At 69.2% G+C, this 57,671-nt stretch carries 50 protein-coding genes and 1 CRISPR repeat array (2 of these 51 running past the window's edge); of the genes, 22 read left to right on the forward strand and 28 right to left on the reverse strand.

Going from position 1 to position 57,671, the window contains the following annotated elements:
- Positions 1–1,687: the 5' portion of a CRISPR-associated helicase Cas3' gene (cas3, locus tag O7607_RS00635; RefSeq protein WP_269700284.1), read on the reverse strand. 1,157 nt of this gene lie to the left of the window's left edge; 1,687 of the gene's 2,844 nt are visible here — the first part of the coding sequence; it begins with the start codon at positions 1,685–1,687; its stop codon lies beyond the left edge, outside the window.
- Positions 1,684–3,789, reverse strand: a complete 2,106-nt coding sequence (locus tag O7607_RS00640; RefSeq protein WP_269700285.1) for a UvrD-helicase domain-containing protein — start codon at positions 3,787–3,789, stop codon at positions 1,684–1,686. Before O7607_RS00640 ends, cas3 begins: the two co-directional genes overlap by 4 nt.
- Before the next feature lie 216 nt (positions 3,790–4,005).
- Between O7607_RS00640 and O7607_RS00645 the strand changes: the two genes are divergently transcribed.
- The gene (locus O7607_RS00645) at positions 4,006–5,310 is read left to right on the forward strand and encodes a serine/threonine-protein kinase (RefSeq protein WP_269700286.1); all 1,305 of its coding nucleotides are present in this window, start codon (positions 4,006–4,008) and stop codon (positions 5,308–5,310) included.
- On the opposite strand, the gene O7607_RS00650 is transcribed toward O7607_RS00645, so the two are convergent.
- Together O7607_RS00650 and O7607_RS00655 are read right to left on the reverse strand one after the other, a co-directional pair.
- A complete protein-coding gene (locus O7607_RS00650) occupies positions 5,258–5,902 on the reverse strand; it encodes a hypothetical protein (RefSeq protein ID WP_269700287.1) in 645 nt (214 codons plus the stop codon). The two genes, O7607_RS00645 and O7607_RS00650, sit on opposite strands and share 53 nt — an antisense overlap.
- Positions 5,903–5,999: 97 nt before the next feature.
- A complete protein-coding gene (locus O7607_RS00655) occupies positions 6,000–6,170 on the reverse strand; it encodes a hypothetical protein (protein WP_269700289.1) in 171 nt (56 codons plus the stop codon).
- Between the two features lie 99 nt (positions 6,171–6,269).
- Between O7607_RS00655 and O7607_RS00660 the strand changes: the two genes are divergently transcribed.
- On the forward strand, positions 6,270–8,357 hold the full coding sequence (locus tag O7607_RS00660) for an N-6 DNA methylase (RefSeq protein WP_269700290.1): 2,088 nt from the start codon (positions 6,270–6,272) through the stop codon (positions 8,355–8,357).
- A gap of 351 nt (positions 8,358–8,708) precedes the next feature.
- A CRISPR array of direct repeats spans positions 8,709–10,322; the repeat unit is 28 nt; unit sequence CTGCTCCCCGCGCACGCGGGGGTGATCC.
- A gap of 100 nt (positions 10,323–10,422) precedes the next feature.
- Here the strand turns inward: O7607_RS00660 and O7607_RS00665 are convergent.
- Both O7607_RS00665 and O7607_RS00670 read right to left on the reverse strand, forming a co-directional pair.
- Positions 10,423–11,124 carry a creatininase family protein gene (locus O7607_RS00665; RefSeq protein WP_269700292.1) on the reverse strand — a complete coding sequence of 234 codons (702 nt, stop codon included), beginning with the start codon at positions 11,122–11,124 and terminating at the stop codon, positions 10,423–10,425.
- Entirely contained in the window at positions 11,121–12,356 is a 1,236-nt protein-coding gene (locus tag O7607_RS00670) for a helix-turn-helix domain-containing protein (protein WP_269700294.1), read from the reverse strand. The genes O7607_RS00665 and O7607_RS00670 overlap by 4 nt, the downstream gene beginning before the upstream one ends.
- Before the next feature lie 673 nt (positions 12,357–13,029).
- On the opposite strand from O7607_RS00670, the gene O7607_RS00675 reads away from it, so the two are divergent.
- The 10 genes from O7607_RS00675 to O7607_RS00720 all read left to right on the forward strand — a co-directional run bounded on the left by O7607_RS00675 (position 13,030) and on the right by O7607_RS00720 (position 25,356).
- Positions 13,030–13,338, forward strand: a complete 309-nt coding sequence (locus O7607_RS00675; RefSeq protein ID WP_269700296.1) for a hypothetical protein — start codon at positions 13,030–13,032, stop codon at positions 13,336–13,338.
- Positions 13,335–14,072 carry a GOLPH3/VPS74 family protein gene (locus O7607_RS00680; RefSeq protein ID WP_269700298.1) on the forward strand — a complete coding sequence of 246 codons (738 nt, stop codon included), beginning with the start codon at positions 13,335–13,337 and terminating at the stop codon, positions 14,070–14,072. The genes O7607_RS00675 and O7607_RS00680 overlap by 4 nt, the downstream gene beginning before the upstream one ends.
- 37 nt (positions 14,073–14,109) lie before the next feature.
- A complete protein-coding gene (locus tag O7607_RS00685) occupies positions 14,110–15,603 on the forward strand; it encodes an APC family permease (RefSeq protein WP_269700300.1) in 1,494 nt (497 codons plus the stop codon).
- 14 nt (positions 15,604–15,617) lie between these two features.
- Positions 15,618–16,316 carry a GNAT family N-acetyltransferase gene (locus O7607_RS00690; RefSeq protein ID WP_269700301.1) on the forward strand — a complete coding sequence of 233 codons (699 nt, stop codon included), beginning with the start codon at positions 15,618–15,620 and terminating at the stop codon, positions 16,314–16,316.
- Between the two features lie 83 nt (positions 16,317–16,399).
- Positions 16,400–16,558: an FxLD family lanthipeptide gene (gene fxlA / locus O7607_RS00695; RefSeq protein WP_269700303.1), complete on the forward strand. Its 159-nt coding sequence runs from the start codon at positions 16,400–16,402 to the stop codon at positions 16,556–16,558.
- Between the two features lie 98 nt (positions 16,559–16,656).
- Positions 16,657–19,764, forward strand: a complete 3,108-nt coding sequence (locus O7607_RS00700) for a lantibiotic dehydratase (protein WP_269700305.1) — start codon at positions 16,657–16,659, stop codon at positions 19,762–19,764.
- Entirely contained in the window at positions 19,761–21,047 is a 1,287-nt protein-coding gene (locus O7607_RS00705) for a lanthionine synthetase C family protein (protein WP_269700307.1), read from the forward strand. Before O7607_RS00700 ends, O7607_RS00705 begins: the two co-directional genes overlap by 4 nt.
- Before the next feature lie 9 nt (positions 21,048–21,056).
- Positions 21,057–23,117, forward strand: coding sequence for a methyltransferase, FxLD system (gene fxlM / locus O7607_RS00710; protein ID WP_269700309.1), 2,061 nt, complete (start codon positions 21,057–21,059; stop codon positions 23,115–23,117).
- Positions 23,114–24,232 carry a hypothetical protein gene (locus O7607_RS00715; protein ID WP_269700310.1) on the forward strand — a complete coding sequence of 373 codons (1,119 nt, stop codon included), beginning with the start codon at positions 23,114–23,116 and terminating at the stop codon, positions 24,230–24,232. The genes fxlM and O7607_RS00715 overlap by 4 nt, the downstream gene beginning before the upstream one ends.
- Positions 24,233–24,504: 272 nt before the next feature.
- Positions 24,505–25,356, forward strand: coding sequence for a DUF6602 domain-containing protein (locus O7607_RS00720; RefSeq protein ID WP_332367324.1), 852 nt, complete (start codon positions 24,505–24,507; stop codon positions 25,354–25,356).
- Positions 25,357–25,533: 177 nt separating this feature from the next.
- Here the strand turns inward: O7607_RS00720 and O7607_RS00725 are convergent, their stop codons facing one another.
- The 19 genes from O7607_RS00725 to O7607_RS00815 all read right to left on the reverse strand — a co-directional run bounded on the left by O7607_RS00725 (position 25,534) and on the right by O7607_RS00815 (position 44,081).
- Positions 25,534–26,850, reverse strand: a complete 1,317-nt coding sequence (locus O7607_RS00725; RefSeq protein WP_269700313.1) for a hypothetical protein — start codon at positions 26,848–26,850, stop codon at positions 25,534–25,536.
- A complete protein-coding gene (locus tag O7607_RS00730; RefSeq protein WP_269700314.1) occupies positions 26,847–27,152 on the reverse strand; it encodes a hypothetical protein in 306 nt (101 codons plus the stop codon). Before O7607_RS00730 ends, O7607_RS00725 begins: the two co-directional genes overlap by 4 nt.
- A gap of 9 nt (positions 27,153–27,161) precedes the next feature.
- Positions 27,162–27,731, reverse strand: a complete 570-nt coding sequence (locus tag O7607_RS00735) for a hypothetical protein (RefSeq protein ID WP_210942438.1) — start codon at positions 27,729–27,731, stop codon at positions 27,162–27,164.
- Positions 27,732–28,183: 452 nt separating this feature from the next.
- Positions 28,184–29,413: a type VII secretion-associated serine protease mycosin gene (gene mycP / locus O7607_RS00740; RefSeq protein ID WP_269700315.1), complete on the reverse strand. Its 1,230-nt coding sequence runs from the start codon at positions 29,411–29,413 to the stop codon at positions 28,184–28,186.
- Positions 29,414–29,423: 10 nt separating this feature from the next.
- Positions 29,424–30,914 (reverse strand): hypothetical protein, encoded by a 1,491-nt coding sequence (locus tag O7607_RS00745; RefSeq protein ID WP_269700316.1) that lies wholly within the window; start codon positions 30,912–30,914, stop codon positions 29,424–29,426.
- A 222-nt stretch (positions 30,915–31,136) separates the two neighbouring features.
- Positions 31,137–32,492, reverse strand: a complete 1,356-nt coding sequence (locus O7607_RS00750) for a hypothetical protein (protein ID WP_269700317.1) — start codon at positions 32,490–32,492, stop codon at positions 31,137–31,139.
- Entirely contained in the window at positions 32,489–32,869 is a 381-nt protein-coding gene (locus O7607_RS00755) for a hypothetical protein (RefSeq protein WP_269700318.1), read from the reverse strand. Before O7607_RS00755 ends, O7607_RS00750 begins: the two co-directional genes overlap by 4 nt.
- A 78-nt stretch (positions 32,870–32,947) precedes the next feature.
- The gene (locus O7607_RS00760; RefSeq protein ID WP_269700319.1) at positions 32,948–36,361 is read right to left on the reverse strand and encodes a LysM peptidoglycan-binding domain-containing protein; all 3,414 of its coding nucleotides are present in this window, start codon (positions 36,359–36,361) and stop codon (positions 32,948–32,950) included.
- Between the two features lie 20 nt (positions 36,362–36,381).
- A complete protein-coding gene (locus O7607_RS00765; RefSeq protein ID WP_209961287.1) occupies positions 36,382–36,804 on the reverse strand; it encodes a TadE/TadG family type IV pilus assembly protein in 423 nt (140 codons plus the stop codon).
- Complete coding sequence (locus O7607_RS00770) at positions 36,801–37,235, reverse strand: TadE family protein (RefSeq protein ID WP_269700320.1); 435 nt, start codon at positions 37,233–37,235, stop codon at positions 36,801–36,803. Before O7607_RS00770 ends, O7607_RS00765 begins: the two co-directional genes overlap by 4 nt.
- Entirely contained in the window at positions 37,232–37,660 is a 429-nt protein-coding gene (locus tag O7607_RS00775; RefSeq protein WP_269700321.1) for a TadE/TadG family type IV pilus assembly protein, read from the reverse strand. Before O7607_RS00775 ends, O7607_RS00770 begins: the two co-directional genes overlap by 4 nt.
- On the reverse strand, positions 37,657–37,857 hold the full coding sequence (locus O7607_RS00780; protein ID WP_209964527.1) for a hypothetical protein: 201 nt from the start codon (positions 37,855–37,857) through the stop codon (positions 37,657–37,659). Before O7607_RS00780 ends, O7607_RS00775 begins: the two co-directional genes overlap by 4 nt.
- Before the next feature lie 31 nt (positions 37,858–37,888).
- Positions 37,889–38,746, reverse strand: a complete 858-nt coding sequence (locus tag O7607_RS00785; protein WP_269700323.1) for a type II secretion system F family protein — start codon at positions 38,744–38,746, stop codon at positions 37,889–37,891.
- Positions 38,743–39,612, reverse strand: a complete 870-nt coding sequence (locus tag O7607_RS00790) for a type II secretion system F family protein (protein ID WP_269700324.1) — start codon at positions 39,610–39,612, stop codon at positions 38,743–38,745. Before O7607_RS00790 ends, O7607_RS00785 begins: the two co-directional genes overlap by 4 nt.
- 32 nt (positions 39,613–39,644) lie before the next feature.
- On the reverse strand, positions 39,645–41,153 hold the full coding sequence (locus tag O7607_RS00795) for a CpaF family protein (RefSeq protein ID WP_269700325.1): 1,509 nt from the start codon (positions 41,151–41,153) through the stop codon (positions 39,645–39,647).
- Positions 41,146–41,952 carry a ParA family protein gene (locus O7607_RS00800; RefSeq protein ID WP_269700326.1) on the reverse strand — a complete coding sequence of 269 codons (807 nt, stop codon included), beginning with the start codon at positions 41,950–41,952 and terminating at the stop codon, positions 41,146–41,148. Before O7607_RS00800 ends, O7607_RS00795 begins: the two co-directional genes overlap by 8 nt.
- 1 nt (position 41,953) lies before the next feature.
- A complete protein-coding gene (locus O7607_RS00805) occupies positions 41,954–42,634 on the reverse strand; it encodes an SAF domain-containing protein (RefSeq protein WP_269700328.1) in 681 nt (226 codons plus the stop codon).
- Positions 42,631–43,500 carry a hypothetical protein gene (locus O7607_RS00810; protein ID WP_269700329.1) on the reverse strand — a complete coding sequence of 290 codons (870 nt, stop codon included), beginning with the start codon at positions 43,498–43,500 and terminating at the stop codon, positions 42,631–42,633. Before O7607_RS00810 ends, O7607_RS00805 begins: the two co-directional genes overlap by 4 nt.
- Positions 43,494–44,081, reverse strand: a complete 588-nt coding sequence (locus O7607_RS00815) for a hypothetical protein (RefSeq protein WP_269700330.1) — start codon at positions 44,079–44,081, stop codon at positions 43,494–43,496. Before O7607_RS00815 ends, O7607_RS00810 begins: the two co-directional genes overlap by 7 nt.
- Before the next feature lie 396 nt (positions 44,082–44,477).
- On the opposite strand from O7607_RS00815, the gene O7607_RS00820 reads away from it, so the two are divergent.
- The 4 genes from O7607_RS00820 to O7607_RS00835 are packed head-to-tail and all read left to right on the forward strand — an operon-like array spanning position 44,478 to position 47,678.
- Entirely contained in the window at positions 44,478–44,999 is a 522-nt protein-coding gene (locus O7607_RS00820) for a hypothetical protein (RefSeq protein WP_262016006.1), read from the forward strand.
- Positions 45,000–45,049: 50 nt separating this feature from the next.
- On the forward strand, positions 45,050–45,574 hold the full coding sequence (locus tag O7607_RS00825; protein WP_036343520.1) for an ImmA/IrrE family metallo-endopeptidase: 525 nt from the start codon (positions 45,050–45,052) through the stop codon (positions 45,572–45,574).
- A gap of 5 nt (positions 45,575–45,579) precedes the next feature.
- Positions 45,580–46,818: an MAB_1171c family putative transporter gene (locus O7607_RS00830; protein WP_209961265.1), complete on the forward strand. Its 1,239-nt coding sequence runs from the start codon at positions 45,580–45,582 to the stop codon at positions 46,816–46,818.
- A complete protein-coding gene (locus O7607_RS00835; protein ID WP_269700331.1) occupies positions 46,815–47,678 on the forward strand; it encodes an oxygenase MpaB family protein in 864 nt (287 codons plus the stop codon). The genes O7607_RS00830 and O7607_RS00835 overlap by 4 nt, the downstream gene beginning before the upstream one ends.
- Here the strand turns inward: O7607_RS00835 and O7607_RS00840 are convergent.
- From O7607_RS00840 to O7607_RS00850, 3 genes are all read right to left on the reverse strand, one after another.
- Complete coding sequence (locus O7607_RS00840; RefSeq protein ID WP_269700332.1) at positions 47,658–50,024, reverse strand: hypothetical protein; 2,367 nt, start codon at positions 50,022–50,024, stop codon at positions 47,658–47,660. The two genes, O7607_RS00835 and O7607_RS00840, sit on opposite strands and share 21 nt — an antisense overlap.
- Positions 50,025–50,129: 105 nt before the next feature.
- Positions 50,130–51,131: a C40 family peptidase gene (locus O7607_RS00845; RefSeq protein WP_269700333.1), complete on the reverse strand. Its 1,002-nt coding sequence runs from the start codon at positions 51,129–51,131 to the stop codon at positions 50,130–50,132.
- 53 nt (positions 51,132–51,184) lie between these two features.
- Positions 51,185–51,766, reverse strand: coding sequence for a hypothetical protein (locus tag O7607_RS00850; protein WP_262016001.1), 582 nt, complete (start codon positions 51,764–51,766; stop codon positions 51,185–51,187).
- 259 nt (positions 51,767–52,025) lie between these two features.
- On the opposite strand from O7607_RS00850, the gene O7607_RS00855 reads away from it, so the two are divergent.
- The 6 genes in view from O7607_RS00855 to O7607_RS00880 are tightly spaced (at most 22 nt apart) and all read left to right on the forward strand, a layout consistent with a single transcriptional unit that may run on beyond the window.
- Entirely contained in the window at positions 52,026–52,226 is a 201-nt protein-coding gene (locus tag O7607_RS00855; protein WP_227457385.1) for a hypothetical protein, read from the forward strand.
- Positions 52,227–52,229: 3 nt separating this feature from the next.
- Positions 52,230–52,976, forward strand: coding sequence for a hypothetical protein (locus O7607_RS00860; RefSeq protein WP_269700334.1), 747 nt, complete (start codon positions 52,230–52,232; stop codon positions 52,974–52,976).
- 4 nt (positions 52,977–52,980) lie between these two features.
- Positions 52,981–54,378 (forward strand): hypothetical protein, encoded by a 1,398-nt coding sequence (locus O7607_RS00865; protein WP_269700335.1) that lies wholly within the window; start codon positions 52,981–52,983, stop codon positions 54,376–54,378.
- The gene (locus tag O7607_RS00870; protein ID WP_269700336.1) at positions 54,375–55,865 is read left to right on the forward strand and encodes an SCO6880 family protein; all 1,491 of its coding nucleotides are present in this window, start codon (positions 54,375–54,377) and stop codon (positions 55,863–55,865) included. The genes O7607_RS00865 and O7607_RS00870 overlap by 4 nt, the downstream gene beginning before the upstream one ends.
- A 22-nt stretch (positions 55,866–55,887) precedes the next feature.
- Positions 55,888–57,315, forward strand: a complete 1,428-nt coding sequence (locus O7607_RS00875; protein WP_269700337.1) for a hypothetical protein — start codon at positions 55,888–55,890, stop codon at positions 57,313–57,315.
- Positions 57,312–57,671, forward strand: partial view of a type IV secretory system conjugative DNA transfer family protein gene (locus tag O7607_RS00880; protein WP_269700339.1) — the start only. 1,476 nt of this gene lie beyond the right edge of the window; the window shows 360 of its 1,836 coding nt (coding positions 1–360); its start codon is at positions 57,312–57,314; its stop codon lies beyond the right edge, outside the window. Before O7607_RS00875 ends, O7607_RS00880 begins: the two co-directional genes overlap by 4 nt.

The following is a 57,671-nucleotide window of genomic DNA, read 5'->3' on the forward strand; positions in this document are numbered from 1 at the left end:
GGACCGTGATCTCGATGCTGCGTCCGGACTCGGGGCAGCTGACCGCGGTGGCGCCTCGCCCCTCCGTTGAGGTGGTGACGAGGGGATAGCGCAGATCGTTGCGGAGGACCGCGTACCGGTCGATGCGTGGCTTGCCTCGGTCACGCCAGCCGGGCGGCTTCTCGGGCCCGAGCCGCCCCCGGTCATAGGCCGCCATCAGCTCAGCACGACGGTGGGCGGGCAGGGTCGCGGAGAGCACGACGACCGGTGCACCATAGGCGCCGAGCCATTCCAGAGCGCGGTCCAGGAACTGACTCATGAAGACGTCGTAGGCGTGTGCCTCGTCGATGACGACGACCTTGCCTGCCAGTCCGAGGTGTCGCAGCACGAGGTGTTTGCCGCGCAGCGCGGCGAAAAGCAACTGATCGATGGTGCCCACGACGAAGCTGGACAGGAGAGTCCGCTTCGGTCCAGCCAGCCAACTGTGCACGCCGATGGCGGCACCACCGACGTCCTCCGCGATGCCGCTTGGCAGCGATGTGGCGCGGAGTCGGTCGTAGTCCGGGTTGAGCGCCGCCTTGCCGTGGGCCAACCGCACATCACGGTCTCCGCGGTTGGCGTGCGCGTCGGGCAGGCGGCGTAGCCAGGACAGCATCCGGCCGAACATGGCGTCGCTGGTGGCCCGGGTGGGCAGCGCCAGGTAGCAGCCGGAGGCGCCGGTCCGCCTGGCGAGGATCTCGACCGCGGCCAGAGCCGCTTCGGTCTTGCCCTCTCCCATCGCCGCTTCGACGATCATCATCCCGGGCGTGGGCATCGTAGCGGCGAGCTCGGCGACGGTGCGCTGGACAGGGCGCGGGGTCGCGCCAACGGGCAGTTCGAAGCGCGCCTCGAATAGGTCGTCTACCCGCAGGGGCGCCGCGGTGGGAAGCCAGGGTACGGGGAGGTCCAGCAGGTGCCAGCCGCTTTGCAGCCGGTCGGCGTCGGAGCCGTCGAGCAGGTAGGGAAAGAATTCCTCGTTGCTGGCGATCCAGTCGGCGACGATGACGATGCCGGTGAGCGCGGCTTGTGCGGGCTGCGACAGTGGCACCGCGTCCCAGGAGACGATCCGATCGGCTGCCGCGCAGCGCTCGGTCATCCAGGCGAGCAACTCTTCCTGCGTCTGTTCCCACGCTTGGTCTCCGAGCAGGTGCCGACGCATTTGAACGTCGCGGAGACCTTCGTCGGTGGGCGGGACGCCGTGGTGACCACCGACGACGACGGCGTACGGGTGCGGGTCGGTCAAGCCCTGTCGGCCCAGCCAGTCGGCCAGAATGACGTGCCCCGCGGTAGCGTGCGGGGCGTACCTGCGATCGGAACGGATCAGGTCCCGGTCGTAGTCGAGCCCTCGGTCGCGCATCCGCTGCGCCAGAGCGGGTGCCTGGATGGCGAAAGCGGGCGTGGCTTTGCCGATGTCGTGCACGCCGGCGAGCCAGACGGCCAGGGTACGGGCGTCGCGGTCGCCGTCGGGCAGTTCGGCGGCGATACGGCGGCGTACCGCAGGGCTGAGCCAGTGGTCCCACAGCCGGCCCGCCACGTCGGCGGAATCGGCGAGATGCCGCCAGAGCGGGAGCCATCCGACCGGTGATGTGCCCTTGCGGTCGGTCTTTCCCCAGACCGCCCGGGTGGCGTCGCCCAGCTTCGGTCCGTGCGAGTCGGTGCGGAGGTTCATCGTTGCTCCGGCAGGAGTGAGCTGGGATGGCCGCTGTGCGACAGGTAGAGCACGTCGCGGGCCCGGGTCAGCGCAACGAACAGCAGGCACCGCTCGCGCTGCAGGTCCTGCTTGTGGGCGTGCGGGTCTTCAGTCAGCGGCGTCACCGCGTGAGGCGCGGGAAGGGCGCCCTCGTCCAGTCCGACGACTGCCAGGCACTGGAACTCGAGTCCCTTCATGCGATGCATGGTGGCGACCCGGACTCCGTCTGTTCCGCGCTTCTCGTCGGCCACGGGGATGTAGGCCTCCCGTAGCGTCCTGCTGATGAAGGTGACCATCTGTCCGGTACGGGCGGCGACGCCGATCGCGTGGGGTTCGACGCCATGGTCGAGCCAGGTACCCACCTGCTCGATCAGCGCTTCGCGCTCGTCCTCCCGGCTCACGTACGCCTTCACGGTGGGCGCGCCGCCGCGAGTCACGGAGCGGTAGCCGCGCAGCGTGTCGTCCTCGCCGTCGAGGCCGATGGCCGCCTCGCCGTTGAGGACCCGGACCGACAGGTCCAGGATCTCGTGCGTGGTTCGGTAGTTGACGTTGAGCCTGCGAGTCCGGCCTCGGACGTGGATGCCGAGCTGCGCCAGCGACACGTGACTGTCGTAGATCCTTTGGTATGGGTCGGCGAGCAGAAACAGGTCGTTGGGGCCAGGTGCAACGAGGGCACGTAGCAGGCGCCACTGAGCCGGATGAAGGTCCTGCCCCTCGTCCACGACGATGTGTCGATACGGCGTGGGTGACTGGCTGGCCATCACGGCCGCATCGTCGGCGAGTTGTGTGTGGGTGCGCAGCCGCCGCTTGGCCAGTTCGCGTACGACCGACTCGATGGCGGTCCATACCTGCTCCCGCTGCGCCGCGCGGAGCCCTTCCCCACGCCCTCGACGTGGGGCGTCACGGTAGGCCATCATGCTGGTCAGTTGCTGCGCCAGCACCACCTGCTCCCACTCTCGTCGGAGGAAGGCGCCGCTGAACGTGGTCGTCCGGCCGGCCCGGTTGAGGTAAGTGGGGCCGGCTTTCGCCGCCGCTTCCCAAAGACCGTCGAGCACTTCGTTCTCGACAATGTTGATCTTCTTGTCTCCTCGGGTGGCGATCTCGTACGCCAGCCTGTCGACGCTGATCACGTCAATGCGCGCGCGCACAGTGGGGTCTTCGGTCAGACGGTGCAGCTGCCGGCCGAGGGCGTCGGCGAGCGCCCTGGTGAAGGTGGTCAGCAGCACCTTCGTACCGTCGCCGGGCAGGCGTTGCGCGAGGAAGACCGCCCGGTGCAGGCCGGTGACGGTCTTACCCGTGCCGGCGCTGCCGGTGACCAGCGCCGGACCGCTGTAGGCCTCGCGGAAGGCGACGTCGCGCTGGGTGGGGTGCAGAAAGGTGCGCCACACGTCGAACGGATGAGCCAGGATGGCGGCCAACTCCACCGGCCCGGAGACGAACGCGATTCGCTCGGGTGTGCGGCGGGCAGCTGCCAGCAGGTCCTCGGTGTCCACGCCGCTGACGATCCGGTCGGCCAACTCGATCCAGACATCCTGGACAGTCAGTCCGCTGGCAAGACCGCGTAGGACATCGGCCTGCACGTCAGGAAGCCGCCCGGCCAGGCTCTCGAGTTGCCGGTCGGTGGTGATGAGCCGCAGCAGCGGGATGAGGTCTTCGTCCACGCCGAGTCGTGTCAGGTCCGCGATCGAGACGTCGACGAATAGGCCCTTGCAGGGGTCTTCGTGCGAGGTCGTGCGGGCGAACTCCTCGATGCCCGCCTGATCGCGCATCTCCAGGACGCCGATCGCCTGGTTGACGGTGAAGCGTCGGCTCACGGCGAAGGCGATCGCGTCATCGTGCGGCAGGACGTTCAGCAGCGCGTAGCGTTGCGCGCCGAGAGCGACCACGACTCCGCGATAGAACTGATCGATGCGGATCGTACGGATGTTTGGGTCTCGTGCCCCGGTGAGCTTCTCCAGGTGCATGCCGGCGTGGGTGTGCTGCGCGAACTTTCCGATGGCTGCGTCGACGGCGCGCTGCACGCGGCGATCGAGTTTGGCGTACGCGGGGAGAAAACCCCTGTCGATGGCCAACTCAGCCATATCGTTTTCTCCCCCGGCATGGATCGGCGAACAGAATTCAGTGCATCACTGCAGCCGCCCGTGACCTGAGCAGGCGACCGCGGCCCGCCGGGAGAGACATCCATCCGGCTCACACTCGTCGCCAGTAGAGCACTTGTGAAGTACGTTTGCAAGCATCTGTCTTGTAGCCGACGCTCACGGTGATGTCGCTAGTCCGCTGGAGTGTGGACGGCGGCTATGCTGACGAACGTGGTGGCGGGCGAGTGCCTCAAGGGTCGGTACGCGGTAAGCCGGTATCCGTTGGCGCACAAGGGGATGGGCGAGGTCTGGCCAGCCCGTGACGCCTTATTGGAACGTCCGGTGATCGTCAAGGTCGTCGGTGCCCTGGAAGCGGACCTGGTGCGTCGCTTTCGCCGAGAGGCGCTTCTGACCGCCCGGCTCGACCACCCTGGCATACCCGCCATCTACGACATTGGCGAGCACGACGGCCGACCCTTCGTGGTTCTCCAAAGGATCAAAGGCATCACACTGTCGGACCTGGTCGCCGAGCACGGCCCACTCCCGATCGCGTGGGTAGCTGCCATTGGCGCCCAGATCAGCAGCGTCCTGCTTGCCGCGCAGCGCATCGATCTGGTTCACCGGGACATCAAGCCGAGCAACGTCATGCTGGACCGCAGTGGCGCCGTCAAGGTCCTCGACTTCGGCCTGGCCGTGATGCGAGATGACGAGAGATACTCGCGGATCACGCAGTCGGGCCAGAGCCTCGGCACCATCGGCTACATGGCTCCGGAGCAGGTCACCAACAGCCCTGTCGACCATCGCACCGATCTGTACGGGTTGGGCGCTACGTTGTTCGACGTGCTCACGGGCCGGGCGCCCTTCGACGGCCTCACCACCATGACCACGGTCCATCGCCAGCTGGGGGATCCCCCGCCGCGGGCGACCGAGTTCCGCGCCGACGTTCCGGCCGAGCTCGACGACCTGATCTACTCGCTGATGGCGGTCAGTCCGCACGATCGGCCGACGAGCGCGGCCGAGACGTACCGCGCGCTCGTAGTGCTGGCCGACAACCTTCCACCTCTGCCCGGAGTCGTCATCGACGGCATCGATCCCGCGCGCGCCTACGCTGCCGTCCTCGGCCAGTCGACAACTTCGACGGCGGCGCCCGCGGGACCGCTGGCCCATGAGAACGAATGGGACGCCGACCTGGCCAAGCAGCAGGCTGAGCGCCTCCAGGAGACCGGGGAACACCGCGCCGCCGCTCGAGCGTGGCGACAACTCGCCGACGATGTCGCACAGCGGCACGGTGACGGCCACGAGTTGGTCCTCGACTTCCGGCGCCGCGCCGCGCTGGTCCATGTTCCCCTCGGCGAACACGACCGAGCGCGCCGGCAGTTGGAGAAGCTACTTCAGGACCGCCTCCGCGTGGCCGCGTCCGACGACGCGATCGTTGCGGAGCTGCGCCAAGAGATCGCACAGCTCGGCAACATCAAGACGGCTGCTGGTTCCCGATCAGGATCGGCCGGCGGCCGGGGTCGCTGAACGCCGACGGCAGCAGAGCTGCCTTCTGCTCGGGAAATCGGGCCCCTTGGTAGTGGAATATCTGTGCGCAGTTCTGCCCACGCGTCTCTGTCGTCATGGCACGCCGGGCGAGCACCGAGTACATCGACGCGTGCTTCATCCAGGCCGCCTCCTCCCCGTGACGGTCGAAGCCGCGACCGCTGGCCGCATGCCCGAACGCGTCGTGGACCGCGCGGAACATGTCGTTCTCCCCGTCGCTGAGGTAGGGGTGCGAGTTGCCGCTCGCCGCGCTCGCCCACACTCTCAACCGACGCCGCCGCAGGTCGGCTGCCATGGCCTCGGCGCACGTGTACGGGTCATCGTCGACGACGCGCACGGCCAATCCGAGGCCGCCGAACTCGACTCGGCCGACCAGGAAGTGATATTGACGCACTGTCTCTCGGCAGAACGCCGCGTAAGACTTGAAGGCACGCTCTTCACACGTCGGCGCCGCCATGTACGCCCGGGCCACAGCACGACCGACGTCCGGGTCAAGACGAACCCGCGCAAGCGCTTCGATAGAGATGGCGGCGCGACCACCGTAGCGATGCGCGCCAGCCAGCAGGTACTCCACCGGCGGGAAGCATGTCGAAGCGACTGACGAGACGGCTGCGAACAAAGGTGTTCATGGTCCTCCTTAGGTAGACGGTGAGATGTAGCGGTAGGGCTGGTCAGCGGGCTGGGACGAGCTCCGAGATCGAGGGCTCGAGGGTGCGTTCCGGCGACGCCATCCGCTGCTCCAGACGGATCGACTCGCCGAGCATGCGGATCTCGGAGACCCGGCGGTCCTGGTACAGCTTGGCGAACTTTCCGACGGTCGTGCTGCGTCCGCGACGTGGCATTGGTCCTCCCACAGACCTGGATGGATATAACCAAACATGGAGCAAAGTAACGGCTGTGAACGCGATACACAAGCCCTACCCTCATGGTAGCGTTCACGTGTGACAACACAGGCCGACCCGCTCCGCGGACAGACCACCCTGACCGCCAGCGGCATCGCACGGCTCGCCAACGTCGGCCGTGCGGCGGTCAGCAATTGGCGCCGCAGGTACGCCGACTTCCCGGCCCCCATCGGCGGCACCCCGAGCAGCCCGTCCTTCGACGCACGTGAGGTCGAGCAGTGGCTGCTTCAGCACGGACGACTACACCAGGCGGATGCCGGAGAACGGGCCTGGCAACACATCGAGAGCTATCAGCCGGCGGCGGAGATGACCGACGCGCTCGCCATCGCCGGCGCCTATCTCCTCGTGCGCCGGCAGTGCGAATCGGCGGAGGAAGCACTGCCTGACCCGAAGCGCCTCGTCGCCCGCCTACGCGCCCTGGACAAGAACCTGGCCGACGCCATCGACCAAGCTCTACCCGCAAAGTGGACACCACAACTTGCCGCCGTACTGGAAGCCGTGCGGCAACTCGCCACGGAGCAGGCTCCGGAAGCAGCCTTCGAGTATCTGCACCACCGGTACGTCACTTCTGCCAACTCGATGTCCGGACTGGCTGGCACCCCCGATAGCGTCGCCGAGGTCATGCTTGCGCTCACCGGCTCCGGCGCCCGGATCTTCGACTTCACCAGCGGCACCGGGTCCCTCCTGCGCATGGCTGCCGACAAGGCGCTGCGAGCAGGCAACGACATACGTTGTTACGCGCAGGAGATCAAGCCTCAATACGCGCTGATCACGCTTCTTCGTCTCTGGTTCGTCCAACTGCGCGCTCAACAGGCGGGGACCCCCAGTGACCCACCGGTGGTGCATGTGGGCGACAGTCTGCTCGCAGACGCGTTCACCGATTTGCGAGCCGACGTCGTGGTGGCGAACTTTCCGTTCGGCATTCACGACTGGGGTCATGATCGGCTCGCCTACGATCCTCGCTGGGTCTACGGGCTACCTCCACGCACCGAGCCCGAACTAGCCTGGGTCCAGCACGCATTGGCCCACCTCTCGCCCGGTGGCACCGCCGTCGTACTCATGCCACCTGCCGCTGCGTCGCGTCCCGCCGGGCGCCGCGTCCGTGCCGAGCTCATCCGCCGCGGGGCTCTTCGCGCCGTTGTCGCCCTACCAGCCGGCCTCATGCCGCCGACCGCCATCGGCCTGCACATCTGGGTCCTCACGCAACCCGATGCTCATCTGCCACCAACCGGCGGTCTTCTGGTCGTCGACACCACAGCCGCGCTGCCCGACCGCACCCTCCTCAACATCGTGGAGCCGGCCTGGCATGCGTACCTGTCGGGTGAGCAGGTTGACGAACCGGGGGTGTGCCGCACCGTACCCGTCATCGAAACGCTCGACGATCAAGTCGACCTGACGCCCCAGCGTTACCTGCCACGCGCCAGCACGCTGCCGACCGATCCAAACGAGATCATCCGCCGGATCGAAGGCTTCGAACGGCTGCTGGGTGAACTGCGAGACCACCTGCCCCCGGTACGAGGGACGCAGGTCGCACCATTACGCGCTGCGCCGCACGCCGATATTGGCGATCTGATCCGCTCGGGCAGTATCTCCGTGCTTCGCGCGACCAGCCGCCGACAAGCCAGTCATAGCGCCGTCACCTCCTCGGTGCTCACCGCCGCCGACATCATCAGCGGAAGCCCCGCAAGTGGATCAACAAGCCGTGACGCCGACGACGCATCGCCACTGGTTCACGCCGGCGACATACTCATGCCAGCCATCGGCACGAAGGTGCATGCACGGGTCGCCACGACAGAGCAGATCGGCGCGGCACTGGGCCCAGGGGTTCAGCTCGTACGCGTCGACAACACCCGATTCGACCCCTGGTTCATCGCGGGTGTTCTGTCCCTTACAGACAACGTGCGGGTCGCCGGCCGAGCCTCCACCGGCTCGGTACGCATCGACGTGAAGCGCCTGACCATCCCGGTGCTTCCTTTGGCCCAGCAGCAGGCATACGGCGAAGCATTCCGAAAGCTCGTCGACTTCCGTACGGCCCTTGAAGAGACTGCGAAGGCCGGAGCGGCACTGGCGCGAGAAGTGGGCGACAACCTCTTTGGCGGGAACCTCGAACTCCCCGACATCGAGTAGGCCTGCCCACAGACGGCGGGCTGCGCTCTAAAGAATCACGGCGAACGGCTACGCCAGCAGCTGCCGTAGTCCGACGCGTCTCAGAGTCCAGCACGCTGGTGCGACGGCTTCACACGGCACAACGCCCCCTTGGCTAATCGGCAGCCCCTACCGGGGAGCCAGCATCTGAGCACCCCCACTGCGCACCGCCAGTCGTTTGTCGTGTCCGCCGCTCGCCCTGCGTTGGCCTAAACCAACTACGCTGTTGGGAACACCGACCTCCTATTGTCAGCCGGCACCGAAAGGATGATCTTGCAGGCCCTAGTGAATGAAATCGGGGAAGTCGATCTTTAGCGCCGCAGGTCAATTAGTCTGCTCCCCGCGCACGCGGGGGTGATCCCGGCGCCGACCGGGCACCCGGGCGCGGGTTCACCTGCTCCCCGCGCACGCGGGGGTGATCCCAGCCTGACGAGCGCCAGCGGCGTCCACGGGTCCTGCTCCCCGCGCACGCGGGGGTGATCCCGTACATCAAGCCGGTCTTCAAGGGCGCGGAGCCTGCTCCCCGCGCACGCGGGGGTGATCCGGCGCCGAGCGTCCAGGACGGCGCCGGGTCCGCCTGCTCCCCGCGCACGCGGGGGTGATCCGTCGTGGGACTCCCGCGGCCAGGTCGACAAGGCCTGCTCCCCGCGCACGCGGGGGTGATCCGGCGAGTGGCCGATCGTGCACGAGTGGGGGATGCTGCTCCCCGCGCACGCGGGGGTGATCCTGCTCGACGTCAGCGACGTCGTGACGGCCGTCTCTGCTCCCCGCGCACGCGGGGGTGATCCCCGTCAACCCGAACGCCGACCGGACCAGCACGTCCTGCTCCCCGCGCACGCGGGGGTGATCCGGCTGGCGGCACCGCCGGTAGCGCGCTGGCCATCTGCTCCCCGCGCACGCGGGGGTGATCCGACCTTCTGGACCTGGACGGAGATCAGCGCCCACTGCTCCCCGCGCACGCGGGGGTGATCCCGGGTCATCCAGTACGTCCTGCCGGGTCATGCCCTGCTCCCCGCGCACGCGGGGGTGATCCCGTCGTCGCCTCGCGGGGTGCGGGACAGCGGGACTGCTCCCCGCGCACGCGGGGGTGATCCCTGCGACGGCGGCATGTGGTGCCGCTGCCGCGTCTGCTCCCCGCGCACGCGGGGGTGATCCCGCGTTGGTGTACCGCTCGGCGTCCTCGTCCGACTGCTCCCCGCGCACGCGGGGGTGATCCCTGGACCTGCTACCGGAACAACTTCGGGCAGGCCTGCTCCCCGCGCACGCGGGGGTGATCCGGCGACCGTGGCCCGCCTGGGGTACGACCCGATCTGCTCCCCGCGCACGCGGGGGTGATCCGGGCAACGCCGGCAAGACGATGGTCGCAGGCTCCTGCTCCCCGCGCACGCGGGGGTGATCCTGCCCGGCCAGTCCGCATGGATCGCCGCGAAGCCTGCTCCCCGCGCACGCGGGGGTGATCCGGCGGCGCCGGAGATGGCCGCACGGGCCGGTATCTGCTCCCGGCGCACGCGGGGGTGATCCCACCCTTCCCGTCACCGTCGACGTCGACTCGGTCTGCTCCCCGCGCACGCGGGGGTGATCCGGCCGCCGAGCAGCGGGCCCTGGCCGAGGGAAACTGCTCTCGGCGCACGCGGGGGTGATCCCGTCGGCGCGATCCTCGCCGAGAACACGGCGATCTGCTCCCCGCGCACGCGGGGGTGATCCGGCGTCCAGGTTGACGTGGCCCAGGTTGCAGTTCTGCTCCCCGCGCACGCGGGGGTGATCCCGGAGATGATCCGGCGGGGCATCAACGGGGTTGCTGTCCCCGCGCACGCGGGGGTGATCCCGCCTGGGCCGTCCACGATTGCGGGTACGTGCCCTGCTCCCCGCGCACGCGGGGGTGATCCCGACATTCTCATGTGGCAGGGCAACGCCCTAACCTGCTTCCCGCGCACGCGGGGGTGGTCCGAACAGCAGCGACCGGTGGCAGGGCCTGGAATGACGGTCCCCGCGCACACAGGGCTAAGTCGTTCACCACGTCGACTTCTGTTCCACCAAGATGCAGGTATTACACCAACATGTCCAATGTGTTCCGGAAGCTAGCGCTCAGGCTTTCAACGATCCGCTGCCCCTTCCCACTCGCTGCGAGTGAGGGACGTCCGATCACCCCGGACTCGGTGTAAGCGCCCATTCCAAGCGTAAGCAGGTGCGGATGCTCGGCGACGTGATCGCTTAGCTCGTAGCCGTCGCGCACGGTCTCCGGCGCCACGTGAAGCAGAATCGAGGTCTCGATCTCCCCGGCGTGCATGTCGTCATGCAGGGTGCCCACGATTCCGGCATCCTGGCATGCAGTCTCCCAGGCTGTCCGATTCGGAAATAGCGCGAGCTGAGGTCCGGCGACGTTGGCCTGCTGCACGATGTTCGAGAGCACGTAGTTTCCGCCGTGACCGTTCACGATTACGAGGCGCTCCACGCCCGAGCGCTGAAGCGACTCCCTCACATCGGTGATGATCGCGTCTAGGGTGCGTGCGGAGATGCTCACCGTTCCGGGCCAGGCGGCGTGCTCGTGTGAGCAGGAAATCGTGATCGGTGGAAGTAGCAGCAGATCGTAGCGATCAGCCACGGCTGCGGCGATCGCGCTGGCGACGATCGTGTCCGTGGCCAGCGGGAGGTGGGAACCATGCTGCTCAAAGCTGCCGACTGGCAGAACAGCTACTGATGCGGCGTGGCGGCCGGCCTCCGTGGTCGTTGCTGTGGTCCATAGGTTCACTGGCCCATTCTGCCGACTACTTGATCCGCAACGGCAAGTCGGTCGCGGAAACGCTGCGACTCATCCGTCACTCGTCGAGACCCGAGCTCGTGCTCCACACGACTCAGCGCCTTGATCAGACGGATAGATCCGGCATCGAGTGCGATAGTGAGCGCCTGCTCGCCCTGGTCAGCAGCTTCATCCACTCGACCGAGGTTCGCGTAGCCGGTTGCGAGCCAGGCACGGGCGAGCGCTTCGTCCTGCCGGTACGCGGATGGCCAGGCCCTCAACACAGCTTCAAGAACAGCGATGGACTGCTTCGTCTGGCCCAGTATCAGATGACATTGCCCTTCGTACGCCAGCACGTAGGTGCGGGTGCAGTGCAGGCCGATGGTGTTTGGGTCGTCGAGACCGTCGGCAGCTCCTACCAGCGAATGCGCCTTCTGCAGCGCGGATTGGCAGCGCGCTCGTTGTCCAGCGAGCGCGGCGGCCTGGGCGGTTCGGACAGCGCACAGCGCCCGATCACGGGCTGTCGACTCCTTCCTGGCATCGGCGAACTCGGCGAGGGCGATAGCTTGGGCGCTGTCCCCTCTCTCGACAGCGCGCTGCGCCTGCCGCATGAGGACGTAGGTCGCCATCCTGCCGTCAGCCGCTTCTCGGGCCATCGATAGTGACTGCCGCAACCAGTACGCTGCATCCTGGCTGTCGCCGAGGTTGTCGGCGGTCCAGCTGGCGAACTCCGCCCACCGCGACTCGACCCGCAGCAGCTCCCGCAGGGTTTGCCCGGCTGCGCCGGCGCGATGCCTTCGGATGATGTTCAGCTCACCCCGAACGACGTCGTGGAGCCGACGTGGGCCGAACGCGTCGTGGGAAGCGGCGAGGATGCGGAGCATGCTCATCCAGTGCGGCACGATGGCGGGGTCAACAGGACTCGTCGACGTTCTTGCCACCGCGGTGGGCGCAGCATGCGTGTCGACGGCTTCGAGCTCCGCTTCCTCAGGCATGGGGGGCGGAGCCTGCTGTTGGCGCATCGCCTGGTCATAGAGGCTGAGCAGTGAACCGGCTGCCCCGAGGAGCTCGTCGCAGCGCTGCCAGAACTCACGCGGCGCCCTCTGCCGGCCGGTCTCGACGTTCGCGATCGTGCTGCGGGCGTAGCCAGTCAGGGGTGCGAAGGAGTGCTGGTTGTAACCGGCGGCGCGTCGAAGCTGCGCTAGCCGGACGCCCAGCGTCCGCCAACCGTCTACGTCGCCCATCGGCACCTGGCACCCTTCTCCTCGACGGTTGCGAATGTCGGCAGCAAGCAACGCTGCTCCTCAGTCGAGCTGGCACTCAACAGCCTGCCGGTAGCGTATGCGCCCCGGCCGCCAGCGAATGGCCCTTGATGTTCCCGCGCCCTCGTCCCGGATGACGACGAGCAGCGTGCGCGTTGCTGGTCGGATCGTGACGGATTTCAGGGGATCCCGTCACTGGGGTTGTCGGTAAGGGGGTCGGCGGATTCCGACAATCCTCCGACATTTTTTCCGTCGCTCAACGTGCCGGTCGGCACGGCAGCCAGCCCTGAAGCGTCTCGCCGCAGGCGCGGTCGACTTCCAGGAGTAGGACCCTCCTGATCAGTAGACCGAGCATGTCAACGCAGTGTCGTAGATCCAATCCCGACCGTTCCCGACACCGGTCCACCTTTCGTTGGCTGGTCAGGCACCAGCAAGTGCAGGACCGGCGCCTCTCCGGCGCGCGAATGGTCCCTGCACCCATCAACCGGGGTGCGTGGCCGGAGCCGGGAGAGGCCCGGCCGCGCATCCCACGAGGAGGTGACGGGATGACGCGTATCAAATGGTTCGTCTCCGGGCAGGATCATCAGTCTTTCGCGCCTTTCGGCATCGCCAGCACGGCGACGCTCGCCCGGCTTCGCGACGAGCCGGACCACGAATGCAGCAGCAGGCACCTGCCTCGGCCCGCGCCGCGTGCCTCCGCCGCCTCGCTGCCCTGCCGCGCCCCCGCCCCGTGACCGGCGCCGAGGAGAGCGACCGTCCCGTCGACCGCTTCGACGCGGCTCGCCGGACCGTGCTCGCCCACAAGGAGGGCGGAGCCTGCCTTCAGTGCCACGACGGCGTATGTCGCCAGAACGAGTGGGCGCTGGAGGAGCTGTCCCGTCATCCCGGTGGCCGTCGCCTCCTCGTACAGCTCCAGCTTCTCGACCCCGTAGACGACACGATTCAGGAAGGCCAGCCGCGGTGAATCCAGCCCTCGGCGCCGCTGACGAGCACGCCGCCTCGTATGTCCGTTCCGAGCCCGTCCCGGTCCCCCGTCCGGTGCCCGCCGGCGCCGCCTCCGAGTGGACCAGCCGGATCGCGGACGAGTTCTTCTTCATGTGCCACGACGACCGGACCGGTCGCCCTCGGTTGTTCGACTCGGCGTTGGCGCACGGCCTGGCCGCTGGGCTGCTCGTCGAGCTCTACTACGGCGGGCGGATCACGTTCGAGCGCGGGCACGTGCGCGTCAAGGACATCCGGCCGCCGCAGGATTGGCTCCAGCACCTGGTCCTGGACCGGATCGCGGCCGAGCAGCAGCACACCGCGACACGGGTGTGGCTGGCCTTCCTCGGCTCGTCCGCCTACGAGCAGGTCGCCCAGCGGATGTGGCAGTCGGGTCTGGTGCGACCGCAGCAGGCGGGCCCGTTTTGGCGGCAACGCACCCTGTACGTGCCGACCGACATCAACACCGCGGCCTGGTCGTGGGCGCGGCTGTCGCAGCACCTGCGCAACGGCCGGAGCTTGAACGGCGTGGACCTCGCCCTGGCCGGCCTGGCGCTGCACACCCAGCTGGACACGACGCTGCTCGATGGCGCCTCGCTGGCGGTTCGCTCGCATCTGCGGCGGTTGGTCGAGCAGTCGTGGCCGCCCTTGCGGGATCTGCTCGCCGATCTCGGCAGCGTCGTCGGCGGCGCGGTCCTGAGCCATCGCACCTCCTGACGGCAACACCCCATCCACTCTTCGCGAAAGAAACCTGATGTCGCATTCGACTACTGACACTGTTTCCGAAGTTCTGGCGCGCGGCCGGCTCGGGATCCCCTCGGTGGTGTTCTTCGTCATCGCCGCCGCCGCGCCGCTGACGGTGGTCGCCGGCGGTGCGACCACCGGCTACGCGGTCACCGGTGTGGCGGGTATTCCGGTGGCGTACCTTGTCGTCGCCGCCGCGCTCGCGCTGTTCTCGGTCGGGTTCGTTGCCATGTCCCGGCGGATCGTCAACGCCGGCGCGTTCTACACCTACGTCACCCGAGGGCTCGGCCGTCCGGCCGGTGTCGGCGCGGCGATGGTCGCGTTGGTGGCGTACAACGCGATGCAGATCGGTCTGTACGGCGGGTTCGGCGCGGTCCTAGCGACGTTCCTGCGCGATCAGTACGGCCTGCACCTCACCTGGTGGGTGCCGGCGCTGATCGGGTGGGCCGTGGTGGCCGTGCTCGGCGTGCTGCGCATCGACCTCAACGGCAAGGTCCTGGCGGTCATGCTCGTCGCCGAGTGCGCGGTCGCGCTGGTCTTCGACGCGGTGATGGTCGGGCATCCCGCCGGCGGGACGGTCACCTTCGACACCCTCGCCCCGTCGCACATCCTCGCCGCGGGTATCGGCGCCGCACTGGTCACGGCCATCACGGGTTTCGTCGGCTTCGAGGGCACTGTGGTGTTCTCCGAGGAGACCCGTGACCCGCGCCGGACGGTCGCGCGGGCCACCTACATCGCGGTGGCCGCCACCGGCCTGCTCTACGGACTGTCCGCCTGGGCCATGTCCGTCGCCGTCGGCACGGACAGGATCGCCGACGCGGCCCGCACCGACGGCACCGACCTCATCTTCAACCTCGTCTCCCCGCACCTCGGGTCCAGCATCGTGACCGTCGGGCGCGTCCTGTTCATCACCAGCCTGTTCGCCGCGCTGCTGAGCTTCCACCACACCGTGGCCCGGTACCTGTTCGCGCTCGGCCGCGAGCGGGTCCTGCCCGGCGTACTGGGCCGGACCAGCCGCCGCACCGGCGCCCCGAAGGCCGGGTCGATCCTGCAGAGCATTCTCGCGGTGGTCGTCCTCATCGCCTACGCCACTGCCGGCGCGGACCCGATCGTGCACCTGTTCTTCTGGGTCACCGTGACCGGTGGCCTCGGCGTCCTGATCCTCATGACCGTCACCTCCGCCGCCGTGATCGGCTTCTTCGCCCGCATCGCCCACGGCGAAGGCTGGTGGCCGGCCTTCGTCGCGCCGCTGCTCGCCACGCTCACGCTGACCGGGTTCCTCGCCGCCACGCTACGAGAGTTCGACATCCTCCTCGGCGTCGACGCGCACTCACCGCTGCGCTGGCTCTTCCCGGCCACCTACGCCATTGCCGCCCTCGCCGGCATCGCCTGGGCGTTGGTCCTGCGCGCAACGCGGCCGCAGGTCTATGACGCCATCGGACTCGGCGCCGACAGTGCCACCGCGCCCCTGCGCCGCACCGACAGCTTCCGCCTGCCGGTCTGAACAAGGAGCTCACCATGACCGTCCCCAGCACCGGCGTGAGCATCCGTCGCGCCACTTCCGCCGACACCGACTCCTTGGTCTCCGTACTCGTCGACGCGTTCTTCGACGGGCCGGTCGCCGACTGGCTGGTCCCCGACCACGATGACCGTCGCGCCGTCTACCGCCGGTACTTCACCCTCGTCCTGCGTCACGGTCTCGCCCACGGCCACGTCGACACCACCACCGACCGGTCCGCCGTCGCGATCTGGTACGCCCGGCCCGAACCTCCATCCGCGGCGCCGCCGGAGCACCAGGCGGCGGTGGAAGCCGCCACTGGACCGTACGCGCCGAAGTTCACCCTCCTCGATGCCATGTTCGACGTGTTCCACCCCCGCGAACCGCACCACTACCTCGCGTACGTGGCGGTCAGCCCCGACGAACAGCGCCGCGGTGTCGGAACCACCCTGCTCGACAGCTACCACCGCCGGCTCGACGCGCTGGGCCTGCCCGCCTACCTGGAGGCCAGCAACATGCGCAACCGCAGGCTGTACCTGCGGCTCGGCTACCGGGCTGGACCGCCGCTGATCCTGCCCATCAGCGGACCCACGATCTGGCGGATGTGGCGCGGGCCGGCTGGCGCCGCCGGCACGGCCACGTTTCCCGACACCGAGCAACGACCACGTAGGCGAACCCAGCCGACTGCCGCTTCAAGCTCCGTCCGCATCGGGCGGTAGGGGTGACGCGTCACCGGGACGCGGCCACCCGGCACCACCTCGGGTCACCGCGGCCCGGGGAGATCTCGAGATCGGAGGAAGACATGTCCACCAGCACCGCGGAGCAGACCACGGCCGCCGACGGCGGGGACTTCGACCTGGACGTCAGCCTGCTGGAGGTGGCGGACGTCGCCGGCCTGGTCAACCTGACCGACGACGGCTGCGGCAGCACCTGCACCGCCTGCACCACAAACGTCGCCTGACCGACGAACCTTCCCCCCGAAAGGCCGGCCGGCGCGGCAACACGCCCCCATTCTCCGCGCCGGCCGGCACCCCAACCGACATCCACCCGAGGTGCAGCGTGCGCTCTCCCACAGGCTCTCCGGCATACCGGTCGACCGGTGCCGCGCTCGTCCGCGCGGCCGCCCACCCCGACATCGACCTGCCGCCGTGGCCCGACCTGACCGAACCACGCGACGCCCTCGTCCCCGGCTGGGTGGCATGGCTGCGGCAGGTGTGGACGAACGAAACCATCGTGGACGCGATCAGCCACGCCAGCCCGGTACTCGCCGCGCAGGTCGCCAGGCTGTGCGCCGGCGAGGCCCTCACCGTCCGGGAGACCCGGCGGGTGATCCAGGCCGTCGCCCGCTACACGCAGCGCCTACGCGGCCGGCCGACCCCGTTCGGTCTCCTCGCCGGGGTGGCACCCGCCGTGTTCGGATCACGCTCGCCCACCCGATGGGGCACTGCACACCAGGCCGTCGCCCAGGCCGGCGCCGCGTGGCTCGCCGACGTGATCAGCCACCTGGAACGATGCCCGGACCTGGTCGCCCGGCTCCCGGTGGTCGCGAACAACACCATGACGGTACGCGACGACCGGCTCGTCCTGCCCTACCAGCCGGACGCCCGACCGCAGGGCACGACGGCCGTGGAGGTGTCGCTGCGATACACCGCGCCGGTCCGCGCCGCGATCACCGCTGCCCACACCTCGATCCGGGTGGAAGCACTGTCCGCGCAGCTGTGTGCCGCGTTCCCGCGCGCCGCACCGGTGACCGTTCAGGGGATGCTCGCCGAGCTGATCACCCGCGGCGCACTGATCACCAGCCTGCGCGCGCCCAGCACGGAGCCCGACGCCCTGGCGTACATGCTGCTCCAGCTCGACGACGTCGATGCCGGCGGCGTCGCGGCGGTCGCCGACCTGATCCGCGCCCTGCGCGACATCCACACCGCGCTACGACGCCACTGCACCGCTCACGGCGCGGACGGCCGCGAGGCCCGCGTCCAGGTGACCTCCCGGATGCGCGCCCTCGGCATCTCCGTCCACGAGCCTCTCGCGGTGGACCTTCGGCTGGACGCGTCGGTCACGCTGCCGGATGAGGTGGCGCGGGAGGTGGAGCGCGGTGCCTTGGCGTTGACCCGGCTCAGCGCCCACCCCTACGGCACCGCGGCGTGGCGGGCCTACCACCAGCGCTTCTACGAGCGGTACGGGATCGGCTCGCTGGTGCCGGTACGCGACGTCGTTGACCCGGACAGCGGCATCGGCTTCCCCGACGGATACCCCGGCACCCGAGCAGACGAGCCACGATCACCCCTGTCCCGCCGCGACGAGCTGCTCCTCGTCCTCGCCCAGCTCGCCGCCCTGGACGACGCGGACGAGGTGCTCCTCGACGAGGAGCTGATCGCACGACTGGAGCTGGGACCACCACGGCTGCGGCTACCGCCGCATCTGGAGGCGAGCGTCCGCGTGCACGCCGCCGACGAAGCCGCCCTGGCGCGCGGCAGGTTCACTGTCGAGGTCACCTCCGTGTCCCGGGGCGCCGGCGGGCTCACCGGCCGGTTCCTCAGCGTGCTGCGACCGGTCGACGCCGCGAAGCTGGCCGCTGGCCTGACCGACCTGCCCACCGCCGATAACGACACGGTGCCCGCCCAGATGTCGTTCCCGCCGCTGGACCCCGCGACCGCTCACGTCACCCGCGCCATGCAGATCCTGCCCACTGTCATCAGCCTGGCCGAGCACCGGCGCCCGAGCCGAGCGGTACTCACCGTCGACGACCTGGCGGTGGGCTGCGACGGCCGACGCTTGTACCTCGCCGCACCCGACCACGGCCACCGCATCGAAGCCGTCGGCATGCACGCGCTCAACCTGCGCACCCACACCCCGCCACTGGCCCGGTTCCTCATCGAACTCGGCCGCGCCCAGTGCGCCCAGGTCACCGCTTTCGACTGGGGCGCCGCCGCCCGGGCCAAGCTGCCGATCCTCCCCCGCATCCGCTACGGAAGGGCGATCCTCGCCCCCGCCACCTGGCGGCTGGAAACTACCGAGCTACCCGACCGGCGGCAGCCCTGGTACGCCTGGGACGACGCCCTCGACCAGTGGCGGGCCCGCCGACGCCTGCCCCGCGTGGTGCAGCTGGTCGAAGCCGACCGGCGCCTGCCGCTGGACCTCGACGAGTCCGCACACCGCGTCCTGCTGCGCACCCACCTACTCACCGCACCGCGAGCGGTCCTCGTGGAAGCACCCAGCCCGCAGGATCTCGGCTGGTGCCGCGGCCGTCCGCATGAGGTCATCCTGACGCTGCACGCCACCGAGCGACCACCCTGGCCGCCCTTGCCCACACCGACCCCGGCCCGCGTAATTGGACGAGACCAGTGCCTGAGCCCCGCCGCTTCTCCGCTGCTGCTCGCGAAACTCTACGGAGACATCCGCCGACAAGACCTGCTCCTCGCCGAGCACCTGCCCCGACTGCTCAATGAGTGGGAGGTGCCGCCGGACTGGTGGTTCCTCCGGTTCCGCGACCCCGAACAGCACCTCCGCCTCCGCATCGCCCTGCCCGACCCGTCGGCATTCGGACCGGCCGCCGGACGTGTCAGCGCATGGGCCGATGATCTACGCCGACGTGGCCTGCTGCGGGAGGTCCAGTACGCCACCTCGTACCCCGAGACCGGGCGGTGGGGATCCGGCGCGGCCATGCAGGCCGCGGAGGCGGTCTTCATCGCCGACTCCCACGCCGTCCTCACGCAGCTACGCCAGCCCGTCCGCCCGAGCCGACAGGCACTCGTTGCCGCGCAGATCGCCGCTATCGCCGTCGCCTACACCGGCAGCGTTGACGCCGGCATGCGCTGGCTCATCGACCACGTACCCGCGACCGCGCCGCAGCCCGTCGAGCGGCCGCTGTTCCACGAAGCCGTACGACTCGCCCACCCCGGCGACGACTGGGCCGCACTGCGTGCTGTCCCCGGCGGCACCGCCATCGTCGACGCCTGGAAGAACCGCGACATCGCCCTCGCCGTCTACCGGACCCACCTACCCGGACCGCACACCGACGGCATCAACAGCGACGACGTTCTCGGCTCCCTCATGCACGCCCACTACATCCGCGCGGTCGGCATCGACTTCGACGACGAGGACCGGTGCCGCTACCTCGCCCGCGCCGCCGCCCTGGCCTACTTCGCCCGGAGCCGGCCATGACCCTTCCGTACGAGAGCCACGACCTCGCTGTCGCAGTCGCCGATCTGCTCGCCCATCCCGACGACCCACGGCTGCCGATCCGGCAACCCTGGTGGCAGCAGTCACTCGCCCTCGGCGTACCCGGCATCGCCCTGCTGCACGTCGAGCTGGCAGCGGCAGGGCTAAGACCCTGGCAACGCGCCCACCACTGGCTCACCGCCGCCAACAGCCGACCGGTAACGGCGGGCCCCGACAGCCACCCCTTCCACGGCGCACCCGCGCTCGCCCACATCCTCGCCTGCGCCGCCACCCACCGGCCCGGCGCCTACGCCCGCGCGCTCGACGACCTCGACCGGGCGATAGCCGCGGACGCCCGGCGCCGTGTGACCGCCGCGCACGCCCGCATCGACGTCGGGGAACTACCGGCGCTCGCCGAGTTCGACGCCATCCGAGGATTGGCCGGGGTCGGGGCGTACCTGCTCCGCCGAGCACCCGACGGCGAGGAACTGCCCGCGGTGCTCGGGTATCTGGTCCGGCTGACGCAGCCCCTACCCGTCGGCAGCGAGGTGTTACCAGGCTGGTGGACCGGCGACGGGCCTTCCGGCCGCGCCGACTCCCGCTTCCCCGGCGGACACGGCAACAACGGCACGGCCCACGGCATCGCCGGACCCTTGGCGCTACTGGCGCTCGCGGCCCTGCACGGCATTGTCGTCGACGGTCAGACCGCCGCCATCGCAACGATCTGCACCTGGCTCGACCGATGGCGCCACGACTCCATGGCCGGTCCGCTCTGGCCGTACTGGATCACCAGACCGCAACTCCGGGCGGACCGCGCCGAGGTCCACCGCGCGCAGCGGCCGTCCTGGTGCTACGGCACCGCCGGCCTGGCGCGCGCCCAGCAACTCGCCGCCCTGGCCCTGAACGATCCCGTCCGCCGCGCCGCCGCCGAAGACGCACTCGTACGCGCTCTCGCCGACCCGTGCCAGCTCGCGGCGACCACCGACCCGTCGCTCTGCCACGGCCACGCCGGCCTGGCCCACATCGCGCACCGGATGGCCACCGACGCCCTGCCCGACACCGCCGGGACGCTCGGCGTGCTGGTCCCTCGGCTTCTCGGCGCGCTCGACCCGGACGGCGCCGGGCCTCGACGTGCCGCAGCTGCCCTGGTCGCCGCGAGCCCTGGCCTGCTCGAAGGCGCCGCCGGCGTCGTGCTGGCGGCCCTCAGCTGCAGCAGCGCGGGCGCGCACACCAGCTCCTGGGACGCCTGCCTGCTCACCGCCCCCATCGCTCATCCCCTGACGTGAGGACGTCGAATGCCAACGCCCGCCTGGCGGCAGTACACCGTCGAGTTCCCCGACCCCACCGCAGTCGAGGACGTCGCCGCCTCCGTCCTGGCCCCGGCGCTGGCCGCCGCGCAGGACGAGGGCGTGCTGCACGGGTGGTGGTACGTCCGGAAGTACCCCACCTGGCGGTGGCGCTACCTTGCCGACGACCCGACCTCCCACCGCGTCGAGGATCTGCTGGAGACACTCGCGGGCCAGGACCGAATCACCAACTGGACCCGAGGCGTCTACGAACCGGAGACCCTGGCCTTCGGCGGGTCGGCCGGCATGCAGGTAGCCCACGAGCTGTTTCATCAGGACAGCCGGCACCTGCTGCTCGGCCTTCCTGCTGCCACCACGCTGGGAAGGCGCGAGCTCGCCGTGCTGCTGTGCAGCGTCCTGATGCGCGGCGCCGGTCTGGACTGGTACGAGCAGGGTGACACCTGGGCGAAGGTCGCCGACCTGCGGCCCTCCCCCGGCCTCGCAGTGCCAGAGCAGGCCGCCGAACTGGCCCGAGCGATCAATCGGCTCATGACCGTCGACGCCCACAGCCTCGCGCAGACAGGCGGACCGCTCGTGGGGCTCGGACCGTGGCTCGACGCCTTCGCAACCGCCGGGCAGGCGCTCGCCGACCTCGCCCGACACGGCCGCCTTCGACGGGGGTTGCGCGCCGTCATCGCACACCACGTCATCTTCCACGCCAACCGACTTGGCCTGTCCGTTCAGGACCAGTCCACCCTCGCCGCGCTCGCGGTCCGCAACGTCTTCCACCACACCACGAGGAGCACCGTGTCGATCGCAGAACCCACGCCCACGAGCACTAGCGTCGATCGAGTGACCAGCGACCCCGCCGACCTGCGCGCCGCGCTCACCGACGCACTGCGCGCCGAGAACATCATCCGCACGCCCGGCGTCGAGGCCGCCATCCGCGCCACCCCGCGGCACCTGTTCCTACCCGGCGTACCACTGGAACAGGCCTACGCCGACGCTCCCGTCTACACCAAGACCGACGGCCGAGGCGCCTCCATCAGCGCCGCCTCACAGCCACGAATCGTGGCCATGATGCTCGAACAACTCGACGTACGCCCCGGCCACCGGGTCATGGAAGCCGGCGCCGGCACCGGCTACAACGCCGCCCTGCTCGCCGCCCTCACCGGCGACAACGGACGCGTCGTCACCCTCGACGTCGACGAGGACCTCGTCGACGGGGCCCGCAAACACCTTGCCACCGCGGGCGTCACGAGCGTGGACGTCATCCTCGGCGACGGAGCGCTCGGCTGCCCCGACGGCGCACCCTACGACCGGATCATCGCCACAGTCGGCGCCTACGAAACCCCGAATGCCTGGCTGGAACAGCTCGCTCCGCACGGGCGACTCGTCGTACCGCTGCGCCTGCGTGGCGCCGCCTCCCGCTCGATCATCTTCCAGCAGCACGACGGCGGATGGCGCGACCAGGGCAGCGAGCTGGCCGTCTTCATGCCGCTGCGCGGCATCGGCGACGACGCCCGCCGGCAGGTACCGATCACACCGGAGCAGGACGTGATCCTGCAGGTGCACAAGGAACAGGACGTCGACACCGCGGCACTGGCCGGCGTGCTGGACACCGAGCGGCGCAAGATCTGGACAGACGTGTTCTTCCCACCGATGGTGCCGTACGAGTGGATGGACCTCTGGCTGGCCTGCCGGCTCGACAACGCCATCATGCGCATGAACGTCCAACCCGCAGCCATCGAACGCGGCGCCGTCACCCCGATGTTCCCGTGGGGCGCGATGGCCACCACCCGCGGCGCCGACCTCGCCTACCTCACCATCAGGCCAACGCCGACCAGACCCGGCGACAGCAGACTGTACGAGGTAGGCGTCATCGGTCACGGCCCGGACGGCGCAGGTCTCGCGGCTCTCGTCAGCGAGGAGATCCGCGTCTGGAATGCCACCTATCGCTCCCGGCGCGTCCGCTTCGAGATCCCCGACGCTCCCGTCGAGGCGGACCCCTCGGCCGGACGCTTCGTCCTTCCCCGGCCGCAGCACCCCATCACCGTCACCTGGCAGTGACCGTGGAGCCGGACAGCGCGCTGTTTCGGCGCTTCCCACTGGTCGCGCGACCACGGCCCATCGCCGGACCGTTGGCCGCCCGCATCGACGATCTGTGCGCGTTGGCGGAACGCGCCGCCCGAGAGGACGACCGAGCCGCGGCCTCGGCCGTCTACAACCAGGCCGCTCTCCTCGCCTCGGACTGCGGCCAGCCGGATCTGGCCCGTCGGTGGTGCCACGAGCATGCAGCCGCGTACCTGCGGGCTGTTCCTCTGGACGCGCGGGCGGCACGCCACGCCTTGGAGCCCTTGGTCAATCTCGCCCGGCTGCACATTCGCGACCGCAACGGCGACGCCGCCCTCCGACTCCTCACGAGTCTCTTCGAGGTGGTGTCGTCACGGACGGACGCGGTGATCGACGGCCAGGCCCTGCCGGCGAGCCGGCTGACCCGCGGTGAGGACGACCACCGCGAGGTGAGGCAGTGGCTCTGGAGCGTGCTCGTCGCGGAAGGCGCCCGCGCGCTGGCTGGCGCGGGTAGATGGGGCGAGGCGTATGAACATCTCGAGCGACATCGTGGCATCGGCCAACGGATGCTCGACGGACGCCAGGTGGCGATCATCGCCCGCCTGGCGGCTGGCGACACCGCATCGGCCCGCTCGATGGTCGCGGAGACCGCCCCTGGCGAACCCTGGGAGGACGCGGTCACCGCATGCCTGGCCTACCTGTGTGACAGGTCCTCTCATGAACGCCTGAAGCGTGCGTTGCAACGCCTGCGAGGTCTCCAGCCAGCGAGGCCTCTCGTCATGTTCCAGACGCGCCTCAGCATGACGCTCCTCCACGCCGCTGCCGGAGCAGTAGATGCGCTGCTTCCGGGTGTCGCTTCGAGCATGGCCGCACACTGCGTCACGTGCGGCGATGCTTATGCCGCTCGAGAATTTCTCTACCACCGCAGCCCGGTGGTGGTCATTGGCCGCCACCAGACCGCTCAACTTGCTGACATCGTTGCAAGCAGCGGCCTCGACCTCGATGGACTCCCAGCTTTGGTTCAGCAGCGTCTCTGGAAATCTCTTGCCCTGTGCCACAGGGTTCTTGAGAGCGGCCGCCCGCCTTGGGGTGAAGGTCTCACTGGTACTTGATCCCTCTGCGTCTGCCGAGGCTTGTGCCGACTCGTCGCACGGCAGCAGCCGATAGTGAGGGTGAGGGCACTACGTGGACATCGTCGGAGGTCTTCCGATGCGTAACCGGCGCAACCAGTGCACGCTGGGGGTGGTCCGCTAGATAGCCGGGCGTCGGGCGCCGAGGCTGAGGCCGTTCGGACGACAGAGATGCGATCAGCACGCTCGACAGCTATCGCGAGCTTGCTGGCGTGGCATCCACCTGCTCTGGAAATCCTTGCGATCATAACGGGATGGTGCGAGCAAGTGGCAAACCCAGTCCGGCGTTCGAGAGGGCCTTGGAGAGGGCGCGAAATGACATAAAGTCCGCATGGGACGAGGCAGGCGTCTTTTCTCATACCGGGGCAAGAGGAACCGAAAGGGAAGAGGCAATCAGATCTTTTCTACGCGCCCGCCTTCCTGATTCACTTTCGGTCTGCTCTGGACAGGCAACAGACCGGGATGGCTCGATGACACGCCAGCTCGATGTAATGATTTACGATGCTAACCTCAACCCGCCGCTCGTGCGGGGGAATAACACTCTTCTGCCCGCCGAAGCATTACTTGGGGTCGTTGAGGTCAAGTCAGTCCTTGACAAGAAATCGTTGGAAGAGGCACTCAAGAACGCCGCTAGCGTGCACGCGCTCTCCCCAGGCGGGAAGCAATTTCTGCCATATCGCCAAAGGGGCGATTCGGCCAATGATCGCATGCCCCGCTGCTTCTACACTCTACTTGCGCGCGAGAGTGATCTTTCCCCGACAGACTGGCTCAGTCGCGAGTGGCGGCGATTGGTTGCGGAGGACCCCCAAGGCTTACGCCAGTACGTTGACATGCTGGTAATCCTTGAGCGCGGTCTTCTGAAACCAGCCCAGCAGAAAGGGAAGTCTTTAGCTGATCAAGGGACAGCGCTGCAGCAATGGTTTGTGGCCCTCGCCAATTTTCTGGCGCGGGAGGCTCGACGGCGGCCGCCAGTGGACTGGCAGACGTATGCCGGATCGGCAGGCCGCGACTGGATTCACCTAGACGACATTCCACCACCAAGGGCAGGACGTCGCGCCAAAGTAACAGCGAAAGGTAAATGGATGGGTCAACAGTCATTTAGGTGACCACGATGCCGAAGATGCGAGGATTGAAGTTCCCAATAAGGATTTACTCCTCGCGTATCGGATCGTGAAGCCAGATGATCCGACATCAGGTTAGTACTGGTCACCGTGCAGCAGACCAAGCCCACTCATCCATTTATGGCCACTCCCCAGGCATCCCGGGTTATGAGTTCCGGCCGATCAGGTTAACGGTCGGTCGGGCTTAGGGGTCCATCCGCCACCGTTCAGCCAGGCGGTGCCGCCCACCTCCGCCTGGGGGAACGGCGTCGTGTTGTGGCCGCGGGTGCCGAGGTCGGGCCGTTCCTTGCGTTCCTGCTCGTCGATCTTGATCAGGTCGGCCATGGCCTCGACGTACTGGCGTTCCGCGACCAACAGGAACGTGACAAACTCCTGCACCGCCTTCTGCACCGCCGCCTCCGGGTTCGAGCACGACGAGAAGAGCCCGTTGACGGCCTCGATGTAGCCCTTCAGGACGTCGATGAGCGTCCCGATGTGCTGGTAGCCCAGACTCGCGTACGCGTTGCGCAGTCCTTCCAGCATGCTGGCGGCCTTCTTGCCCTCCTCGGCCAGCCACCGCGCCTGGGTCTCGAGTTGGAGCAGGTAGGCGGAAGCACGGTCGGCGTACTGGCCGAACGCCTGCGCGGCGCTGCCGTCCCAATAGAGCTTGAGATTCTTCAGCTCAGCGTCCATCTCGGCCCGCAGCTCGGCGTAGGTGCCGGCGGCGGAGTGCACGAGGTCGGCCCGGTTCCAGATCACCTTCGGCGCTGAACGCCACGCGTGGACCATCAGATCGGTCAGGGGAAGGCGGTCGCCGGTGCCGAGCTCGATCAGGATCGCCTCCAACTGGAGCAGCGTGTCGCGGTGCTCGTGGATGAAGGTGTCGAGACGGTCGCCCTCACCGTTCTCGTAGTAGGTGGTCCGGCCTCCGGTGAAGCCGAGGTTGTTGCCGTCGGTACTGCCGATGGTGATCGGCTCCTCCACCTCCCGGGTCCGCGGCAGCCGCTCGTTGCGGGTGGCCCCGAGCCGGTCGTTGCCCTCGGGGATCACCACCACCGGCTGGTCGTCGGGAAGCCTGCGGTCGTGGGGCTGGGAGAGGATGCCGGCGCCGCCCGGGCGCACGCGCACGCTGTTGCCGTACCCGTCGCCGAGCGGCAGGTACGGGCCCAGGTCCCGGTTGAATACGTCGAAGTCAGTGGAGATGTCCAGATCGGTGCCCTCGTAGTCGGCGGCGATCTGCATCAGTCCATCGGCGATGCGCTCCATCTCGTTACGGGCGATGTTCGCTTCGGACAACCGGCTGCCCAGGGCGGTCGCCCAGTCCCGGTTGAGCTTGTCGGAGATGCCCTCGAGCGTGCCCCAGGCCGCGCTCGGGATGGCTCCGATGTCGCCGACGTAGCGGCGCACGGCGCTGTAGGTGACGGCATCCTCGTACCGCTCTTTACCGAAGGCCACCAGCGCCCGGGACTCGACCCGCAGAGCCGACGTGTCCGTGGTCATGGTCTGCTTCTCTCCCCGTGCGGTGACTCGGCCGGCGTGAACAGCTCCACCCCCATGGGCGAGCCGAAGTAGTCGACGCGCAACTGCCGGTACTGCCGGCGGTGATCAGCCACCGCGGCCAGCAGGGCCGTGCGGATCTCCGATGCCACCTCGTCCGGGCTGCACCGGCGCAGCATGCCGTGCCGAATGTCGACCTTGAGATCCCCGTCGTGACCGCGGACGACCGTCACCCAACCGTTGGTGGAGACACCTTCGGCCCTGATCCGCGCCACGTCATCGAAGTAGCGCTCCAGCTTGCCCACAGCCTGCTCCTAGTCGGTGGCGTTGAGGGTCATAGCCCGGTCGGCGATGCGCTGCGCGCTGGTGTTCGTGTACGCGATGACCTGCTCGAGCGGACGATCAGGGCTGCTGAAGTCCGCGAGGATGTGGGCGTAGCGCCGGTCGGAGGCCAGGAGCACACTCGTAAAGATCTTGTCGTTGATCCGCTGTGCGCAGGAGCGGGCTACCTCGTACCGGGGCGCGCTCGGGTTCGGGACCGCCTCACCGTCACACGGGCCCGACGTGGCCGTGCTGCGGAGAAACGCCTCGTCGTCGCTCTCGATCAGGCTCAGCAGGATCCTGCCCCGGTAGGCCTGGTCGGCCGATGTGAAGTCGTACTCGCATCGCACCCGGGACCGGTCGACATCGCGCTTCGGTTCGGTACGTGTCAGCGTCCACGACCCGGACACCATCTCCGGTAGGGCGTCGGCCACATCACCGCACGACGGAACGGCTGCGTCGTCGCCGAGCGGGCCCCAGCGCCACAGACCGACCAGGCCGAGCGCCACGACGGCAACGGCAGCCACGGCGATCAGCGCCTTCTTGCTCATGGGGCCGCTCACCAACCGGACCGCTGGTCGCGTACCGGCGCGTCCACCTCACGTACCGGCCGCTGCAGCGACGCCAATGCGACCCTGGCGGCGGCTCTCACCTGGCGGGCCAAAGACTCGTCCGTGTGCCGGTGCAGACCGTCGACCTCGACCGCGATGTCGCCCCGCCTTGAAGCAGCGATGCGAACGGACCGGTCAGGCGAATGTACATCCACGTCATGCCAATGGTTCGCGGCCTCGGGAGCAGAGGGCTCTCGCGACCCGGGAATCATCGGGTTCGTCCTCTCTGCCCGGTCGTGTCAACCGTTGCGCTCAGGTTGTGCGCACGCCCGACGGATGCGTCCTTCCGCCGCAACGCCATCATGGCGACGACCCTATCAACGCGTGTCACCGCCTCGCCGCCCTGAGTGATCGCCGCAGATCGGACTTCCAGCGCCCGCGTCGGCCCGCCCGACGATGACGGATCAATGCGACTGGCGAGAGAATCCCGCGGAGGGCACCTCATCAGCCAGGTCGTGGCGTACAGCTTCCTCGGCCCTGTGGCGTCGGCGGTTCCGGATGAGGAAGATCGTCAACATCAGCAGGATGAGAACCACCAGGCCGGCGCCACCAGCGATCACGGCAACCTGCTGGTCGCTCGGGCCACCCTGGTCGCCATACCTGGTGACGTCGAAGTTGTCGTCCCCGGCTGCCTGGTCTGCACCGGTAGCCAAGGGCGTCGGGCCGAGCAGAGGATTCTCGGAGACCGCCGGCACGTCGGCGGTCAACGCGGCCACCGGGTCGATACGACCGAAGCCGTACTGGGGATCACGACCCGCCGGGCCGGCGTCACGGGCCGTGCGGATGATCCTGTTGATCACATTCGCCGCGTCGAGATCCGGGTACTTCGACCGGATCAACGCCACAACACCGGAGACAATGGCGGCGGAGTCCGAGGTGCCGTCGCCCCAGCCGTAGCCGTGGTTCGGGCCGATGTTGAAGATGCCGTCGCCAGGGGCCGACACCGCGGCCTCCGGGCCCTGTACAGAGCCGGACCAGAAGGCTCCTCCACGGGTCGTGCCGGTCACCGCGATGACGCCGGGAATGTTGGCCGGCGAGGTGATGGCCTTCTCACCCTTGGCGATGTTGCCGGCGGAGACGACCACGACGACGTCCTTCGCCAGGGCGTACGTGATGGCCTCCTTCTCCCCCGGCGAGGCCGCAGCCGTCCCGCCGACGGACACGTTGACCACCGTGGCTCCGCCATCGACAGCCATCCGGATGCCCTGGGCCACCGCTTGACTGCTGGCCAGTCCCTTACCCTTTTTGATCTTGATGGGGAGAATCCTGGCGCCTGGTGCGATCCCGTCCACACCGTCGGCGGCAGCGTTCGTCGCCGCGATGATGCCGGCCATATGGGTGCCATGACCGTCCTCGTCGGCGCGGCCGTCCCCGGTCGCGCCGTAGCTGCGACCGCCGGGAAGCACCCGGCCCCGGATGTCCGGGTGGGTGGCGTCGACGCCGCTGTCCACCACCCCGACGATCACGCCGCGACCGGTCGACAGCTTGCGCACCTGGTCGATGCGAAGCTCGTCCAGGTACCACTGCTCCGCCCGCTGCGGCGCGGCGACAGCAGGCTGGGCGGCGGCACCGACCAACAGCACGCTCAGCAGGCCGGCCGCGACCGGCCGGAGCATGCCGGCATTCACGCTCATCCGTCCGTCCTCATCGCAGAATGCCGGGGGAACCGGTGTCATCACGGCCCCACGGATCGCCGTCCTCAGTCAACCACAACGACTCGGGACCGGCCTCGTCGTCCTCGGTGCCGCTCTCCCGTCCGACGCCACCGATCATTCCGCCGGCGCTGCCACGCGAACCGCCCGCACCGGTGCCGGCACGACCACCAGCGGCGGCGTTACGCAGGGCGCTGGCGGCGCTGGTCATCGGCGGGACTCGACCGTTGCCACCGCCGACCATGCCGGGGAGGCCGACCGGGCTGATCTGACCGCCGACGACGGGACCACCCCCACCGACGCCGAGCCCGCCCCCGGAACCGAAGCCGGCGCCGCCGATCCCGCTCGGCGAACCGAGCCCGGGTCCGGCTCCGATACCGAGCGGGCTGTGGCCGCCGAGACCCGGGATCGGCGAACCGCCGGGGCCACCGCCGAGGGCGATCGGTCCGCCGGCACCGGCCAGGCTGGTGCCGAGACCCAGATCCGCGATCGGATCGCCGATCCGAGGCGAGGGAGCGGGGTACGAGCCCGCGCTACCGCCGGTGAGGTCACTACCGGAGCTGCCACCGGCCGACGGCACTGAGACCGAATGGCTACCACCGGAGGAGGCGCCACCGCTGATGCCCGTAGCGCCGAGGGAAGCCCCACCGCCGCCGTACCCGGAACCACCACCGATTGCGGGGGCGCCGCCTGCCCTGACGCCGCCGTCCAATCCGGCAGGGGTGTCACCAGACGGAGGAATGCGAGGACGGAACCCGTCAGAGTTGCCACGCTCGTCGAACTCCGGTACGTCGAGCCGCGGCCGCTCGGCCTCAAGTGCCTGCGGCAGCGGGGCCATTGCGCGGTTGGCCACCTGCTGGTTGTCCCGGTACCAGTTGTTCAAGTGCGAACTGGTATCCCACAGGCCGCCCCGCTTCTGGTCACCGGCCCGGCCGTCGACCTTCATCGTCGCCTCCAGGTCGTCGGCTTTCTCCCGGAAGGCGCCGTCGGCGTACGACGAAGGATCGGTCCGGTAGTCCGCCCGCAGCGCAGCCAAAAAGCCGGAGGCGTTCTCGCCGTCGTTGGCGTCGTCGAGCTCAACGCCGTTGGGCAGGCTCCACTCGTTGACACCGAAATCGTCCATCAGGGGAATCGGGATGCTCGCAACCGCCTTACGGATGTCACCCTCGATCCGCGACAGCGCGCCACCGACGTTGCTCGCGATGGTGATCAGGTCCTCGATGCTGCGGCCGATGTCGCTCAGGTGCTCGCGGTACGCGTCGCCTCCGCTGCCGGTCCAGCCGGCGAGCAGGCCGGGCAGACCATCGGTGTGTGGACGCACGGCGCCCGGCGCGATCGGGCCGACGAAGGAACGTCCGACCAACGCATCCCGTAGGTATCCCAAGGTGGTGGAGAGGTTGTTCCAGCCGACGCCCACCTCACCGACCAGGTCCGGGTCCGCCGACAGCGTCACCTCACGTACGCACTGCTCCCAGGTGCCCATGGCCGACCCCCTCAGGCTGGGAGGAGGCCGGGCGCATGACCCAGCACCGTCGACTGCAGAGGGACGATCTGAATCGGGTTGTCTCCTAGACCGACGGCGATGCACGGCCGCGGCACGAGCTGGAATTGCACCACTGAACGCCCTCCCCCGAGATGACGAGAGCCTACAGTAGTCGACCCAATCCGGAGAGCAGCCACAGGCACGGTTCGTTACCGGCCGGGCTCAGCGTGACCGCCCACGACCTCGACCCGGCGTCGCCTCGACCGTCGGCGGGTTCGAGGACTGGTCGATCGGAGACCGAGGGCGGGGTGGGCGAGGGAAAGCACGCGCCGCAGCCCTCCCGAGATCGTCGGCGTTCTCGAGGTCACGACGCTCCAGCAGTCCTCGGCCGAGATCCTGGACCAGATCATCGTGGCTCCTGGCGGGTCGCCACCGCTCGACGGCACGGAAGACGAGTGAGCCGGCCGGACGCGTCAGGGTTCCCTCGGCCTTGATGAACAGATCACCACGGCGCACCGCTGCGGACAACCCTCTGTGCAGGGTCGCAGCCAGGAACGGCAGCTCGGCATGCAGACGCATGAGCTCCCGGGTTTTCCCGTCGGACCCGTCTGTCAGGTGCGACCGTGTCCACCGCAACGCCTCCGCCAGTTCCCCGGCAGCGTCGCGGGCCGGACCGACCGGTGGGGTGGCCCGCAACTCGGCAGCGGCAATGGCGGCACGCCGCCAACCGTCCACCTTCGTCGGGGCGCTGGTGGCGACGCGCACGGCCAAGCCGAGCTGAGTGCCGAGCTGCAGGTGAGCTCCGGCGACTTGCTGCGGGTGCTGCCACAGCCAGCTACGCGCGGCCGCGACGGCCGCGACGGCGTCGTCAACGGTACGGATGTCGGGTGCCGGATCCAGCGGCGAACGCGCGACACCAAGCCCGTGCAGGGATGGCTGCCCTCTACCCGCAACGACCAGAGCTCGTGCTGTCCGGGCGAGACCGCTGTTCGCCGTCCACCGGGCGGCTTCCGCCACCGGGCGGTAGATCTCGGTCAGATGGCCCTGTCCGTGGTCGAGCCACCCGGGCAACGCCATGTCGAGCACGACGAGGCCCGACGCGAGCCTGGCGACGTCGGCGAGGCCCGACGAAACTCCGCCTCCTCGCCGGATCGCGAACCCCTCCGGAGTCGGAGGCCGCTGTCCTGGGGGAACGTGGCAGGCGAGGATGTCACCGATCACGCCGACGGCGTCCGCGGCACGGCGTAGAGACCGCGCCGGTTCAGCGCCCACCCAGCTACCGGACGGTGGAAACTGCCGGTCGACACGTGCGGCTGCGCGGAGTCCCGCGTAGAACTGGGTCAGTCGCTGTCCACGCCTGGTCATCAGTGCCGTGGCACCGGCCCGATCCAGTCCCTCCACCGCCGGACGGCCGCCAGCCAGCAGCTCGGTTGCCCGGATCAGCTGCGCATAGACAGCGGACCGGGCGTTGACCATCGCGTTGATGTCTGCTGCGGATTCCGGCGGTTGCTGACGCATCGCCGTGGCCGCGGCGCGCAGTGCCCGGTCGGCCCTGCTGTGCCAGTGGCCGATCGTCATGCCAGAGCCGCCGCCGCGCGTCGTAGCTGCTGGGCGGCGGCGTCGTGGTCGAGCCGCCGGGCAAGGTCATCACCGCCGCTGGCAGCGAGGTGTTCGTGATAGCGGGCAAGGTGCTCCACCAGCGTCGCGACCGCGTGGCGGGTTTCGATGTCGTCGCGCGCCGGCGCCGCGGCGTCGACCACCACGTCATCGTGGTCGGCGTACAGCCGCGCACGGATGTCGAGCATCTCCAGGCCGAAGTGGTCCCAGGCGATGTCGGTCCCGGAGAGGCGCTTCCATGCCTCGATCGCAAGCTGAACGGCACCGGCTGCGGTGGTGTCGTCCCAGGCATGCGCACTGTCGGCGCACAGCTCCTTCGTCGCCTCGATGTAGTCCATGCCGTGGGCTTGATTCGATGTCAGCAAGGTCGTCCACTCCAATCGGTCGGTCAGATGGGGTCGTTTGCAGGCCTCGCGTCATCCGCTGCTGGTGCTGGCTGTAAGCAGATCGGGCAGAAGCTCGCGCAGCAGGGCGTACGTGGCAGGGGTCAGGTCTTCCGGCACCTCGGCCTCGCGGACCCGCATCAGCTCGCCCAGCAGATTCCGCAGCTCAGCGGTGTGTCCCTCGGCGTGGGCGGCCCGCATGATGTCGTGCCACGGTCCGTCGTCGCCGCGCTCCGGGTCGGCCAGCCAGGCCTGCTGTACGGCCCACCGAGCACCGGTCGGGTCACCGGCATCGAGGTACAGCTCGGCGAGTTCGTGCGCGGTGTCCACGATCGCGGAGGTGAGGTGACCCGGGTAGATGTCGGACTCGGGCAGCCAGGTGAACGGGTTGCGGGTGCCCACGGCGTAGGCGCGCTCGGCGCCGTCGAGCGGTGCGCCTCGGACGAGCTCCAACGCGGCGCGTAGGTCCTTGACGCCGGCCACTCCGCGGCTCTCGCCGCGACTGCGCAGTCGGCGGAACAGATGCCAGTCCAGCAGGTAGCCGGCCCGCAGTCGATAGAGCCGGTCGGAGCCCATCTCGGGCAGCCAGGGAGTGCCGTCAGGCGCTTCGCCCAGCCAGCGGCGGGCTCGCGTGATGGCCACCCGGCGGCTGGCGTCCTTGACATGCTGGTCGGGCCACAGCGCGTCGGTGAGCTGCTCGGCGGAGGCTCCACGGGCGCCACGCTGAGCGAGGTAGACGATGAGCTCGCCGTGGAAGCGCCGACGCTGGTCCGGAACCGGGCCGGGCGCGTCAACGACGACAGGCCCGAGCACGCTGACGCGCGGGCGCGTCGGGTCCTGCTCCCGCCAGGACCGCAGATCAGTGTCGAGATCCGGGTCAGCCTGGCGGCGTCGTTGGCGGATCGCAGCGGTGACCTCCCGGCGCGGGGTGACGCCGGCTGTGCGAGGTCGGTCCAGGGTAGGTATGGCGACGATGGGATCCGCCGGTGCCGACAGGCGGGTTTCGGCCGGGGTCGTTCTCGGGGTCGCTGGCTCGCCACCGGTGAGGAGGTCGAGCACTGACCCCGCGGCGTCGCTGTCCTCCGCCCACTCCTCCGGCTCCGGGGCATGCGGAGTCGATTCGTCAGTCGCGGCCCGTGCCTGCGCCATGATCTCGACGAGCGGCTCCAGTTCACGTAGGGGTAGGCCGGCTGCGGCCCCGTCGACCTGGAGGTACGGCAGTGCGAGGTGGAGCCGGCCGTCCTCGTCCAGAACGATGGTGTTCGAGCCGGCGGCGGCGCGGGCGCCGGTGCTGACGACGGCGACGGCGCATCTGCCGGCGCCGCGTAGCTCCTTTCCGAATTCGTGGAGCACGTCGAGGTCGTCCTCGTCGGGCTCGGCGACGAGCAGCACCTGGGGCGCCCAGGCCTCGCCGACGTCGGTCAGGCGACCGGCGAGGGTGTCGGGCGCCCCGGACGCGTGCAGGCCGGCCGTCACCGCGGCGGCCCGCCGTCGCAGCCGTGGGACGGCCTCGTGAACCGACGACGCCGCACGGACGCGGTCCGGGTTGAGGGCGACGAGCAGTTCGGTCTCCGGTGCCGGGAAGCCGGCGATGATGACCTCGACATCGTCCGACCAGGTGTTGCAGGCGAGTTCGCAGGCCAGGTAGCGCAGCAGGGCAGCGGTCTGTTCACCGTCGCCCGCGATGGTCAGCTCGCCGAGCCGTTCGAGGTCAAGCAGCAGATGCCGGCCGGGCTGCGATCCGACCGCAACGAGGGTGGGCAGCGGTGCGAGCTGCTCGGCGACGGCCGGCACGGCCGCGTCCCCGGGCAGGGTCCACTGAGCGCCGTCCTCGACCCACGGTGGGGGTGGCTGAGGACAGGGCTCGGTGAGCACGAGCGTGACGGCCTGGTCGACGATCGAGGCTGCGGCGATGTCCGGCACTGGCCGTTCCCGCTCCGCCAGCGCCGCGGCGAGGCTGCGCAGGGCGAGGTCGAGCCGGTCGACGTCGGCGGGTTGCTCGGCCACGCGCAGGATGCGTTCCGTGGCGCCACCGCGAGGGTGCGGTAGTCGGCGGCCGGGCCGGCGGTGCTGCCTCTGACTGCGTCGACGGCGGAACACTGCGGTTAGCAACAGCGCCGAGAGCAGGCCCGCTCCGGCGAGTGATCCCAACACGATGGCGTCGCTGGCGCTGTCGTCGCCCGCCGGCCCGGGCTCGCGTGCCGGATCTGCCGCCCCGGACTCGCCGCTTGGGCGTGCAGTCGTCGAGGACGAGCTGGCTGAAGTGGGTGGCGTCGGAGCATCGCTCGGTCGAGCCTGCGCGGATGAAGTTGGGGGGATCGGCTCGTTCCCGCCGCGGTCCGGCGAACGGGAGGAGGGCGGCTCGGCCTCGGCCTCGGTCTCCGGAACGCTCGGCGCCGGTTCGCTGCCGGCTTCGGGAGCACTCGGGGTGGGCCGGGTGCGGCTATCGACAACGACCCGGCCCCGGGCGTGGTCGCCGGCGCCGCGATCGCGAGCCTCCGCCGGCAGCGTGATCCGCCATCCGCCTTCAATATGGTCAGGGAAACGGTAGTCACGCCGCTCAAGGTCGGAGTTGATGGCCACGAGTTCCGGGTAGCGGTCGGCGTCACCGAGGAAACGCTCGGCGACACCGGCCAGCCAGTCGCCGCGCGCCACCTCGTAGACCAGCCGTTCCGGTGCCTGCATGGTCTTGGCCACCGGGGACGAGACGATCGGGATCCGGAGCGTCCAGCCGGCGTACACCCGGGTGTTGCCGGGCTGGAGGCTGCGGCCGTCCGGCTGCGCGAGGCCGTGGTTGGCCTCGGCCAGGCGTTGCCAGGGCACGTTGTGCGCCTCAGCGATGTCGAGCAGGCTCTCCCCGCGCTCGACCGGATGTTCCACGTACCCGGTGGTGGTCGTGGCGTCCACCGGCGCGGTGGGTTTGGCCACCACGTGGTCGGAGCGGGGTGCGGCCACCGCCGGCGTGGTGAGGGCGGCTGGCGCGGCGGCGGAGGCCAGGGTCGGCGCGGCGATGGCGCCGAGAATGGCCGCGATCAACGCGGCGGCCACGCGTTGCTGGAACCGTGCCCCCGGGATCCGGGCGGCGTTGCGCGGCACCTGTCCCCGACGGCGTGCGCGCAATTGCGCGACAGTCTCCACCACCAGGGCGACCAGGAAGGTGACCCAGGTCCACGCGGCCAGGAGCGCTGCGATCCAGCCGATCAGCGTCAACGTCTGCAGGAACAGGTCCCCGTCGTCCCGGCTGCTGAGCGCCTGCCAGATCTGGCCGGCGGCAGCACCCGGATCGTTCGTGAGCGTCGAGAGCCATGTGCCCAGTCGGGGCAGCGGGTTGCCGGCGGCCCAGATGAGCAGCGCGGGCAGGGCAGCGGTCACCGCGACCACGGCGAGCGCGCCGACGCCAGCGAGCAGCTGCCGGCTGCGGCCGGTAGTGGTTGCGGTGCGTTCCACTGTTACTCCTTCGCGGGCTGCTATTGCGCGATCAAGGTGGCCGTCGCGCGACCGGTCACGGTCGTGCCTGCTCCCCCGGCGAACAGGTCGAGCAGGATCGGGTTGTAGGTGACCGTGACGGTCACGGTGAGCTGCTGCGCGCCGTCGACGGTGACCGAGCCGGTGACCCCGTCGAGGTCGTCGAGGTACGCCTGTACGGCGTCGGCGGCGACTGAGGGCTCGATCTCCTTGTTGCCGCCGTCGATGGCCTGGCCGGCCTTGATCGCCTGCCCGCCGGCGCGGGCCGCCTCGGCGGCGATGTTGTCGGCGCGCTGGTAGGCCCGCACCTTGGCGCCGCCGTCGACGACGAGGCCGATCAGGGCGAGGAAGGCGGGCACGAGGACGGCGAACCAGACCGTGACCCGGCCGTCGTCGCCGCGCAGGCGTCGGCGGAGGGCGGTCACGTTCTGCTCCGGTACGTGTCGAGCGGGCTGGTGAAGGACGCCTCCAGCGGCACACTGCCGGGCATGCCGGGCAGCGCGACGTCGGAGAACGTCGCAGTGCAGCTGACCGTGGCGGTGACGGTGGCGGTCTGCCCGACCGGCACCTCGAACCCGGTGGTGGAGATGGTGACCTCCAGGCTGGTGCAGCTCAGTCCCTGGGCGTCGAGCGTCGAGCCCGCGGCGGCCAAGGCCTGCGCGTTCGCCTCACCAGCGGTACGTGCCAGCGACGCGGTGCGTGCCGCGTCGTACGCGGCGGCCTCGAGCGCCTGGCGGGCGATGTTGACCCGACCGCCGATGACGGCGCCGGCGAACAGCGCCAGGATGGCCGGTGCAACCACGGCCATCTCGATGCTCACCGAGCCGCGCTGCGCGCGGTTCCGCCGGGTGCTCATGGCGAGATCGGCCGCTCGACGGGACCGTGCGCGGTCTTGTTGATCGTCCAGTTGAGCCCGGGAAACACGGTGATTGCCTTACCGGTGACGGTGACCCGCACCTCCGACCCAGTGCGGGTGACGACGACCTGCTGGTTGTCCAGCCCAGCACCGGCGGTCGAGAGGAAGGCGGCGGCACGTGCCTCACCGGCCGCGGCCGTCGACTGGTAACCCCGTGCGGCGTTCACGCCCTGGGTGGCTGCGCCCAGCGCGATCGACTGGGCGAAGTAGACCAGCCCGGTCTGCACGACGGCGAAGGTCAGCAGGAGCATCGGCAGCGCGATGACGGCGAACTCGACCGGCGAGCTGCCCCGATCGTGGTGCCACCGGGCGGCCCGCCCGCGCCGGGTGGGACGCGGACGGGCGGTGGCGAGGGGCTGCGTCACGGCTGCGTCGGGATGAGCGCGACCCAGCCGTTGGCGACGGCAACGATCGCCCCGGCGACGACAACGGCACCGGCGACGAGGATCGCGGTGATGACGGCGGTGCCGACCGGGCTGTCACCGCGCTCGGCCTCGGCCGGGTCGGTCATGCGCTGCCAGTTTGTGGCCAGCTGCGCGAGGAAGTCGTGGATGGTGTGCATGGCGGTTCCCTCCGTGTGGGTGGTGCCGGTGTCAGCGGACGAACAGGCGGGCCATGAACGGGTAGCCGATGAGGACGAGGAGCACGAGGATCAGCGCGGCGGCGGGGATGTCGAGCTTGTTGGTGCGTAGCTCCGCCTGGGCGAGGGCCTCGGTGCGGATCCGGTCCCGCATCGAGTCGGCCCGGGCGCGCAGCGTCTGGTGGACGCTGGCACCTTCGTTGCCGGCGGTGCGCATGATGTCGGCCAGGTCGCCGAGCTCGATGACCTCGATGTCCCGGCCGAGGGCCTTCAGCTCGTCCCACGGCGGCCGGAGCTGCAGCTGGGCCCCGAGCAGGGCCTCCCGGATGCGGGCGAAGACCCAGCCGTGGCAGACGCTGGCGGCGCGGTCGAGCGACTCGACCGGGCCGTGTCCGCCGAGGACCTGGTGGGCGGCGAGGTCCAGGTAGGTGCACATGGCGCGGCTGAACTCGGCGCGGGCGACGGCGGCTTTGGCGACGACCTCCCGGTGGGCCAGCGCCGCGCCGGCCAGCGCGGCGGCGACAGTCCCGCCCGCCGGGATGACGACCGGAATCGGTACGCGTAGCGCCGCGACCGCGATGGTGATGAGCGCCGGCAGGATGAGGCAGAACAGCGCCGACAGCCCGAGCGTGAGGAAGTACTGGTCAGTGCTGCGGCCCAGCAGCCGCAGGTCGGCGTGCGGCACGGTGAGTCGGCGCCGCAGCCAGTTGACGCCGGTCGGTGCAGTGTTCGTCGCGGTCAGCGGCTGGAGGCGCCGAAGCGCCGGGCCGAGCGCCGGTGGGGCGGGGATCAGTTGCACGACCAGCAGGAACACCCCGAGGCCGGTCATCGCGCCGGCGATGACCATGGCGGTGACGTAGCCGTTGGTCATGCCGCCGCTCCGAGCGTCTGGACCTCGGCCGGCGGAAGCAGCCGCTCCCGCCGGGGCGGCAGGCTGAGCTTGCGTACCGAGGCCATGAGCACGACGTAGAGGCCGGCGAGGAACAGCAGCACGAGCTGTCCGAGCACGCTTCCGTACGGCTGGAGGTAGTGCGGGTTGATCGCCCCGTACGCCAGCACCAGGACGGTCATGCCGGTCAGGAACCGCACGGCGAAGCGTGGGCCCTCGCGCTTGGCGTCGACGGTCGAGCGCATCTCGATCTCGGCGGCGATGGACCGGCTGATCGCGTTCAACACCTCATGCAGGCCTTCGCCGCGGTCCGTGACGTGAAGCATCAACGGCGCGATGACCTGATCGGCGGTGTAGTCGTTGAGGTCGTCGGCCATCTGTTGCAGCGCGGCGATCGGATCGCCGCTGCCCTGCAGACGCGCGGCCAGGTCACGGACCTCCTGCTCGATGAGCTGCGGCGCGGTCGCGGCGGTCGCAACGACGGCCTGCTGCAGGCCAATGCCACGGGCCACGATGTCGGCCAGGCGGCGGGTCCAGGCCTCGACGGCTTCCAGGCGGGCGACGGCCTGTTTCTCGGCACGACCGGCGGCGAACAGCCACGGTACGCCGGGAACGGCGACGCCGATGATCACGCCGGCGGCGGGCCAACCAGTCAGCAGCCAGGTCAGCGCGCCGGCAATGACCGACGTCACCACCTTGATCTGGTGGGCGCATTGTTCCCGGCGGGTGCGTCCCGACCCGGTCCACCAGCGGCGTGCCTGCTGGTGCAGCGCCGATGGCGGCCGGGGTGGCCGGGTGGTCCCGACGACGCCGAGGACGCCGACGACTGCGCCGGAGACGGCGAGCATGCCCGCCAGCACGGCGGCGAGGTCGAGCGGGCTCATGGCCGCCTCGCCAGGGTGTCGAGCTGGCTGCTCCAGGCGCCGTGGTTGTGCTCGCCCTGCTGGATGTAGCCGGTGAGCTGGCGGGGGTCGTAGCCGACCCGCAGCAGCGGTTCGCGTAGCCGTTCCGGCAGGTGCCGTGGCACGCCGCGTCCGTCCGGGCCCGGGCCGAAGATCTGGGTGGTGACGAGCTGGTCGCCGCTCATTCCGCCCACCTCGAGCACGTCGGAGACGTACCGGTGCTTGCGGCCGCCGAGCTTGGTTTCGTCCTCGACGCTGACGTACACGATCAGGTCGATCGCGCCGGCAGCCATCCGCCGCGCCAGCTCGGCGGTCATCTCGGGTCCGTGCTGCAGCGCCAGTTCGATGACGCGGTCCATCACGGCGCGGGGGTGCCGGGCGTGGATGGTGCAGAGGGAGCCTTTGCTGGTGGCCATGGCCTGCAGCATCGGCACGATTTCCCGGGAGCGGACCTCGCCGACGATGATCCGTTGCACGGACATCCGCAGCGTCAGCGGGATCATGTCCATGATCGTGACCTCGCCGGCGGGCCGACCGTCGGCGCCTCGGGAGCCGTGGCCCTCCCGGGATTCGAGGCTCATCGCCCAGCGGTGCCGCCCGGTGGTGTGCAGACCGAGCTCGCGGGACTCCTCCAGGGTGACGAACTGCTCGCGGTCGGGGATCTCCTGGGCCAGGCCGCGTAGCAGGGTGGTCTTCCCGGCGTCGGCCAGCCCGGCGACCATGATGTTGAGACCGGCGGCCATGGCGGCCTTGAGGAACCGGCAGATCAGGTCGTCGACGGCGCCGTACCGGTCGCGGAGGTCCTCCAGGCTGACGTCCATCAGCGTGTGGCGACGGATGGCCGCGTAGGGACGAACCGACACCTGCATGAGGACGGTGAGCCGGCTGCCGTCGGGCAGTTGCATGTCCAGCCACGGCTTGGTCGAGGACAGCGAGCGCTCGGTCGCGCCGGCGCGCATGGCCAGGACCTGGAACATGTCGACGAGTTCCTTGTCGGTCTCCGCGACCGGCTCGCCGACCGTGATCCGCCCGTCGGTGTGCTCGATCCGGACGTTGTCGCAGCCGAGGATGTGAATGTTCACGATGTCCGGCCGGTCCAGCAGCTGCTGTAGTCGGCCGAGGCCGAACATGTCCGCGGCGACCGCGTCGAGCAGCGCATGTTCCTCCGCCTGCGAGATTGGTTGGCCGGCCTGGTGCAGCGTGTCCACGTGCTCCCGGACGAGACGGGCCGCGATGCGCTCCGCCTCGGCCTGGCGGTGCTCGGTGGAGACGTTGGGCGTCTCCCGCAGCGCCGCGGTCAGCTCCGCGCTGACCCGGGCGCGCAGCATTCGCACCGCCGCGTAGTCCATGGTCTGCGGCTGATCGACGGCCGGCAGCCGAGGTGCTTCCGGGGACGTGCCGTTGGTCGGCCAGCGGTGGCCGTTGGCGGCGACGCGGTCGACCGCTGCCGGCCGGGCCGGGCGGCTGTGTCGGCGCTCGTCAGGCACGGCCACTCCCCCTCGATGCCGTCGGAGCCAGGTGTACGCGCCGCCGCGCGATCGCCTCGCGTACGGCCGACTCGGCGCTCGCCGCGGCGCGCAGCAGCTGCTGGCTGCCGCGCAGCCGACCGCCGCCGTCGCTCAGCACCTCGGCGGTAGGCCGGTCGTCGGGCAGCTCGACCACCGTCGGCAGTTGCAGCCGCTGCTCGATCTCCCGCCGGCCGTAGGGGCCGTCACCGATCAGCGCCAAGGCGAGCGCTCCCGTCCCCTGGCCGTGCTGCGTCAGCTCCCGCCGCAGCAACTCCGCCGCGCCGACGGCCGGCGCGATGGTGCGCAGGGTCGCCGCGCGTACGATGAGCAGCACGAGGTCGGCGCGGAACAGCAGCGGCCACGGCGGCGCGTTGGTGGCCAGCCGCCCGCAGTCGGCGATGACGTCGTAGCCCGGCTCGCCGCGCTCCAGGTCGGCGAAGTGCGCGCTCAGCATCTCCCAGGTGGGTCGCAGCGTTCCGGACTGGACCGCGTCGTTGATGCCGGGCAGGAGGAGTCGTCGGCCCGGATCCCGCGCGTCGAGGTCGACGAGCTGGTCGGCGAACGTCTCGGCGAGCTGGTCGCGGAGGGCAGCCGCGGCAAGCGGCAGTAGGCCGACGGGTGGGATCTCGAGGCGGGACAGGTAGCCGCTGAGGAGGCTGCCGCCGGCGGGATCGCACTCGGCCAGCACCGTGCGTTCTCTCCAGGCAAGCGTGCAGGCGAGTGCCGTGGTGGTGACGCCGGGCGAGCCCTTGGCCGAAACCATCGCGATGATCGCCACGTCAGCCCCCCGTGGTCAGGGCGACGACGATCCGACCGGCCGCCGCGCGTGAGGCGACGAGCGGCCCGTCGCGTTCGGCCACGGCGACGTTGAGCAGCGTCGTGCCTTCCCTGATGCCGGCGTGCACGTCCACGACAGTGGCGTTGATGCTGATCGGCGCGGTGCCGTTCGGCTGCTGGTTCGGGACTGGGCCGCTGTCGGCGGTCACGACGAGCAGCACCGCGGCGCCGGGCTTGACGCGATCGGCGGGCAGGCGCTCCGGCGGCAGACTGAGACCCACCAGCTGCTTGCCCTCCCCAGGTACAGCTCGGTCGGTGAGCTGGGCCCGCGTCAACAGGGTGCCGGGCACCAGCGCGACGGCCGCGAACTTGCCGACGATCTGGTCGGCGGCGCTCGCCTCGATCGGCTTGAGCGTCGGGTCGACGGTGATCCGTACCGTGCTGAGATCGGACCGCTCGATTGTCGAGCCGACCTCCACGGTGGTGTTCACCGCCAGGTACTCCGCTGTGGTGCCGACCTTGCGCAGCACGGCGACCGCGATCAGCCCGCCGGCGGCGACCAGCGCCACGGCCAGCCAGACCAGCGCCGGACGCCAACGACGCTGCGGCGCGACGCGGGGCACGGCGTAAGGGGCATTGACCGGCGAGGCGGTGCGGCCGGCCTTGGGCGGCGCACTGGTCATGACGTGATCACCTGCAGTTCGTCGATGTCGATCGTGGTGCTGGAGGACAGGTCGATGGACTGGGAGCCGGTGCTGCCGCCGCCGCTCCAGGTGACGAGCCACGTCGTTGTGGCCGTGACGGTGTAGCGGCCGCCCGCGAAGGTGCTGCTGGGCTGGCGGTAGCCGTCGTATCCACAGTCCGGCGACCGCCTGTTGCCGAACGAGGGTTGGTACGGGGTGCCGGGCTTGGTGCAGGTGACGGACTGCCCGTCACCCATGTCCCACACGACCATCTGCGCCCGCGCGATGGCGGTAACCGACCGTCCCGGCACTGCGGCCGTACGGGTGACGGGTCCCCAGGTGCTCGGGCTCACCCGGTTCCAGAGCCAGATCGGCAACCCGACGAGGCCGGCACCGTCGGTACGCGGGGCGATGCCGATGTCGGGACCGTCGAGGTTCATCTGGGCGATGGCTCGCTGCGCCAGCTCCTGGTAGCTGGGCAGGATGCCGGCGGGCGGCTCCGGCGACCAGGCCGTCGTCTGCGAGGCGATACCGCCGTAGACGCCACAGGTGCGGATGCTCCAGTAGCCATCGGTCCGACCGCCGGGTGGTGGCGGAACCCGCCTGATGTAGCAGGACCCGTCCCACACCCCGAAACTGTCGACCACGCACGGCACGGTCCGTCCCTCGTAGCGGCAGCCCTGCCCGGCGCCGCCGCTGTCACCACCGCCGTCGTTACCGCCGCCTCCGGTGCCCGGCTTCTCCACCACCCAGTAGCAGTTGCCCAGCGCGTCGCAGTGCTCGTAGTCGGCGTGTGCGACGTCGGGCGCCAGCAGCGCGCCGGCGCCGACCGCCAGGAGCAGCGCCACGAGCCTTCGGGTCAGCATGGCCGTTCCCGTTGGGCGTCGACCTCCCGGATGCGCCACTGACCGTCGTCGAACAGCTCCACCTTGGCGGTCACCACGTACCTCGTGGCCTGGCCCTCGGTGCGTACCGATCTGCCGGTCTTCTTGGAGACCACGTCCCACGTGCCGGTGTCGAAGCAGTCCTCGATCTCGGCGGTGAAGGGACGGCGGCTCGTGTCGACACTGCGTACCGCAGGTGTCGAGGACGGTTCGCCCTCCGTGATCAGTCCCTGCTGGAACTTGATCAGCAGGTCCTGGCGCACGGTCGGCAACGCCGGGTCGGCCACGAACCTGTCGAGCTTGGCGTTGTAGTCACCCTTGTTCGACGCGGTGACGTAGGCCCGAACGTAGTTCCGGTAGGCCGCCAGCGCGGCAGCACTGGCTGCGGTGTTCTCGGCGCCGGCCGTCGACGAGGGCGCTGCAGACGACGATGACGCCGTGGGGCTCGGCGTCGCGTCCGGGTTGTCGTTACCGCAGCCGGCCAGGCCGGCAACGACGATGACGGCGAGCCAGGCGGTAACGCGGACGTCAGCCCGGCGGCTCCTGCTTACCGTTGCGGTCAACGTGATGCCTCCCGTTGGTGACGGACGCGGCTTGGGCTCCTGTCGCGGCCACGCTGCCGGCAGGTGCGGAGGAGCGGCTCCTTGCCGCTAGCGCGGCAACCGACCCTGGGGTGCCCGGTCCGGAACATTGACCGGTCCGAGCAGCCCAGCGTCCCCCTCCGAGCGTCGGTGCCGGGAAAAGTTCGCTCCCGACATCGATAGACTCCCCCTTATGGCTGGCCAACTGTCGCTTTGACCAGCCAACACAACGGGTGTTGAGCGGATTGCGTCGTGACTCAACGCCCGTTGCTCCAAACAGGAGCGAGCATACGCTCACGTTCCGTGCATGTGTCAACATCTGTTTTGTTGGCGCTTGCATCTGCGACACTGTCGTTTAGTCGCTGGAGGGTGATAGTCATGGTCGACGATCGGCATGTGGAGCAGGAGCTGCCACCCCTCGACACCCTGGCCGCCCGGCTGGAGTACCTGTTCGACCGGATTCGGCCGACCCCCGAGGAACTCGGCGAGTCCGACGAGCCCGACCGCCGGTACACCAACAAGGAGATCGCCGACAAGATCAACGCGACTGCGGCCGAGACCGGTGTCTCGATCAGCGCGGCCTACATCGGAGAGTTGCGCCGCGGCGTGGCCAGCGACCCCCGCACCTCCCACGTCCGCGCCCTGGCCGCCGCCTTTGGCGTGAGCTCCGGCTACTTCGTCGACGACGCGGCGGCACGACGGATACAGGAACAGATCACGCTGCTTAGCGAGCTGCGTCGGATGGACGTCAAGCAGGTGGCGCTGCGCCAGGTACTCGCCGACAACGGATTGTCAGCGCGGGACACGCAGCTCATCGAGCAGATGGTCGCCCGACTGCGCGCCGTCGCCGAAGCGGCCGGCCCGGACGAGACCAACACCGCGCCAGACGGTCGCAGATAGCCGTGTTGATCCTTCGGTGGCAGTACGCCGACGAGCGGGGGAAACCAGACGTGAAGTTGCACCGACTACGCAAGCGCTGCGAGCAGATAGCCGCGGAGGTGGAGATACCGAAGCCGTTCGACATCCAGCGGCTGTGCGACCTGCTCGGAGAGCGGCGTGGCCGACCCATCCATCTGGTGCCGATCCGGCTCCCCGCCCTCACGGTCTGCGGCATGTGCGTACCGACCGGCGAGTTCGACGCCATCTTCTTCGAGCAGGACACCTCTCCCCTGCATCAACTGCTGATCATCGGTCACGAATTGGGGCATCTGCTCGCCGGCCACCAGACGACCGAGATCCTGGACCCGGAAGCCTCCCGGCTGCTCCTGCCCGATCTGGACCCGCAACTGGTCCAGCGCAGCCTCGGCCGGAGCAACTACGCGGCCGCCGAGGAGCGCGAGGCCGAGATGATCGGCTCGCTGCTGCTGCGACGGGCACGAGCCGGCCGGATGGTCGAGCAGGACTCGCCGCTGGACAGCCGGCACACCGAGCTGTACGGCCGGTTGCGGCACTCGCTGGAACACCCTGACTGGTAGCCGAGATGGACACCATCCTGTACACGCTGTGCGCGGCCGCCGGCTGGCTCGCCTTCGGCTACATGCTGCGGCTCCAGCGACGCCAGCCGAGCCAGGTCCGAGGCGCGATCTGCGTGGCGCTCGGTGCCTTCGCCGCCGGAATCACGCTCGCCATCCCGCCCATCGCGGCGGGCATCGACTCGGCGTCCGGATTGTCGAACCTGGCCAAGGTCATGTCTCACGGCTGCGCCATGACGATCGCCGCGAGCGCCGAGAACATGCTCCTTCACCTGTCCCTACCGCCAGCGAAGGCAGCAGCCCGCAGCCGGATCTGGGTGTGGGTCACCGGCAGCGCCTTCCTCGTCATGGTCGCCCTGTTCACCTACACGCTCACCTACGACGAGCCGGTGCTCCTGACCGTCGAGTACGCGCGGGATCCCGCCGTCACCGCGTACCTGCTGATCTTCATGCTGGTCGGCTTCTTCGCCTACTGCACCGACATCGCCCGGCTGTGCTGGCGATTCGCCCGCATCTGCGGGCGGCCATGGTTGCGCCGCGGTCTCCGCCTCACCGCGGTCGGCGCCGCGTTCGCGCTGCTCTACAGCACCAACAAGATCGTCTACCTCGTCGCCTACTGGCTCGGTTACCAGCCGGCCGGCGAGCGGGAGATCGCCTCCGTCCTAGTCACCATCGGCGCGCTACTCATGATGATCGGCTTGACCATGCCGGCGTGGGGCCCGATCTTCACCATCACCCGACGCTGGGACGACTACCGCTCGTACCGCCAGCTCGAACCGCTGTGGCGGGACCTCGTCGCCGCCCTGCCGGAGCTCGAACTCGACCCCAGCCTGCGGCGTCCGCTCGGCGCCGCCCGCGACATCGACTACGCCCTGACCCGGCGTGTGGCCGAGATCCGCGACGGCCGACTGGCGCTTCGCCCGTACATGGACGTCAAGGTGACGGAGCTGGCCGAGCAGTTCGCCGAGCAGGCCGGCATGAGTGCTGACGAGCAGCGAGCCAACGTCGAGGCGGCCCACCTTGCCTGCGCCCTGCGCCGCCACCGGGCCGGACTCATGGCCGCGGTCCCCCAGCCGACCGACGAGCTGCACCGCCCGGAAGGCGGCTACGCCGGCGAGATCGGATGGCTGGCCCAGGTCACCACCGCCTACACCCGATCCCCCGTAGTGGCCCGGACGCTCGTCGCGGCCCGGCTCGCGGCCGCCCAGGATGCCCCGACCTCCCGGGTTGGAGAAGCCCCACGATGAGAAAGCGCTACGCCAACCTGGCCCACATCCGCACGCTGGATCCCGAGCGTGACTGGCTGGAGATTTACCAGACGACGCTGCGGCTGGAGTTCCCGTGGGACATGAAGCTGGGGCTAAACCTGGCGTTCAACCGGTCGTTCTCCATCCCGGCCATCGCCGCGGTGCACGTCGGCACCGGGGAGTTGACCGAGCGCACGCAGAAGCGCATCGACGACACCGGCCTGCTGATGTACGAGATGGTGCTCAACGGCTTCGACCAGCCGCGCGGTCGAGACGCGCTGCGCCGGGTCAACCAGATCCACCGCCCGTACGACATCCCCAACGAGGACTACCTCTACGTGCTGGGCTGCCTGGTGGTCATCCCCACGCGGTGGCTCAAACAGTACGGCTGGCGTCGGCCCTGCTGCCACGAGCGGCGGGCGACCTTCCTGTTCTACCGGGAGCTGGGCCGGCGAATGGGGATCACCGACATCCCCGACTCCTACGAGGAGCTCGAGGTCTGGTTCGACGCGTACGACGCTGCTCACCTGACGCCCAACGACGAGGCTGCAGCGATCGAGCGCGCGACCCGGTCGCTGCTGCTCGGCCGGATCCCCCGGCCCCTCGCACCGTTGGGCGACGGGCTGGTCAGTGCCATGTACGACGATCGGCTGCGGCGCGCGACCCGGGTTGACGCACCGGCAAGACCGATCCGGGCCGGCCTGCACGTGGCGCTCAAGCTGCGGGCCCGGCTGCAACGGTCGTTTGGGATCCCGCCGAACACGCCCTTGTTCTCCGAAGGCATCAAGACCAGGACCTACCCCGATGGGTACGAAATCACAAAACTCGGCCCGCCAACCCTAAATTCGTCCGACGCGTGACGGGTTGAACGTCACGTGCTTCAAGTGAATCTTCCCGCCTTCTTGCATCAGGAATAATGAAACGACATGGCGCTCGGCGACTTGCTGGATGCCCATACTTGCGATGTCCCTCGCGAAACTCTGGGCTGGGAAAACCAAGATAATGTGAGTGCCATCCGACCACGTCCCAACCCCATCCACCTCAGCCTGGCGGGCGAGGGGTTTTTGCATAATGTCCAACACGGTGGCCACTGTGACCGGAATCTGGAATGCGGCTGTAGCGGTCGCCAGCCAACCATCAGGCTTGAGGCGTTGCAGCTCATCAACAAAGCGGCGCACACGAGCGGTAGTTTTTATCCGCAAGGGAGGAACAGAAAGGCCTCGCCCCTCGAGATACGCATACCGCTCATCAAACTCAAATTGATGCGGCATATGCATTATATATCCTGGGCTTTGATCAAACATCGCGAGTCGCTGCTCCAAGTCGACCTGGTAAAGATAAAGCGAGAGCATCTCGAGCTCATCAAGTACCATGAGCCGCGGATGGGCGACCCACCGCTCGCGAAATTCCAAGTAGCCTAAGAGCTCCGCCGGACGCTGCAACGTATCAGTGACGACGTTGAGATATGTTGCTCCAACAATCCAAGGCCTAGAGCCTGTTCTTATAACTCCCCAGTCAATCAACCTATCGACGCGAGTCCCAATGCCCGCAAGGCCGTCGAGCGTCGGCAGTAATTGGTAACACCTACGAACTCGTGAGCCGTCCACTTCAAATAGTGGACGACCGCCACGGGGTGATTTATAGAACTTCGCGGGACGGCCGCCGATAACATATTCCGAGTCTCGATCCAACTGGGAGCTTCCCTCGCTGATCAAGAGCTTGAGTTGCGTGATGTACTGGCTAACCCCACCTCGCCGTGCAGCAGTTTTCAACGGCGCACCCTTGCCCTCAATCAAGATGACGACATCACCGTAGAGCAGAACTCCGTCTACCTCCGCCCTACCATTTTCCATTTCGATGAAGACTTGATTGTAGCCTCTGCTGCCAGGTAGGACTTGCAGGAGTAGATCGAGTACATGTGCATCCACTGCGTCCGCCCGAACACGCTCCCAATTTTTAACTTTCTTCGACAAGAGGGCCTCGACAGTTAGATGCAGGTCGGTGGTGAGCGCCGCCGGATGCACCAAGAGGGCAACCTCGGCCCCTGCCCGCCCCAAGGGTGCCGGCAAAATCATAAATGGCTTGGTCCGCTGCGGGACATCCACAAAGACTGAAGTGAAGGCTGCGGCATCGCCGGGCCGTAGACTTAAGTCTTCCACCAGAGTGCGAGCACGAGCGTTTTCGGTACTAGATTCCAGCTCGTCTAGAGGGACAGCCATTGCCCACGGCAACACCCCGAGTACGCCCTCATGCCAAAGGCGCTTAAAATTTGCGCTTGCTACACCGATGTTCGACGGCGTTTCGTCGAGCACCTCAGCAGCCGCATCCCAAGCCGCCGTAAGCGCAGGCGTCAGCCTTTCGTCCCACAAGTTTTTAACAGCGGTACTCAGGTTAACCAAATCAGCAACTTCGTAGCCAAACCGCTCAACAAGAGTCCGCTCTTTGCCTCGCGCCAGCGATATGGCCAATGATGCCGCGTGCGCGATGTACGCGTCCCCTCGGTAAACAAGCCATCGCTCAAGCATTTCTCTGCGGAATGTAGACTCGGGCGAGGTCTCGTTCGCATAGCCATAGGCAAGGTTCAAGGTATAGGCCCACATCCGCACCTCTTTGGCGGCGTCCGCTACGATCCGCCATTCATTGGCCGAGCAGGGTTTCCACTCTTCCGGAATAGGGGAAGAAGCTACGATACTGACAACCAGTTCTAGATCTAGATCTTTCGGCATAGCGTCAGGTTCGTAGTATGAACCCCAACGCTCTGCGCGCGTCAAGAAAATCATGCCGCATACCAGCGGTAGAGGGTCAATGCCTTCAACTAGCCTCTTCAAGCGCTCAACGGCAGCTTGCTGATTTTCAGTAAGGCGATTGATTGATGCTGTGGCCAGAGCTCGCAGCTCTTCAACAGTCTCTCCAGCGAGAGACTGCACTTCCTCTACACCATCACGCTTAACCATGGCCTTGAGAGATTGCAAATGCAAAGAATGATAGGCTTCAGCAAAGGGGTCACCCGAGGCCGCAAACCACTCAAGGTAATCTTCGAATCCCTTAGCGGCGGAGAATGTCGGCGACTTTCGGTTTCGCCGATTCCGCGTCACTTCATCAATCTGTTCACGAGTCGGCTGCAGCCGCCCTGGGCTTTCCTTCGAGGTAACGGCCAGCGGAGCAGTCGTCGACGGCCGCCGAGACTTGCGACGGTTTTTGCCCATAGTGAATGATGTCATAGCGAACGCGGAGACGCCACCTATCAAACTCCGAGCCGACCCGTGTCAGATAGGTGACGGAGACTGGAAGAGTCTCCGGACGACAAGTCGTCATCGCGGCGACGGCCTCCGGATGGCCGCTATCTTCCGGTTCCAACTACTTGTAGCTACGACCTTTACTACATCGCCGGCCTTAGGTGCCTGAATTAAGTACTGCTGGCCGCTCCGATCGTCGCCGATGTACATGCCGACGTGACCGGGCCGGGACATTGTGCCGTCGGCGCCAGGGATGAAGATCAGATCACCGCGCTGCATCGCCGCCAGCGACGAGACAGCGACGCCAGTGTGCACCTGGTCGGCGGTCACCCGAGGGATCCGTACTCCCCCCTTGGCCCAGGCGGCCATCATCAGGCCCGAACAGTCGTAGCTGTCGGGTCCTTCGGCGCCCCAGACGTACGGCTTGCCGCGCTGGGCCAGCGCGAACGCGACAACGGCCCGAAGCTGCGGGTCCGCCGGCAGCATGAAGCCCTCCGGCAGGCCCTCGTCGTCCACCGGCGGCATCCCGTCACCGCCGTCACTGGTACAGACGATGTCCAGGCCGTCGCTGATCGCCGCCACCAGTTGCTCGGCCTCTGACTGCCACCTCGCGTACGCATCGGGAAACGCCGAACGCTGCACCGCTTGCGCAGCCTGGGTGAGGGGCCTGGTCTGCCAGCCGTCGATGTCGAGCAGGCGCTCGTAGAACTTCCGGCTGGCGTATCGCGGATTCAGGATCTGCTCGGGTGTCCCCCAGCCCTGGCTGGGACGCTGCTGGAACAGGCCGAGTGAGTCGTGGTCGTTGTCCGCGCCGAGGTGGCCGAGGTTACGCAGGGTGGATTCCTGCATCGCGGTGGCGACGGCGATTTCCCAGCCGTAGCGCGGCACATTCAGCTCAGCGCCGACGGCGACGATGGCGGCGGCATTGGCGACCTGCTCGGAGGTCCACGAGCCCTGCTCGGGCCAGACCGGCGGCGTGGCTGTCGCATCGGGCGAGGTGCTGGGTGGGCTGATGTTGCAGGCCATTGCGGGGTCTGCGTTCAGGATCGAGACTGGGACCATTACGACCAGCGCCATCGACGCCAGCACAACAACGACGAGTCCGCCCACAACGATCAGCCAACGGCGGGTCATCGCAGGCCGGCCAGGCGGATCTCGTAGCTGGTGACTCGCCAGCCTGGACCGACAGCGCCGCCGCGGCGCAGGGCGCAGTAGACGACGCTGTGTTCGGTCCGACCGCGCCAGCCACGTTCTCCCACCTGGGTCGCATTCACCTGGCAGGCCCGCCGAGCGGTGATCCCGCCCTCGGCCGCCGGTGGCACGTCGGCGAAGGGCGTCACGAGGGCCTGGATGTAGGCGCGGTGAGCGGTCCAGGTCGTCCAACGGCCGTCATGGTCGGCTGCGGCGCTCTGGCCGACCAGGGTGCCGCTGGCGAATCGCATGGCCCGCCGATAGGCGTCGCCCGGTCGCGCGTCGCGGCGGGTGTCGGCGCTGTAGACGGACATTACGAACCGTTGGCACACCTGGCCCGGGTCTACATACCAGAAGCCGGGCTGCGTGGGCGGCGGCACCGGGACCGCCACGATGGCCGGCACGGGAACGGACGAGCCGCCAGCGCTCGGTTCGGGCGGTGTCGGCTCGGTCTTGGCAGCGCAGCCGGTAACGGCCAGCGCCATGATCACTTCCGCCGCGACTCGTTGTGGCGCATTCATGGCACGACCCTGTCGGGCCGTCGGGGCCGTTACCGCTGCCGTTGGCCGCAAGCAGCAGCGGTAGCGGAGAAGGCCACTCCGGCATCAACTCTGCCGTCAGCAGCTCCTAGCCAGGGTCCGTGGCAGACGCCCGCCCGGGTGTCATGACCGTCAGGAGATTGCTGTGCTTGCTCACCACCTCGCCGGCGCCGCGGCCGAGCTGTTGGCCGCTCCGACTCCGGCTCCTTCCCCTCCGCCGGGTCTGGAGAGCGCAGGCAACATGTTCATCGGCTGGATGAAGTGGATCCTCATTGTGGCGGGCGTCGGTGGCCTGCTCATCTGCGGGATCATGATGGCCGTCGGTCGACGCAACCGGTCGGCATTCGCTGCCGACGGCGCCGCCGGCATCCCTTGGGTGCTGGCGGGGTTGACGTGCGGGGCGGTCGCCGCGGTCGTAGTCGGCACGGTTATCCCGGGCTGAGCCATGACCTACGACGTCATCGACCGCGCCCGCCGCGCCACGCGCCGCCGGCTCACCACCATCTGCCTGACCGCGGTAGCACTCAGCGCTGCCGTGGCCGCCGCCGTTGTCGCCACCACGACCCCGAGCCGGCCTGCCGACTCACCCCCGGGTCGCGCGATGTCGACCTTCGCCGTCACCGGCGCGACCCCCGGTAGCGAGACGCAGAGGCTCACCGATCTCGAGTGGGTCGACGTCGCCGGTGTCTCGGTGCCCGTGTCGAGCCGCTCCGGCCCTCGCATCACCAATGGAGGGCAGGCTCGCGGGTTCGCGCACGACCAGGTCGGCGCGCTGCTCGCCGCCGTACACATCGTCGTACGCATCAACCCGCAGGTCGGCCCGGCCGTCTTCGGACCGACGCTGCGCGACCAGGTGGTCGGGCCGCATGCGGCCGCGATGCGGGTCCAGGTCGCGCAGGCGTACGACGAGCTGCGTGCACAACTGGACGGGCAACCGCTCGGACGCTTGAACGCCATCCTGCGGGGCTACCGCATCGTCAGCTACCGCGATGACGAGGCGGCCGTGCGGCTGCTGACTGAGGCGCCGGGCGCCCACGGCGTACCGCTGTTGGTGGTGGCGGAGGTGCGCGTGCGCTGGACCGGCTCCGACTGGGCGCTGCTGGCGCCCGCCGGCGGGACGTTCGAGCAGACCGTGATGGCGGCATCGGACGCCGATACCGCGACGTTCATTCCCTTCGCCGTAGGTGGGTGACCTGATGCCGCTCTGCAATCCGTTCCTGCCCGCCACCTGCTCCGGCGTCATTGTCGGCGGTGTCAACCCGGGCGCCTCGGTCCGCGACTCGATGGTCAACGGGATCCTCGACGGTCTGGCCAACGCAGTCCGGGAGGGGATCGAGTGGGTCGCCGGCCTGCTGACCAGCTGGACGTTGATCCCGTCGAACAATCTGTGCCCGACCAATGGCTCGGACCCGGGGCAGTGGGCCTCCGACTGGATGGCCCAGTGCAACTCCGCTGGCGGCCCGGCGCAGCAGCTGCGCGGATTCATGCTGCCGATGACGATTCTGGTTCTGGTCGGCGGCCTGGTCTGGCAGGGCATCACCATCGTCGTCAGCCGCCGGGGTGAGCCGCTTCTGCAGGCCGTACGCGGCGTCTGGAACACCGCGCTGTGGGGCAGCATCGGCGTCGCCGGCACCCACCTGGTCCTCAAGGCCGGGGACAGCTACTCGATGTGGCTGCTCAACGAGGCGATCTTCAAAGAGTCCAACAAGCCGCCCAACGAGGCGATGACCACGGCACTCGGTGGGGTGTTGCTCCCCGGCGCGGCGGTCGCGCCGTTCGTGATGATCCTCGTCGGCGTCGTGGTCATCCTCGCCGCCGTCGTGCAGACCATCCTGATGGTCTTCCGCGAAGGCTCGGTGGTCATCCTGGCCGGGCTGCTGCAACTGGCTGCGGCCGGATCCGTCAGCCGAGGCACGAGCCAGTGGCTGCAGAAAACCCTCGGCTGGTCGCTGGCGCTCGCGCTGTACAAGCCGGCGGCCGTGTCGGTGTACGCCACCTCGTTCGTGATGATGCGCGGCAACGGGCGGGACTGGCTGATGGGCCTCGGCATGCTCGCCCTGTCGGTGATCGCCCTGCCGGCGCTGATGAAGTTCTTCACCACCTTCACCGGCGGCGTCGCATCTGGGGGCGGCGGCCTCGGCATGGCCGGCGCCGGCGCGGCGGCCGGCCTGCACGCCGCATCGTCGGTGCGCGGTGCGATCGGTGGCCACAACGCCGGCGACCACGCCCGCTACCTCGACTCGCGAGGACCTGGTAGCGGCGGAGGCAGCGGTCCGAGCGGGGCGGTAACGGTCCCCTCGGCGCCCGCACCCACGAGTGGCTCCGGAGGTACGAGCGGTAGCGCGCCGAAGGTCATGACCGGGCCAGCAACGTCCGCAGCCACAGGGCCGGTCAGTAGCGGCACTGCCGCTACCGCCAGTGGTAGCGCCGCTACCGGGGGGATGGCCGGGGCCGGTGCGGCGGGGGCGGCGACCGGGCCGGCGGCGCCGGTGGTCATCGGCACCGTGCTGGCCGCCCAGGCCGGGGCAGCGGTCGCGAAGGCCGGCGCGAACACCGCGGGCTCGGCGATGCGGGACGGGAGCTCACCGTCGTGAGCAGCGAGCAGGCGCAGGTACGCACGTACGGCGGTTGGCGGCGCGCTCGCGGCATGGGTCTGTTCGGGCTCGGGCCGATGCAGACGTTCACGGTGCTCGCGGCGATCACCGCGCTGATCGTCTCCGGTTCGCTCGGACTGCGGGCGGTGGCCGTTACCGCCGGCCCGTGTGCGCTGCTGGTAGCGCTGCTGGTGCTGCGGTGGGACGGGGTGCCGCTGTCGGCTGGGATCGCCCAGCGGGTGCGGTGGCTGGTCGGCACGAGCCGCGGCTACACCTCGTACCGCTCCGGGGTGATGGTGGCCGGCGAGCACGCTTGGCAGCTGCCGGGCGTGCTCGCGCCCACCACCTTGCTGACCGTGGCCGACGAGAGTGGCGGCGGGTACGCGGTGGTCTACAACCGGCGGCTGGGCACGATGACGGTGACGCTGCGCTGCGCGGCGACCTCCACCTGGCTGGCCGATCCGGACGCTAGCGCGGCGTGGGTGGCCAACTGGGGCGGCTGGCTGGCGAACCTGGGCTACCTGCCGATCGTCGACCACGTCGCGGTCACCGTGGACACCGCACCGGACCCCGGTTCCCGGCTGGCCGACCACGTCAGCCGGCGGATCGTGCCGCACGGGCCGGCGTCGGCCCGGCGGGTGCTGCAACGGCTGGTGGAGGTGTCCCCGGCTGCCGCCGCCGACGTGGAGACCCGGGTGTCGGTGACGTTCAAGCCCGGCTCCTCCCCTAGCAAGCCCAAGAATCTCGACGAGGCCCTGGACGAGATCAGCCGGACCCTGCCGGGCCTGCAGGACTCCCTGGGCAGCTGCGGCCTGACCGTGCTCGACCGGGCCAGCGCAGACACCATCTCGGCCATCGTCCGTACGGCATTCGACCCGGCCGCCCGCGGCGACGTCGCCCGGCTCGCGGCTACTCCCGGACTCGATCTGGGTCGGTGGGTGGATTGGGACAGCGCCGGACCGGTGATGGCCGAGGAACACCTCGACCGGTACGTCCACGACTCCGGCACGTCGGTGTCGTGGGCGTGGCACGAGGCGCCGCGCCAGCACGTGCACGCCGACGTCCTCGCCCGGCTGCTCGCCCCCGGCCCGTACCCAAAGCGGGTGTCGCTTCTCTACCGGCCCTTCCCCGCCGGGGAGGCCGCGCGGATCGTCGAGAGCGAGGTCAACGCCGCAGCGTTCCGGGCGGCATACCACCGGGCGCAGAAGCGCGACGAGTCCGCCCGCGACCACGCCGACCGGGAACGGGCCCTGCAGACCGCACGCGAGGAAGCGACCGGCTCCGGCGTGGGCCTGATGTCGCTGTTCGTCACCACCACCATAATCGCCGCCGAGGACCTGGGCCGAGCGGTCTCCGACGTCGAGTCCCGCGCCGACGTGGCCAAGATCCGGCTCCGTCGGCTGCGCGCCAGCCAGGCCGCCGGCTTCGCCACCACCCTGCCCTGCGGCGTGTGCCCGCCCCAGCTGGCCCGCCACTGGCCCCACTGACCTCACCACCAGGAGAAACCCGATGCAGAGCACCGCTACCGCTCCTGCCTGGGGCGTGCGAGCGCCCGGCGCCGGCCGGGCGAGCCACATCGCCCCCGGCATGGAGTACCAGGGCACCACCGTCCAGCTGTGCGGCTTGTTCCCCTTCGTCGCCGGATCCGGAGCACCCACCATCGGCGTGCCCATCGGACGACACATGTTGTGGGGCGAGGTCGTCTGCCTCGACCCCCTCGAATGGCTCCGCGAAGGCCTCATCACCAACCCGGGGGTGTTCGTCCTCGGCCAGCCCGGCGTCGGGAAGTCCACCGTGGTCAAACGGCTCATCACCGGCATGACCGGGTTCGGCACCAGCGCGCTGATCCTCGGCGACACCAAGCCTGACTACACCCGGCTCGTCGAGCACCTCGGCGGGCAGGTCATCCGGGTCGGGCGCGGCCTGGACCGGCTCAACCCGCTGGACTCCGGCCCGCTGGGCAGCGCACTCGCCCGCATGGGCACCGCCGACGCCCGCCAACTGCGGCTGGAGATCCGCGGGCGGCGCATGTCGCTGCTGCTGGCGCTGTGTGCCCTCGTACGCGGACAGGCGCTGAACAACACCGAGGAGATCATCCTCGGGCGCGCCATCGACGTACTCGCTGATCGTCTCGACCGCGACCCGACGGTGCCCGACGTGCTCGGCCTAGTCGAAGCCGGCGCCGACGAGCTGCACGCCGCGGCCCGGGCGCGCACCGACGGCGAGTACCGCCGCCGCGTCGACCAGCTCGTGCCCACGCTGGCGCTGCTGTGTGAGGGCAGCCTGCGCGGGGTGTTCGACGGCCCGACCACCAGGCCGCTGGATCTGGACGCCCCAGCCGTCAGCGTCGACATCTCCCAGGTCGCCGCCGCCGGCGACCAGCTCGTCGCCGCGGCGATGCTCTGCACCTGGGCGTACGGCTTCGGCATGGTCGACGCCGCATCCGTGCTCGCCGACCAGGGCCTGGCACCGCGCCGCCAGTACCTCGGTGTGATGGACGAGCTGTGGCGGGCGCTGCGGGGTGCGTCCGGACTGGTCGAGCACGCCGACGCGCTCACCCGGCTCAACCGGCAACGCGGCATGGCCAGCGTGATGGTCACCCACTCCCTCGCCGACCTCGACGCCTTACCCACACCCGAGGACCGCGCCAAGGCGCAAGGCTTCATCGAACGCTCCGCCATCAAGATCCTCGCCGGACTGCCGCCACGCGAGCTGAACCGCGTTAACGACGTCATCAAACTGTCCGGACCGGAACGCGAACTGGTGGCGTCATGGGCCGCGCCGGAAGCCTGGCTGGCCGGCTCCGTGCACCCCGGCCGGGGCAAATACCTGATCAAAACCGGTGAGCGCAACGGACTGCCGGTGTCGCTAACCCTCGTCGGAGAGGAATGGGAGCTCTACGACACCGACGCGGCGATCCGGCAGGTGCAGCCATGAACACCCGGCCTGTCGAACCGCGCGGCACTGCCGGCGGGCCACTCACCCCGTTCCTGCTGCTCGGCCTGGTGTGGGCGGTGATCGCGCTGATGTGGCTGTCCTGGCTGGCGGGGCGAATCGCCGCCGCCGTGACTGGGCAGCCTGGCGCTGGCATGGGCTTCGGGTCCGCGTACCTGGAACACCTGCTGCGTGCCGACTGGGCCGCGCTGTGGCCCGGGGTGTCCCCCACTGCGGTCGGTGCCGTCTACGGGGTGCTGCTGCTGGGGCTGGTCGGCGTGGTCACCGTCGCAGCGGTGTGGTGGCAGGGACGCAGGCCGCAGGCGGAGGACCCACTGCCGTCGCTGGCTGGCCCCACC

The organism is Micromonospora sp. WMMA1949, assembly GCF_027460145.1.
GTDB lineage: Bacteria > Actinomycetota > Actinomycetes > Mycobacteriales > Micromonosporaceae > Micromonospora.

Coding starts and splice junctions, on each gene's coding strand:
- O7607_RS00855 (WP_227457385.1), top strand. CDS start 52,026: ATGTTCATCGGCTGGATGAAGTGGATCCTCATTGTGGCGGGCGTCGGT.
- fxlA (WP_269700303.1), top strand. CDS start 16,400: ATGTCCACCAGCACCGCGGAGCAGACCACGGCCGCCGACGGCGGGGAC.
- O7607_RS00770 (WP_269700320.1), bottom strand. CDS start 37,235: ATGAGCACCCGGCGGAACCGCGCGCAGCGCGGCTCGGTGAGCATCGAG.
- O7607_RS00720 (WP_332367324.1), top strand. CDS start 24,505: ATGGTGCGAGCAAGTGGCAAACCCAGTCCGGCGTTCGAGAGGGCCTTG.
- O7607_RS00655 (WP_269700289.1), bottom strand. CDS start 6,170: ATGCCACGTCGCGGACGCAGCACGACCGTCGGAAAGTTCGCCAAGCTG.
- O7607_RS00640 (WP_269700285.1), bottom strand. CDS start 3,789: ATGGCTGAGTTGGCCATCGACAGGGGTTTTCTCCCCGCGTACGCCAAA.
- O7607_RS00690 (WP_269700301.1), top strand. CDS start 15,618: ATGACCGTCCCCAGCACCGGCGTGAGCATCCGTCGCGCCACTTCCGCC.
- fxlM (WP_269700309.1), top strand. CDS start 21,057: ATGCCAACGCCCGCCTGGCGGCAGTACACCGTCGAGTTCCCCGACCCC.
- O7607_RS00675 (WP_269700296.1), top strand. CDS start 13,030: ATGCAGCAGCAGGCACCTGCCTCGGCCCGCGCCGCGTGCCTCCGCCGC.
- O7607_RS00750 (WP_269700317.1), bottom strand. CDS start 32,492: ATGACGATCGGCCACTGGCACAGCAGGGCCGACCGGGCACTGCGCGCC.
- O7607_RS00835 (WP_269700331.1), top strand. CDS start 46,815: ATGAGAAAGCGCTACGCCAACCTGGCCCACATCCGCACGCTGGATCCC.
- O7607_RS00645 (WP_269700286.1), top strand. CDS start 4,006: ATGCTGACGAACGTGGTGGCGGGCGAGTGCCTCAAGGGTCGGTACGCG.
- O7607_RS00820 (WP_262016006.1), top strand. CDS start 44,478: ATGGTCGACGATCGGCATGTGGAGCAGGAGCTGCCACCCCTCGACACC.
- O7607_RS00830 (WP_209961265.1), top strand. CDS start 45,580: ATGGACACCATCCTGTACACGCTGTGCGCGGCCGCCGGCTGGCTCGCC.
- O7607_RS00850 (WP_262016001.1), bottom strand. CDS start 51,766: ATGAATGCGCCACAACGAGTCGCGGCGGAAGTGATCATGGCGCTGGCC.
- O7607_RS00865 (WP_269700335.1), top strand. CDS start 52,981: ATGCCGCTCTGCAATCCGTTCCTGCCCGCCACCTGCTCCGGCGTCATT.
- O7607_RS00845 (WP_269700333.1), bottom strand. CDS start 51,131: ATGGCGCTGGTCGTAATGGTCCCAGTCTCGATCCTGAACGCAGACCCC.
- O7607_RS00725 (WP_269700313.1), bottom strand. CDS start 26,850: ATGACCACGGACACGTCGGCTCTGCGGGTCGAGTCCCGGGCGCTGGTG.
- O7607_RS00790 (WP_269700324.1), bottom strand. CDS start 39,612: ATGCTCGCCGTCTCCGGCGCAGTCGTCGGCGTCCTCGGCGTCGTCGGG.
- O7607_RS00670 (WP_269700294.1), bottom strand. CDS start 12,356: ATGGGCGACGTAGACGGTTGGCGGACGCTGGGCGTCCGGCTAGCGCAG.
- O7607_RS00755 (WP_269700318.1), bottom strand. CDS start 32,869: ATGGACTACATCGAGGCGACGAAGGAGCTGTGCGCCGACAGTGCGCAT.
- O7607_RS00745 (WP_269700316.1), bottom strand. CDS start 30,914: ATGGGCACCTGGGAGCAGTGCGTACGTGAGGTGACGCTGTCGGCGGAC.
- O7607_RS00780 (WP_209964527.1), bottom strand. CDS start 37,857: ATGCACACCATCCACGACTTCCTCGCGCAGCTGGCCACAAACTGGCAG.
- O7607_RS00860 (WP_269700334.1), top strand. CDS start 52,230: ATGACCTACGACGTCATCGACCGCGCCCGCCGCGCCACGCGCCGCCGG.
- O7607_RS00805 (WP_269700328.1), bottom strand. CDS start 42,634: ATGACCAGTGCGCCGCCCAAGGCCGGCCGCACCGCCTCGCCGGTCAAT.
- O7607_RS00810 (WP_269700329.1), bottom strand. CDS start 43,500: ATGCTGACCCGAAGGCTCGTGGCGCTGCTCCTGGCGGTCGGCGCCGGC.
- O7607_RS00840 (WP_269700332.1), bottom strand. CDS start 50,024: ATGGGCAAAAACCGTCGCAAGTCTCGGCGGCCGTCGACGACTGCTCCG.
- O7607_RS00875 (WP_269700337.1), top strand. CDS start 55,888: ATGCAGAGCACCGCTACCGCTCCTGCCTGGGGCGTGCGAGCGCCCGGC.
- O7607_RS00685 (WP_269700300.1), top strand. CDS start 14,110: ATGTCGCATTCGACTACTGACACTGTTTCCGAAGTTCTGGCGCGCGGC.
- mycP (WP_269700315.1), bottom strand. CDS start 29,413: ATGAGCGTGAATGCCGGCATGCTCCGGCCGGTCGCGGCCGGCCTGCTG.
- O7607_RS00785 (WP_269700323.1), bottom strand. CDS start 38,746: ATGACCAACGGCTACGTCACCGCCATGGTCATCGCCGGCGCGATGACC.
- O7607_RS00705 (WP_269700307.1), top strand. CDS start 19,761: ATGACCCTTCCGTACGAGAGCCACGACCTCGCTGTCGCAGTCGCCGAT.